Annotated in this window: 39 protein-coding genes (1 of these 39 running past the window's edge); 24 read left to right on the top strand and 15 right to left on the bottom strand. The window is 35.7% G+C overall.

From position 1 onward, the window contains the following. From CW752_RS06380 to proS, 3 genes are all read right to left on the bottom strand, one after another. Window positions 1–333: the start of an Nramp family divalent metal transporter gene (locus CW752_RS06380; protein WP_101238923.1), read on the bottom strand. The gene continues 1002 nt to the left of window position 1, outside the view; 333 of the gene's 1335 nt are visible here — the first part of the coding sequence; its start codon is at window positions 331–333; its stop codon lies off the left edge, out of view. 112 nt (window positions 334–445) lie between these two features. Further along, entirely contained in the window at window positions 446–1780 is a 1335-nt protein-coding gene (locus CW752_RS06375) for an OmpA family protein (RefSeq protein ID WP_101238922.1), read from the bottom strand. Window positions 1781–1896: 116 nt separating this feature from the next. Next, entirely contained in the window at window positions 1897–3372 is a 1476-nt protein-coding gene (proS, locus tag CW752_RS06370) for a proline--tRNA ligase (RefSeq protein WP_101238921.1), read from the bottom strand. Window positions 3373–3516: 144 nt separating this feature from the next. On the opposite strand from proS, the gene CW752_RS17060 reads away from it, so the two are divergent. After that, window positions 3517–4605, top strand: a complete 1089-nt coding sequence (locus CW752_RS17060) for a prolyl-tRNA synthetase (RefSeq protein WP_101238920.1) — start codon at window positions 3517–3519, stop codon at window positions 4603–4605. A 29-nt stretch (window positions 4606–4634) separates the two neighbouring features. After that, on the top strand, window positions 4635–6044 hold the full coding sequence (locus tag CW752_RS06360) for an OmpP1/FadL family transporter (RefSeq protein WP_101238919.1): 1410 nt from the start codon (window positions 4635–4637) through the stop codon (window positions 6042–6044). A gap of 63 nt (window positions 6045–6107) precedes the next feature. On the opposite strand, the gene CW752_RS06355 is transcribed toward CW752_RS06360, so the two are convergent. Then, on the bottom strand, window positions 6108–6818 hold the full coding sequence (locus tag CW752_RS06355; RefSeq protein WP_101238918.1) for a ZIP family metal transporter: 711 nt from the start codon (window positions 6816–6818) through the stop codon (window positions 6108–6110). After that, window positions 6818–7543 (bottom strand): class I SAM-dependent DNA methyltransferase, encoded by a 726-nt coding sequence (locus CW752_RS06350; protein WP_101238917.1) that lies wholly within the window; start codon window positions 7541–7543, stop codon window positions 6818–6820. Before CW752_RS06350 ends, CW752_RS06355 begins: the two co-directional genes overlap by 1 nt. A 137-nt stretch (window positions 7544–7680) precedes the next feature. Between CW752_RS06350 and CW752_RS06345 the strand changes: the two genes are divergently transcribed. Further along, window positions 7681–8847 carry a class I SAM-dependent RNA methyltransferase gene (locus CW752_RS06345; RefSeq protein ID WP_101238916.1) on the top strand — a complete coding sequence of 389 codons (1167 nt, stop codon included), beginning with the start codon at window positions 7681–7683 and terminating at the stop codon, window positions 8845–8847. Window positions 8848–8961: 114 nt separating this feature from the next. Then, entirely contained in the window at window positions 8962–9966 is a 1005-nt protein-coding gene (locus CW752_RS06340) for a glycosyltransferase (RefSeq protein ID WP_101238915.1), read from the top strand. A 278-nt stretch (window positions 9967–10244) separates the two neighbouring features. Here the strand turns inward: CW752_RS06340 and CW752_RS06335 are convergent, their stop codons facing one another. After that, window positions 10245–11471 carry an aminotransferase class I/II-fold pyridoxal phosphate-dependent enzyme gene (locus CW752_RS06335; protein WP_101238914.1) on the bottom strand — a complete coding sequence of 409 codons (1227 nt, stop codon included), beginning with the start codon at window positions 11469–11471 and terminating at the stop codon, window positions 10245–10247. Between the two features lie 157 nt (window positions 11472–11628). Here CW752_RS06335 and CW752_RS06330 point away from each other — a divergent pair, with 157 nt between their 5' ends. Further along, window positions 11629–12087 carry an Lrp/AsnC family transcriptional regulator gene (locus tag CW752_RS06330; RefSeq protein WP_101238913.1) on the top strand — a complete coding sequence of 153 codons (459 nt, stop codon included), beginning with the start codon at window positions 11629–11631 and terminating at the stop codon, window positions 12085–12087. A gap of 196 nt (window positions 12088–12283) precedes the next feature. Here CW752_RS06330 and CW752_RS06325 read toward each other — a convergent pair whose 3' ends face one another. The 4 genes from CW752_RS06325 to CW752_RS06310 form a co-directional block, all read right to left on the bottom strand. After that, a complete protein-coding gene (locus CW752_RS06325) occupies window positions 12284–13003 on the bottom strand; it encodes a hypothetical protein (RefSeq protein ID WP_101238912.1) in 720 nt (239 codons plus the stop codon). A 12-nt stretch (window positions 13004–13015) separates the two neighbouring features. Beyond that, window positions 13016–14044: a bestrophin family protein gene (locus CW752_RS06320; protein ID WP_101238911.1), complete on the bottom strand. Its 1029-nt coding sequence runs from the start codon at window positions 14042–14044 to the stop codon at window positions 13016–13018. Between the two features lie 211 nt (window positions 14045–14255). Beyond that, the gene (locus tag CW752_RS06315; RefSeq protein WP_101238910.1) at window positions 14256–16328 is read right to left on the bottom strand and encodes a thiamine pyrophosphate-dependent enzyme; all 2073 of its coding nucleotides are present in this window, start codon (window positions 16326–16328) and stop codon (window positions 14256–14258) included. Between the two features lie 76 nt (window positions 16329–16404). Then, window positions 16405–18561: a S8 family peptidase gene (locus tag CW752_RS06310; protein WP_101238909.1), complete on the bottom strand. Its 2157-nt coding sequence runs from the start codon at window positions 18559–18561 to the stop codon at window positions 16405–16407. Window positions 18562–19108: 547 nt separating this feature from the next. On the opposite strand from CW752_RS06310, the gene dnaE reads away from it, so the two are divergent. The 4 genes from dnaE to CW752_RS06290 all read left to right on the top strand — a co-directional run bounded on the left by dnaE (window position 19109) and on the right by CW752_RS06290 (window position 30684). Beyond that, window positions 19109–23770 (top strand): DNA polymerase III subunit alpha, encoded by a 4662-nt coding sequence (dnaE, locus tag CW752_RS06305; RefSeq protein ID WP_101238908.1) that lies wholly within the window; start codon window positions 19109–19111, stop codon window positions 23768–23770. A 330-nt stretch (window positions 23771–24100) separates the two neighbouring features. After that, window positions 24101–27076, top strand: coding sequence for a T9SS type A sorting domain-containing protein (locus CW752_RS06300; protein WP_101238907.1), 2976 nt, complete (start codon window positions 24101–24103; stop codon window positions 27074–27076). A gap of 203 nt (window positions 27077–27279) precedes the next feature. After that, window positions 27280–28863, top strand: a complete 1584-nt coding sequence (locus tag CW752_RS06295; RefSeq protein ID WP_185117581.1) for a GEVED domain-containing protein — start codon at window positions 27280–27282, stop codon at window positions 28861–28863. Window positions 28864–29130: 267 nt separating this feature from the next. Continuing rightward, entirely contained in the window at window positions 29131–30684 is a 1554-nt protein-coding gene (locus CW752_RS06290; RefSeq protein WP_101238905.1) for a T9SS type A sorting domain-containing protein, read from the top strand. Window positions 30685–30770: 86 nt separating this feature from the next. On the opposite strand, the gene CW752_RS16850 is transcribed toward CW752_RS06290, so the two are convergent. Next, on the bottom strand, window positions 30771–30929 hold the full coding sequence (locus CW752_RS16850) for a hypothetical protein (RefSeq protein WP_185117580.1): 159 nt from the start codon (window positions 30927–30929) through the stop codon (window positions 30771–30773). Between the two features lie 43 nt (window positions 30930–30972). Then, window positions 30973–31800 (bottom strand): ion transporter, encoded by an 828-nt coding sequence (locus tag CW752_RS06285; protein ID WP_101238904.1) that lies wholly within the window; start codon window positions 31798–31800, stop codon window positions 30973–30975. Between the two features lie 249 nt (window positions 31801–32049). Between CW752_RS06285 and CW752_RS06280 the strand changes: the two genes are divergently transcribed. From CW752_RS06280 to CW752_RS06270, 3 genes are all read left to right on the top strand, one after another. Continuing rightward, entirely contained in the window at window positions 32050–32898 is an 849-nt protein-coding gene (locus CW752_RS06280) for a hypothetical protein (protein WP_101238903.1), read from the top strand. A 121-nt stretch (window positions 32899–33019) separates the two neighbouring features. Continuing rightward, the gene (locus CW752_RS06275; RefSeq protein WP_101238902.1) at window positions 33020–34117 is read left to right on the top strand and encodes a Nif3-like dinuclear metal center hexameric protein; all 1098 of its coding nucleotides are present in this window, start codon (window positions 33020–33022) and stop codon (window positions 34115–34117) included. A gap of 2 nt (window positions 34118–34119) precedes the next feature. Next, on the top strand, window positions 34120–34896 hold the full coding sequence (locus CW752_RS06270; protein WP_101238901.1) for a zinc ribbon domain-containing protein: 777 nt from the start codon (window positions 34120–34122) through the stop codon (window positions 34894–34896). Between the two features lie 388 nt (window positions 34897–35284). Here the strand turns inward: CW752_RS06270 and CW752_RS06265 are convergent, their stop codons facing one another. After that, window positions 35285–37063 carry an AMP-dependent synthetase/ligase gene (locus CW752_RS06265; protein WP_101238900.1) on the bottom strand — a complete coding sequence of 593 codons (1779 nt, stop codon included), beginning with the start codon at window positions 37061–37063 and terminating at the stop codon, window positions 35285–35287. Between the two features lie 343 nt (window positions 37064–37406). On the opposite strand from CW752_RS06265, the gene CW752_RS06260 reads away from it, so the two are divergent. From CW752_RS06260 to CW752_RS06250, 3 genes are all read left to right on the top strand, one after another. Next, window positions 37407–38546, top strand: a complete 1140-nt coding sequence (locus CW752_RS06260) for an acyl-CoA dehydrogenase (RefSeq protein WP_101238899.1) — start codon at window positions 37407–37409, stop codon at window positions 38544–38546. Between the two features lie 22 nt (window positions 38547–38568). After that, complete coding sequence (locus CW752_RS06255) at window positions 38569–38934, top strand: hypothetical protein (protein ID WP_101238898.1); 366 nt, start codon at window positions 38569–38571, stop codon at window positions 38932–38934. Window positions 38935–39293: 359 nt separating this feature from the next. Continuing rightward, complete coding sequence (locus CW752_RS06250) at window positions 39294–40241, top strand: hypothetical protein (RefSeq protein ID WP_101238897.1); 948 nt, start codon at window positions 39294–39296, stop codon at window positions 40239–40241. 208 nt (window positions 40242–40449) lie between these two features. On the opposite strand, the gene CW752_RS06245 is transcribed toward CW752_RS06250, so the two are convergent. Next, complete coding sequence (locus CW752_RS06245) at window positions 40450–41394, bottom strand: DUF4349 domain-containing protein (RefSeq protein ID WP_101238896.1); 945 nt, start codon at window positions 41392–41394, stop codon at window positions 40450–40452. 329 nt (window positions 41395–41723) lie between these two features. Beyond that, a complete protein-coding gene (locus CW752_RS06240) occupies window positions 41724–43319 on the bottom strand; it encodes a peptide chain release factor 3 (RefSeq protein WP_101238895.1) in 1596 nt (531 codons plus the stop codon). Between the two features lie 221 nt (window positions 43320–43540). Here CW752_RS06240 and CW752_RS06235 point away from each other — a divergent pair, with 221 nt between their 5' ends. The 9 genes from CW752_RS06235 to CW752_RS06195 form a co-directional block, all read left to right on the top strand. Then, the gene (locus tag CW752_RS06235; RefSeq protein WP_101238894.1) at window positions 43541–44371 is read left to right on the top strand and encodes a CPBP family intramembrane glutamic endopeptidase; all 831 of its coding nucleotides are present in this window, start codon (window positions 43541–43543) and stop codon (window positions 44369–44371) included. Between the two features lie 41 nt (window positions 44372–44412). Then, window positions 44413–44988: an RdgB/HAM1 family non-canonical purine NTP pyrophosphatase gene (gene rdgB / locus CW752_RS06230; protein WP_410493633.1), complete on the top strand. Its 576-nt coding sequence runs from the start codon at window positions 44413–44415 to the stop codon at window positions 44986–44988. A 142-nt stretch (window positions 44989–45130) separates the two neighbouring features. Next, window positions 45131–46045, top strand: coding sequence for a ribonuclease Z (locus CW752_RS06225; RefSeq protein ID WP_101238893.1), 915 nt, complete (start codon window positions 45131–45133; stop codon window positions 46043–46045). A 6-nt stretch (window positions 46046–46051) separates the two neighbouring features. After that, window positions 46052–46822 (top strand): TIGR02757 family protein, encoded by a 771-nt coding sequence (locus CW752_RS06220; protein ID WP_410493632.1) that lies wholly within the window; start codon window positions 46052–46054, stop codon window positions 46820–46822. 11 nt (window positions 46823–46833) lie between these two features. Then, window positions 46834–47364 carry a DUF1003 domain-containing protein gene (locus CW752_RS06215; RefSeq protein WP_101238892.1) on the top strand — a complete coding sequence of 177 codons (531 nt, stop codon included), beginning with the start codon at window positions 46834–46836 and terminating at the stop codon, window positions 47362–47364. Between the two features lie 643 nt (window positions 47365–48007). Continuing rightward, a complete protein-coding gene (locus CW752_RS06210) occupies window positions 48008–50263 on the top strand; it encodes a choice-of-anchor L domain-containing protein (protein WP_228401644.1) in 2256 nt (751 codons plus the stop codon). Between the two features lie 172 nt (window positions 50264–50435). Next, window positions 50436–54017: a choice-of-anchor L domain-containing protein gene (locus CW752_RS06205; protein ID WP_101238890.1), complete on the top strand. Its 3582-nt coding sequence runs from the start codon at window positions 50436–50438 to the stop codon at window positions 54015–54017. Window positions 54018–54150: 133 nt separating this feature from the next. Continuing rightward, a complete protein-coding gene (locus CW752_RS06200; protein ID WP_101238889.1) occupies window positions 54151–56511 on the top strand; it encodes a choice-of-anchor L domain-containing protein in 2361 nt (786 codons plus the stop codon). A 226-nt stretch (window positions 56512–56737) separates the two neighbouring features. Then, window positions 56738–57671 (top strand): choice-of-anchor L domain-containing protein (locus CW752_RS06195; protein WP_185117579.1); only part of this gene is annotated, 934 nt, incomplete at its 3' end.

The following is a 57671-nucleotide window of genomic DNA, read 5'->3' as shown; positions in this document are numbered from 1 at the left end:
TGTAGGGTTAAAATGATCTCTACAGGCCTGAGCCAGATCTCTTTCTGTAACAACACCTAATTTTACAGACAAATGCTGCAAAACCATTGCGAAAATATTGGAAATAAGAATGACGGAAAGCAGAGTATAACCAAATTGGGCTCCGCCGGCAATATCGGTTGCCCAGTTTCCGGGATCCATATATCCTACTGCAATCATTAATCCGGGTCCTGTAAAAGCAAGATATTTTCTCCAGAAAGAAGCTTTCTTGGGAACTTTTATGGATGCGTAAACTTCCGACAATGAATGATCGGTTTTATCTCTTCGCCAAGCGTTTTTTATATTGAAATTCATGAATGTTAGAAATGACTAACAAATTTAATTAAATAAATGTAAACAGAAAAGTCATAGCAAGAAAAATCCCGGAAAATCATTTCCGGGATTCTATTTTTATTGATTCTAAAGATTATTTTGAAAATCTTACAGACATTTTTCTGTCAGCAGCTCTTTCTGCATCAGAAGCTTTTGCATCTACTTTAGCAAATTTGCTACCGTAACCTTCTGCTCCAAGAACCTGAGCTCCAACTCCTGCTTTTGCTAAAGCAGCTTTGATAAAATCAGCTCTTGATTGTGATAATTTTACGTTAGAAGCTTCGTTTCCTGTTTTATCAGTATAACCACCGATTTTAACTTTAGCATCAGGGAAAGCTTTAAGAATCGCAACCAAATTATCTAACTGTCCTTGTGAACCTGCTTCCAATTCAGTAGAACTTCCCATTTTAAAATTAACATGGTCGAAATCATACCACTTATCTTTCAATGCTGCATCGTCTGCTGCATTTTTGTAACCGTCAGACTTAAGGAAGGCAATCATTTGATCTTCCATACCTCCTTTATAACCTTTCAACATCACCCCGTTAAGTTCAATGTTCTCATCAGTCTTCGCTGTTGTAGCTGCTGGAGCAGGGGCGGATGTGTCTGTTGAAGTATGAACGGCTGCTGTATCTGTAGATGATCCTGTTGAATCAGCTGTAGTTGTAGTAGTGGTTGTCTGTTTTTTCTCACATTGCTTCCATAGGAAATATCCGGCAGCAATTAATAATAAAAGCGGAAGCAACCATTTCCAGATTGAACCTCCGCCTTGATTATTATTGTTATTATTAAATTGTTCTCTTATTTCTCTTGCTCCTTCAGAAACATTTTCTTTAGCCGTAGCAACACCTTCAGAGATGTTATCTTTAGCTGTTGAAGCTACTGAAGAAACTGTTTCTTTAGCCTGGCCAAACCAATTCTCTGCTCCTAAACCGAAAGAAGCTAAAGAAAGACCTGCCGGCAATAAAGATGAAATAATGCCTTTTTGATCACTCAATAAACTAGAAATACCAGATGCTCCTAAGTTGTTGTCTGCTGCATATTTCCCAACAGTACCTACTGTAGCCCCAGTAACTAGGTTTAACAAAGAACCTGCAGAATTGTTGCTGATTCCTGAAAAGCTGGCAATGGAATTGACAAGTCCTCCAACTTTATCTCCAAAAAGAGAAGATAGTAAGTTTGTAATGATAGGATTACTAGATGATCCACCTAATAAATTTCCTAAAATTCCACTGGAAGAAGCTTTTGTAATAGCATCCAAAACGCCAGGGTTGTCTGCGTTATTGGCTAATCCACCTACCACTGCAGGTAATAAACCACCAATTGCTTTAGAAATACCGGATTCGCTTTCTCCAAACTGTGATGCAGCTTGTGAAACCAATGCGGGACCTAATTGTCCTTTAATTAAATCAATGACATTTAAAGACATAATAAATTTTTTTAGATTAATGTTGAGATAAATTTACACAAAAATCTGTCCAAATGTCACTTTTTTTTGAATATTTCTTTAAAAATTAACGAAGTTTCTAAAAATCATTAAAATTATTAATAAGCTTTTGCGAATAACACACGTCTTTTAGAGGGTTTTCCTGAAATTAACGAAATACCTTCTTCTATGTCATCATCTAAAGGAATACATCGGATTGTTGCTTTGGTTTCGTCTTTAATTTGTTCCTCCTCCTCAGCCGTACCATCCCAATGTGCATAGATGAAACCTCCTTTTTCTTCTAACACTTTCTTGAATTCCTCATAAGTGTCCACTTTGGTAATATTATCTTTTCTGAAGTTGAAGGCTTTATTATAAATATCCTGTTGAATTGTTTTCAATAATTCTTCAATATAAGAATCCAAACCTTCAATAGAACGAACTTCTTTAGTAAGGTTATCTCTTCTTGCGATTTCTACAGATTTATTTTCCAAATCTCTTGGTCCCATTGCAATTCTTACCGGAACACCTTTCAATTCGTATTCTGCAAATTTCCATCCCGGTTTGTTTTGAGTATCATTATCAAATTTTACGGAAATTCCTTTCGCTCTAAGCTTAGCCTGGATATCTAAAGCCACTTCACTAATCTGATCAAGTTGTTCTTCTCCCTTAAAGATAGGAACGATAACCACCTGAATCGGTGCTAATGTTGGAGGCAATACCAATCCGAAATCATCAGAGTGAGTCATGATTAAAGCTCCCATCAAACGGGTTGAAGTTCCCCATGATGTAGCCCATGCATGTTCTATTTTTCCTTCTTTATTGGTGAATTTCACATCAAATGCCTTTGCAAAATTCTGACCAAGGAAGTGAGAAGTACCTGCCTGAAGAGCTTTTCCATCTTGCATTAAAGCTTCAATACAATATGTTTCATCTGCTCCGGCAAACCTTTCTGATGGTGTTTTTAAACCTTGAACAACAGGAATTGCCATAAAGTTTTCTGCAAAATCTGCATATACTTTATTCATTTTTTCAGCCTCTTCAACAGCTTCTTCCCTTGTAGCATGCGCAGTGTGGCCTTCCTGCCACAGGAATTCTGCCGTTCTTAAGAAAAGACGGGTTCTCATCTCCCAACGTACAACATTTGCCCATTGGTTGATTAATATAGGTAAATCTCTATAAGATTGAATCCAGTTTTTGTAGGTATTCCAAATAATTGCTTCTGAAGTAGGACGAACGATTAATTCTTCTTCCAGTTTAGCGTCCGGATCTACAATCAGTTTTGAAGGATTATCAGGATCAGTTTTTAATCTGTAGTGAGTAACCACAGCACATTCTTTTGCAAAGCCTTCTGCATTTTTCTCTTCAGCCTCAAACAAGCTCTTGGGCACAAAAAGCGGGAAGTATGCGTTAACGTGACCTGTTTCTTTGAATTTTTTATCCATTTCATCACGCATTTTTTCCCAGATTGCATAGCCGTAAGGTTTGATCACCATACATCCACGCACTCCTGAATTTTCAGCTAAGTCAGCTTTTACAACCAGCTCATTATACCATTTGCTATAATCTTCGCTTCTTGAGGTTAATTTTGCCATTATCTTTTAAAATTTTTTTAACTTTTGCACATTATTGTAATCTAAAAATAAAAATCTATTTTTGATAGATTTTTTGATCAGTATTTTGGTACATTTTTGGTACAGATTGCAAATATAATTTAAATTAAAAATTTTTACGTTATCATGAAAAGAAATATACATAAAAATTTGCTTGGTCTGCTAAGATCTAAAGGGATTTTGGCAATATCAGGCGGATTATTGCTTATGTCTTGTGGTGCTCAGATGGGAGGGTATAGCGAGACAGACGGGGTATATTATGACCCTAATAAGGATACGCTACCGGAAGGAGTGATCATCAATGGTGGCGGAAACAGAGTAGGCGAATACTATGACTACTATCAGGATTCTAACATAATCCAAAATGCACAGACGAATTCTAGAGACCAACAAAACAGATATAATGAATGGGGAGGTACCGATCCGGGTTGGAGCAACAATGCCACCGATTCTGATTGGGGACTTTATGCAGGATTCCAAACCAATTATTATGACAACTCTTGGGGATATCCTTGGGGCTGGTACGGAGGTTATAGCCCATATTGGGGTTGGAACCGTGGCTGGGGCTGGGGTATGAGTATGTCCTGGGGTTGGGGCGGATCATTCGGTTGGGGCTGGGGAGGCTCTTACGGATGGGGAAGTCCATACTGGGGTGGATATTATGATCCATTCTGGGGCGGATACTATGGATACCCATATTGGGGCTATGGTGGAGGCTACTGGGGGCATGGTTATAGAACAGTTTACAGAAGAAGTGGAGCCGATGGTAGAGGATTCGTTGGAAGTCCGGGTATAGGAAATGCTGTTTACAGAACCAATACCGCTAATTCCGGATTCAGAAACGGTACGGGAGGATTTAGAGACTCTAGTAATGGAGGTTTCAGACAAGGTAATTCCGGCGGATTCAGAGATGGAAATTCTGGAGGCTTTAGACAAGGCAATTCCGGAGGTTTCAGACAAGGTAACTCAGGTGGTTTCAGAGACGGCAATTCCGGAGGCTTTAGACAAGGAAACTCTGGAGGGTTCCGTAATTCTGTTCCTCAATCAAGACCAGACTATAATTATCAGCCAAGAAATAACGGAGGCTTTAGATCTATGGATTCCGGCGGCTTCAGATCCGGCGGAGGTTTCAATTCCGGTGGCGGAGGTGGCTTTAGAGGCGGCTCAGGCGGCGGAGGCGGAATGAGATCCGGAGGTAGCGGTGGCTTCAGATAATTTAAAACTTAATAAACTATTAAAAAATAATGTTAAAAAAATCTTTAGTATTCATGAGTATTTCTGCTGCATTCTTTGCGCAGGCTCAGAACATTTCTGTAATAAGGAATTCTGTAGATGTTTACTCAAGTGCTCCCATGGTGGGGTCGGCTAAGTTTAACGGGATGGCTGGTTCGAATGGTGCATTAGGAGGTGATGCTAATTCTTTGCTTACCAACCCTGCAGGTTTAGGAGTAGCTATTTCGGGAGAGGTTTCAGGAACTTTATCGGTTGCGGGCAATAAGAACAGCAGTTCTTGGGCAGGAGCTACCGTTGATTATAATAAAACAAAAACCGATCTTGGAAATGTAGGAGGAATCATTGCTTTTCCATTGATGACGGAATCGGCATGGAAGTTTATTAATATTGGTATTAATTATTCTAATCAATCTCTTGATAATTATGTAGAGTCAGCAGGAAATAATAATATTGTTTATGCTTTTGACCTTAAAGATCCTACTAAAGATGCTTCATTAGCAGGACATGCTTACAACAGATATGGACATTTATCAAAGATGAGTTTCGGGGTAGGAGCCAATTATAATCATAATCTATATATCGGAGCAGGGTTAAACTTTTTAAGTGCTTCAATTGATCAGTATGATACGTTAGCTTTCCAATCTCTTCAGAACAAATCTGTAGAGTATTTCAGTAAACAAGATACTCCCTATTTTGAAAGGTCTACCGGTTTTTCAGCGTCATTAGGGGTAATTGGGAAGTTAAGTCCTAATTTCAGAGTAGGAGCATCTCTTGAAACCCCTACATTCTGGAATATCGACAGGGATTATAATTTTTATAATGATCCGAACTTAGGTGACGGAAGTGCATACGAAGGAAGAAAATTTACTTCACCACTTAAAGCAAGTGTGAGTGCGGCATTCGTAGCCAGCAAAAATTTCTCATTGAACGTAGATTATACATTGGGACTTACAAAACCTGATTATAAAGTATACGGAGCTGCAGAGAGACAATTAAATGATTTCTTCAAAGATAAATACAAAAATTTATCTGAAGTAAGAGTGGGAGCTGAGTATAGAGTACAACAACTTAGGCTAAGAGGTGGTTATTCTTATGTTTCCAGTCCTTTTGATGCTATTACAATTAATAGATATAATGATGCCGGAACTTTGGGAGATCAGTCTTATAATAATCTAATATTAAGTGATAGAAATTTGGTGTCATTTGGTATAGGATATGACTTTAAGTCATTCTATATTGATGCTTCTTACCAGAATATTACTTCTAAATATACTAACCCTTTCATGAGAGGGGTGCTTACCAATCAAACGGATTCAGCGTATTATTCTCAGGATAATATCATGAAAAGTGATGCTTATGCTGTTTCTGATGTGAAGAATAGCAGAAATAATTTCTTCCTTACCCTAGGATGGAAATTCTAATTTCAAAAATAAATAAGTATCTATAAAATAAAAGCTCAGGAATTAACCGGAGCTTTTATTTTTTTAATGATGATGGAAGAGATGCATTATTAATGCCAAAGATACTCCCAACACGACCAATCCGATTTTAATCCAATCGATATTGTGATTTTTATTACTTTCAAAAATAATGACTGATGAAATGTGAAGGAAAATTCCTCCTACGATTGCCAGAAAGTAGGGCTGAAGATTAGGATTGAAATAATTTCCCAATAGCATTCCCATCGGTGATGCTAAAGAAAAAAGAGCTACAATCAGAAAAGATGGATAAGAGACAGATGTTTTTGAATCTCCTTTTCCATTAAACAAAAATGCTCCCAGGATAAATGAAATAGGAATGTTGTGAAATACAATTCCTAAAAGATAGGGTGAAAGTACATGCTCTTCGTTAGCAAGGGGAATTCCTTCAATAAATGCATGGATAAACAATCCTACCATTAAAGCAACAGGAAGGATGTTGTGTTCGTTATGGTGATGAAAGTGCCCGTGTTCAAATCCTTTGGTTAGTGCCTCCAGAATCATTTGTAGAAGTACTCCGGCAATAACGAATATTCCAAGGTTTGTGCTTTCCGTTGAAGTATAAACCTGTGGAAAAACTTCATTTAGGCAGATTGTAATCAAAAAACCGGCACTTAAAATCAGTAGATTTTTGGCTAGTTTTTCTTTTTTACCAAAATATTTGCCCAGAAATACTCCTGCTAGTACACTTAAAATCAGTAAAAGTACTGTTGTCATTATTTTTTCTTAAACAAATTGATGCAACGTGGAGAGCTTTCTTTATTAAATTCATTTAACTGATAATCTCCCCATATTTTTATTCTTTCAAAACCGCATTCGGAAGCATATACGTTGATAGCTTCTAAGGTATGAAGTTTTACTTTTTCAAAGAAATGAAAAGATTTACCATCCGCTTCAAAGCGAATGTCTTTGATAATATGTCTTCCTTCAATTTTTTTCAAAATCTTAAAATCAATATCACCACGGGTAATTGTTGTTTCGGAAACTAAATTTTTTCGGACATATTCTTCATTCAAATAGTCAAGCACGAAATATCCTCCCGGTTTTAAAGCGTTGTAAACGGATTGGAAAACTTTTTTATCATCGTTTTCGTTATCGAAATATCCGAAACTTGTAAATAAATTGAAAACAGCATCCATCGGATCTGCATCAATTGGATTTCTCATATCATGAACTTCAAAAATCAATGTTTGATTTTCAAATTGTTTATCGGACTCAATACTTTGTCTTGAGAGGTCCAGCCCCAAAACATCGTAGCCTAATTTATTTAAAAAAACAGAGTGTCTTCCTTTACCACAGGCAAGATCTATGATTTTTGATTGAGGCGGAAGCTGAAGGTCCTCCGTTAATTTTGTGATGAAGTTTTCGGCTTCTGTATAGTCTCTGTTACTATAAAGAAGATGATAATAAGGGGTATCAAACCAAGATTCAAACCATTCCATAATGCAAAAATAACTAAATTTGTGCGGTTAAAAGCAAAGTATTTTACAAGATTAAAAGATTGAAAAATTCAATCGATCGATCGGTTGGATAGCTAATCTTTTAATTTTTAAAACTTTAAAACTTTTAATTTTAATTTATGGATACAGAAAACTTACAAATACAGATAAAAACATTCTTCGGATTGGAGCAGATTCTTGCAGAAGAGATTAAAAAATTAGGTGGAAGAAAAGTTGAAATTAAAAACAGGGCGGTAAATTGTGAAGGCGACCTTGGTTTTCTTTATAAAATCAATTATTCTGCCAGAACTGCCTTAAAGGTACTTGTGCCGATTCATCAGTTTAAAGCTTTTAATCAGCATCAGTTTTATGACAGATTGTTCAAATTTGAGTGGGATGAGTTTATGGATGTGGACCAGTCTTTTTCTATTGATGCTACTGTAAACTCGGAAACTTTTAAACATTCACAGTTTGTTACCTTGAAAATGAAAGATGCCATCGTGGATTATTTTCAAGAAAAATATAAGAGACGTCCTAATGTGGAGACCAGAAATCCGGAAATAAAGTTCCACCTTCATATTGACAGGGAGTTGGTAATGATTTCTTTGGATTCTTCAGGAGATCCCTTGTTTAAAAGAGGTTATAGAAGAGAACAGGGACAGGCTCCGATTAATGAAGTACTTGCGAGTGGAATGCTCCAGCTTGCAGGCTGGGATGGAAAAGGAAATTTTCTGGATCCTATGTGTGGATCGGGAACATTATTGATTGAAGCTGCTATGATTGCGATGGATCTTCCGGCTCAGATTTTCAGGAGAGGATTTGCTTTCCAAAATTGGAAAAATTACGATGCTGATTTATTTGCAAAAATCAAAGAATTTAGAATCAATAGGGTAAGACAGTTTGATGGGAAAATTGTAGGGTATGACATCGATGCAAGAATGTTGAATGCTGCCAAAATCAATGTGGACGCAGCAGAAATGGAGGATGTAATCGAAATTAAAAAACAAAATTTCTTTGATTCTAAAAAAGAACTTTTCCCATTGTTGATGGTATTTAACCCACCATATGATGAGAGAATTTCAATTAATGATGATGATTTCTATAAAAAAATAGGAGATACTTTTAAAACGAATTATCCGAATACGCTTGCATGGTTAATTTCATCTGACCTTGAAGCTGTGAAGAAAATCGGATTACGCCCTTCAAGAAAAATCAAGCTTTTTAATGGGAAACTGGAAACAAGGTTCTTACAGTATGAGATGTATGAAGGAACGAAAAAGATCCATAAATTAGAAGATAAATCTTAAACAGAATATGTCCTGAAATATTTATTTAATCATTTAAAAGTTAATTTCTCAGAAGAAGCTGTTAAACTGTTTGCGGTTTCTTCTTTGAATAAGTAATTTTGAAAAATTTTCAATTTGAAGCCTAGTATTTCCATTGTTGTTGCTATTTATAACCGAAAGGATGAACTTTTCGAGTTACTTAATTCTTTAACCCAACAAACTGATAAAGTATTTGAAATCATTATTGTAGATGATGGCTCTATAATCGATTTGAAACCTACCATAAAGAATTTTGAAGAGATTCTGGATATTAAATATTTCAGAAAGGATAATTCCGGACCGGGCCTTACAAGAAATTTTGGTGCTGCAAGAGCAGCAAACGAATGGCTGGTATTTGTAGATAGTGATGTTATTGTAGAGAAAGACTATATTGAAAATATTAAAAACGATATTCTGACAATTCCATGCGATGCATTTGGAGGAGCAGACAAAGCGCATAAAGGTTTTAATCTGATGCAGAAAGCTATTTCGTACTCCATGACTTCAGTTTTTACGACTGGAGGTATCAGAGGAAGTAAGAAAGCGGTTTCTAAGTTTCAACCCAGAAGTTTTAATATGGGAGTGAAAAAATCAGTATTTGAGAAAGTCGGTGGGTTTTCTGAAATGCGGATAGGAGAGGATCCGGATTTATCAATGACACTTTGGGAAAATGGTTTTACAACAGCCTTTTTTGATAATATCGCAGTGTACCATAAGCGGAGGGTCGATTTTGGGAAATTTTCCAAACAGGTATATCAATTTGGGTGTGCCAGACCTATCCTTAATCAGCGACATCCTAATTATGTAAAGATTTCCTTTGCATTTCCTACTTTGTTTATGCTGGGATATATTATGGGATTCTTTGAATACTTTTTTTTAGGAAGAGGATTTATTCTTGCATTTTATGGATTGTATACCTTTCTGGTTCTTTTTCATGCCTTATTTCTTACCAAGAATATAAGTATTGCCGGAATGGCTGTTATATCTACTTATATTCAAATGTTCTCTTATGGTTATGGTTTTCTAAAATCATGGATTTTATTGAATGTTTTGAAGATGAAACCTGAAGAGGCATTTCCACACCATTATTATAAAAAATAAATAACCGAATTCGGGATAAGAATTTTCTATTTTAATCAAGCTGGAAGCTTGAAGAAGGAAGTTAAATTTATGGTAACCATCTATAGATAATGGGACTGAAAATAACTTCCAGTCTCCCTCTTCCAGCTTCCAATAATCTTAATTTCCTTACCCCGAACCCAAGTTAAATAAGTACTTATTGCAATCAATTTAGCAGCTATTACATTCCTGCATGCAAGGCTGCAGGGGATTGAATAAAAAGGTCGCCTCAAAGAAGCGACCTTAATGTACAATAAAATTTAAGATATAGAAACGTTTTCATGGTTAAGAATGCCTACTTTCTGCATACATTCCTTCATTTTGTCATAAGTTCTTTTTATGTCATGATCTAAGCCGATAGAAAATCTGATTAATCCGTCAGAGATTCCTATGGAAATACGCTCTTCTTCAGGGATTTCGGAGGAAGTAGACTTTCCTGAACATGAGAATAAAGTTTTGTAAAATCCTAAGCTCACTGCAAGATAACCCAGGTTCTCTTCCTGCATTAGCTCCATCAGTTCATTGGCCTTTTCTGTAGTTCCTGCGTCTAAGGTCAATAATCCTCCATATCCGTATTCTTCATGAATCATACTTTTCATTAATTCATGATTTTTATGAGATGGCAGGCCGGGATAGGATACCTTTAGTCCGTCTTGTTCAAATCTTTTGGCAAGATACATGGCATTGTGGCTATGTTGTTTTATTCTGATATGAAGGGTTCTCAGGTTTTTTAAAATACTTGAAGATCTCAAACTGTCCATAGTAGGACCAAGAAGCATACAAGCCCCGGAGTTTACATTTTTGGTATCATCAATAAATGTTTGTGTACTGCAATATACGCCACCTACTGTGTCACTGCTTCCATTGATGAATTTGGTTAAACTATGAATGACAACATCAGCTCCAAATAAGGTTGGTGAAATAGAAAGAGGAGAAAAGGTATTGTCAACAATTAGTTTTAAATTATGTTTTTTACAAATCTCAGAAAGTTTTCTAAGGTCTGCGACTTCAAGAAGCGGATTACTTACACTTTCGCAATAAATAACTTTTGTATCAGGAGTTATAGCGTTTTCTATAACATCAAAATTATTGATATCAATAAAAGTAGTGGCTACATTAAACTGTGGCATAAAATTTTTAAGAAAAGCATACGTTCCTCCATAAATAGTTCTGCTTGAAATAATATGGTCTCCACTTTTGCAAACCTGCATTAAAACAGAAGTAATAGCTCCCATTCCTGATGCTGTAACATTAGCTGATTCTGTATTTTCCATCTTAGCCAATGCCTGTGCCAGATAAAGATTCATCGGAGATGAATGTCTGGAATATAAATAACATCCTTCAGCGTTACCTTCAAAAGTATCAAACATAGTTTTTGCCGAAAGGAAAGTATAGGTAGAGCTGTCAGAAATAGACGGATTCACACCTCCAAACTCGCCAAAATATTGGAGATCCTGGATTTCGTTAGCTGCATTAAATTTTTCCATAAACGTTGTTTTTATTTTACAAGCCTAATTTGCATTATTTTCTTAATTATAACAACATAAATTTGAATATATGGAATATAAAACTATGAAATGTTGATTATTTAGAAAATATATTTAGTATCTTCGGAAATATTAAACATTCACCAAAAAATTATCTATGGAGCTTGATGAAATTGATAAAAAACTGCTTTTGTTTTTGCAAAAAGATTGTAAACAAACCACCAAAGAATTGTCCGGCAAACTAGGACTGTCTGTTACTGCTGTGTATGAGCGTATAAAAAAGTTGGAAAATACCGGGATTATTTCAAATTATGTTGCTTTGTTGAATCGAAATAAAATACGCAGAAATTTTATTGTTTTATGTCATATTAAATTGACTCAACACAAAAAAGAAATTGTATTGCAATTTGAAAAGGAGATTATGAATCTTGAAGAAGTTACGGAATGTTTCCACATAAGCGGAGATTATGATTATATCCTCAAAATTGGTGTGAAAGATATTGAAGATTACCGTAGTTTTATGCTGACGAAACTTACGACGCTTCAACATATCGCAAGCACACACAGCTCATTTATGATCTCTGAAGTGAAAAATACAACAGCAATCATTTTGTGAAATAAAGAGGGAAAAATAGCTTGTTTGATCCATACCTTTTTCACATTATTTCTTTCAGATCTGTAAAAATGATATATTATCCCTTGAAAGCAATAAAAAACCTGCCGGATCTAATCTTAAATTCATTCTCACGTAGTGTTTTTCTTACAAATATTGGTTCTGATAATTTTGTGGTGGAGTGGTAGTCAGAAGGATTTTAGTTATAATACTCCAGAAACTGCCAGGATTTATTTTCGTACTGATAAATCATCGATTTTGAATACTTGGCATCAGGTTTTGTATCATTAAACTGTAACTGTACCAGATAGCAGTTCTCTTTGTCTTTCATTTCCCATGGAAGTATGGCAATCCCTAATATATTAAAATCAGAATGCTTATCCACTGTGAGTTCTTTTTTTAGTTTTAGTTTCGTGTTGTAATAGAAGTTTCTTGTACTCCCATTTTCAAGGATTTCTTTGCCGGTTTCTGTGTTCCACTTTATACTTTTTTTAAAGGCTGAAGTATCATATATAAAGTTTGAATTGGCTGCCGGAATAATAATTTTGTCTTTGTTCATTTCGACAAAATCCAGATAATTCTCTTTATTCCAAAGCTGTTCAAAAATTTCAGGGTAGTCTGTTTTTTCAAACCTTTTACACTCATGATTGGGCACATTACCGCATACAGCTTTCTGGCTTGTCTTTATAAGAATATTCAGGATGATATTTTTATCTTTTGCGGTAAAGTTTTTAAAATCCTCATGATGGTAAAGATCCTTTAATAAGCCTGAAAAATTAGTTTTTTTGATTAAGGCCTGCTTTCTTTCGTAATACTGTTTACCTTCCTGATAAAGCTGATCACAAGTTGTAATCTGAGCCTTTATATTGAAAAAATAAAGACCTATTAAACAGGTGAAAATCATTTTAAATTTTTGCATAATCAAAAAATATTATACCAACACCCCGTTTTTAGAAGCTATCGGATCCGGAAGATCGGTCTCTCCACCCATTTGAAGTAAATCAATCTCAATGGTTCTGCATATGGAAAGCATCGGTACATCAAACATTAATCCTGCAAAAGGGTTTTCAGAATAATCTCCTACCAGTTCCATAATAATATAGATCCAACCAATAATAATACAGAAAGGAATAGAAGTCCAGATTCCCCAGTCACCTAATTTAGCAAACTCATTTACTAGTCCCAGAGGGAGAAGGGTAATGAATAATATATTAAAAACAAATGCTGTACTGGCGAACTGTCTTGGTGAAGGGAATTTTTTGATTCTTTCTGCTTGTCCCTGGAAACCATAAAATTCATTCAGGCAGTTCTGTAGCTGTGTCTGATTAAAGTCTGTGATAGCCCCCATATTTTTTAGCTCGTTAATATCTTTGGCCTGTTGTGAAATCAGATAAGTAGCAAAGTTTTTGTAATGGTTTTTAAGATCATATTCATCCTCTGAAAGATACTTATGTAGGAAAATAGGAGCTCTTCCGTAATCAGGAAATCCGGCTTTAATCAATCTGTTTCGTCTTAAATTAATATTACCGAACTTATTTTCTGCGCTAATGTGCTCCCATTCTGTAGGTATCAGAAGTTGTTCACGGAAAGTATATAACCATGCAATATGACGATTGACGATTCTTTTTTTTCGATCTTCCAGATCAAAAACCCCGATTTCTTCATTTTGAGTGTCGAAGGCATATACCATAGATGCAAAGGAACGGCTGGAGTTTACAATTCCACCCCATATTTTTCTTGCTTCCCAAAGTCTGTCATAAGCCTGGTTGTTCTTAAAACCAACAAGGAAGGCTTCAGCGGTACCAATCAACGCAACAGGAACCCAGGGAATCGTCATCCATTGCCAATTGAAAAAATAAAATAGAACGGCTATAAGTGTACACCATATTGAAATGAGAATAAGATGGGCGCCGGATAAATTGAGAACCTGCCTGTAATTGACGTATTTGGTTGTGATCATAAAAATGAATGTGTTTTTGGTTTGTCGACAAAATAGATACCAAACTATTACGAAAGATACCAGGTAATAGAGTTGGAGGGTTCAACGTTTAAGGTTTCTTTATTTGCAATGGTCTAAGGTTGAGTTTTATACTGTGAAATAAAAGTAATAAAAATTACATGAAAAAACCTCTAAAAATTTTAGAGGTTTTGTTTTTATAGCAACGATCAATTTAATATTGTAGCATTTCTTCGATCTTTTTAGAGAGCTTTTCTGCATTTGGAAGCATTTCTTTTTCAAGAACGAGATTGATAGGAACTGCAGGGACATCTAAAGAACCTATAGTTTCCACTGGTGCATCAAGGTATTTGAAACAATTTTTCGAAATACGGTGAGCGAATGCCTCTGCAAAAGAGTTATTAAGTTGTTCTTCAGTTAAAACAATACATTTTCCGTGTGCTTTTACTCTTTCAAATACAAGTTCCTCGTCTAATGGTAGAAGGGTTCTTAAATCAATAACCTCAATTCTTCCATTGAAATTCTTAGAAGCTTCTTTTGCCCAATAGACTCCCATTCCATAAGTGACAACCAGTAAGGTTCTTCCTTTGTCGGTCTCATTTTTGTCTGCTTCAATCACTACTTTGCCTTTTCCGAATGGTAGGATATAATCTTCAGCCGGTTCTATGGTTTTGGCATCTTCAGTCCCCGGAACCTTACTCCAATATAAACCTTTGTGCTCTAACATGATTACCGGGTTAGGGTCATAATAAGCGGCTTTTAATAATCCCTTGAAATCGGCTGCATTACTAGGGTATGCTATTTTGATTCCTTTAATATTAGCTAATATACTTTCTACACTTCCGCTGTGGTATGGCCCACCACCTCCATAAGCTCCGATAGGAACTCGGATAATATTGCTTACAGGGAATTTTCCTTGACTTAAATAATTCGATTTTGATATCTCGGTAATAAGTTGATTGATTCCTGGATAAATATAGTCTGCAAACTGAACCTCAACAATAGGTTTTAATCCTACAGCACTCATACCTGCAGTTGATCCAATAATATAAGCTTCCTGAATAGCCGTGTTAAAAACTCTTTTGGTTCCGAATTTTTTTCCTAAAGTTACCGTTTCACGGAAAACTCCACCGATTCTTTCGCCTACATCTTGTCCGTAAAGTAGAGCTTCAGGATGTTTCCACATCAGCTCTTGTATAGCATGGATGGCGGCATCTACCATGACGATTTTTTCTCCGTTTACCGGTTCTCGGGTTCCTGCTTCTTCTGTAATTGGAGTAGGTGCGAAAACGTGTTGCATTACGGTTTCGGGTTTCGGGTCTTCTGCATTTTTGGCTTTTTCAAAGGCTTCTTCTGCTTCAAGACGGGCTTTTTTAGTGATTTGCTTTAATAAATCTTCATCTACACCTGATTCCAGGAGTTGCTTTCTAAGGATTTCTCCCGGGTCTTTTGCTCTATGTTTAGTTAAATCTTCTTCATCTCTATAGAATTCTCTTCTAACTCCTGAGGTATGGTGTCCAATCAGTACTGTTTTAGCACAGACTACTAAAGGCTTTCTTTCTGTTCTTACAAAATCTACTGCCTTTTTCATGGCTTCGAAACTTTCCACGAAATCAGTTCCATCCACTCGCATTCTGCTTAAACCGGTAAATCCTGCTACAAAATCGTAGGCATCACAGGTTCTTGCTTCCTCTTTTGTTACAGAAATTCCCCACTCATTATCCTGAACTAAAAATATAATAGGAAGTTGATGCAGGGCCGCAAATTGTAATGCTTCACTTACTTCCCCTTCTGTTACCGAATTGTCTCCAAGACTACAAACGACTACCGGATTGTTTTCAAAATTTTGCAGGTTAAACTCCTGAATATATTGTATCCCTTGAGCAACCCCGGTGGTAGGAATGGTTTGCATCCCTGTAGCAGAACTTTGATGAATAATTTTAGGTTTATTCTCATCTCTGCTTGATGGGTGAGAATAATAGGATCTACCTCCTGAAAAAGGATCTTCAGCTTTGGCTAATAACTGGAGCATCAATTGGTAGGGTTCGAAGCCAATACCTAAAAGAATACTTTCATCTCTATAATAAGGAGAAACCCAGTCTTCTTTTTTTAATTGGTATGCGGTTGCCAACTGAATAGCTTCATGGCCTCTTGATGTACTGTGAACGTATTTGCAGATATTTCTGTTTTCTTCATAAATGTCAGCCATTGCTTTGGCGAGCATCATATGATTGTACGCTTTAAGCAAGATATCCTGAGAAACTTTTTCGTGAAGTGTATTTTCCATAGAAAGCAAATATACATTAAAAAAACAAAATACTAACAAGTGTTAGTATTTTGTAAAAATTCGATGTATTTAATACTTATTCTTTAATTACTTTTTTAGAAATAACATCTTTATCTGTTTTTACTTCAATGATGTAAATTCCTTTTGTATAAGAGGATAAATCAATAGCTTTCTGTTCGTTATTAATGATCCCACTCTGTAGCTTTTTACCGGTAAGGTCATATACATTGTATGCTGATTTATTAGGCGCTTTTAAAATATTGGTGATATCCTTTGTAACGGTAGGAGCTATTGCAAGATTGTTTAATGCTGAAGTTTCACTGGTTCCCAGTACTGTTGTTGTGTATCCGGTCACAAGGATAGAGTAATTTTGAGGAGTTGGTGCTCCTGTATCATTTACCAAAATACCTTTATTGGTAATTTCAATCCTATAATTTTTGCCCGCTGTTGGAGTATCAATCACAACTTGTTCAACATTATCTACGGTGTTGTCGTTTTTAGTAGCTGGTGTCATTGGGCTATTGGCGTCTAATTTCCATGGCTTGTACACTGTATTGTTTTCGGTGTCTATGATTCTCAGATCTAAATCGTTGATTAATCTGGGGGTTCTAATGTTGTATAGAGATGACCATGAAGCAGTGCTAGCATCATCGAAGTTGGTGTATGCTGGATCAATCCATGAAATTGTTACTTTCAAAGGTTCACTTCCCGAAGCTCTTACGACTTTTGTATTAGGAGTACCACTGATTAATGTTTCATCATTGAAAATAACAGAATTGTTAGATTTTCCCACAAGAAGTTCTGCTCCTTTTTTGGCATTAATAAGCCCCCATCCGAAATGTGGATCTGGTCCTATATTACCGGCTTCAAGGGCAGAATGTATCATTAACGTTTTCGCTGATGCAGCATTGAGCTCAGCTCCATTGAACAGTTGTTTGTTGATTTGCATCCAAAGTCCTATTATGCCAGTGACAATTGGAGCAGAATATGAGGTTCCACTTCCATAATCGTAATCTTCTTGATTTGTACCGCTTACACTTGCTGAAACGACATTAGTTCCAGTGGCAGTAATATCTGGTTTTATACCTCCATCATCTCTTGGGCCGGCACTACTGTAATCAGAGTGGATAACATCTGATGAAGCGGTATATCTTTGATTATTAGTGGTGATAACATCATTTGCCCCTACTATAATTAGATTTTTGGCCAAAGATCCGTCTCCTATACAATCATACCCTTGAGCACAATTTCTTGGAGGGACAGTGTCGGTAGCGGTGAACTTCGTATAAGATGCGTATTTTGTATAATATTTAAAAGGATAATTTCCAGGTTCGGCGCCATAAGAATTACCTGCAGATTTAACTATGATGAATGAAGGATTGCTATAAACAATTTTATCATAATTTCTATCTTCACTATAATAGGTTCCTTCTAGTGTTCTACCAGTACTTGGACTATCTCCTCTCCAAACATATATTGGTAATAATAAATTAGGTAGAGAAGGGATTACAGGGTAGGCGGGATTAATAAACCAACCATGAGGAATACCATATGAATGATTTGAAATTTTAGGTTGTGCAATTAATATTTTTTGATATACAGAACTTTGCGAAGTGCTTCCGGGAAGCGTTGAATCTAAAAATGAATAAGAGTCCATTGTCGAGTTTTTCGCCACTCCAGCAAGGTTGAGGTCTGTAAAACTTACAGCTGTTCCGTTTCCATCGGTAAAAGTTTTTGTTAAGTTATAAGGTTTAGCACCAATAAAACTGGCAACTGCGGTAGAATGAGGATGGTATTTAATACTGTCCGAATTTTCTTTATTAATGATTCTATTAGGTAAATTATTAAAAAGTTGATGTGTTTCCAAGACCCTTCCTCCATCAAAAATGGTATATTTAATTCCTTCACCGTTAAAAGATTGTGATAGACCATTAATTTGCCCATTTTGAATATTATCGGCATTAGAGTTTTTTGATTGCCTAAAGTCATCAGTAGTATAAAAAGTTGGTGCTCCTCCAGGCATAAAGCCGGCAAAACTGCTTTTTTGCTTTTTAAGCATTTTTATAACTTCAGGGTTTTCATTATTGCGTTTGAGCTTTTCTAAATATGCATCAAATTTTTGAATTTTTTCAATTCTTTGTTGTTCAAACTCTCTCATGAGAATTTCATTGCTTTTCTGAGCACTTATCAATGAAATCATTAAAGTACTGATCGAAATAAAGATTTTATTCATAATGTTTAGTTATTTTTTATCGGATGTGAGTCTTTGTTTCAAATATATCAATAATATTAATTTGTTTTGGTTTTTGTGAATATATTTATCATTTTTATTAATTTGCTTAATTATTATATAATTTTTAATTTAAAAAATTACGTATTTTATAATTTTAATTAATTTTATTTAGCTCAAGTTGGTATTAGTAGGTAAGGAAAGAAGCAAATATTTTCCAATTTTGATGAGTTTCAATTTGGGAAAAAGAACTAATGATTTGAAAGATAGGGAGATATTTAAAAAATAATACTCATATCTATCAATATCTTTTTTTAAATTTATTATATAGATTAATGATAAATTTATTCTTTATTTGTGTTTTTTTTGAAGTGTTTTCTATATTGATTATTGTATCGGTAATTTTTATCTTAAACCATGAGCTAACTGTGAAATAATGATCATATTTTTTTACGTATTATAGATGGTTTAAATGAGAGTTATCAATCCATAATTGGAAAAAATGAAGTAACTTTACATTCTCTTTTTTATAAAAAAGTTAGAAAATTATATGTATTTAATTTTTGACACAGAAACAACTGGTTTACCAAAAAATTTCAACGCCCCGCTTTCAGATTCGGATAACTGGCCAAGAATGGTTCAGATTGCATGGCAGGTACATGATGATGACGGGAAATTGATTGAAAATCAGGATTATATAATAAAACCTGAAGGGTACGATATTCCCTTTAATGCAGCTAGGATTCACGGGATTACAACTAAAATTGCCAATGAAGAAGGACGGGATCTCCAGGAGATTCTTGAAGAATTTTCGAAGGTTCTCGAGAAGATAAGGGTAGTTTCGGGACATAATGTAGAATTCGATTATAATATTGTAGGAGCAGAATTCTACAGGAAGAATATAAAAGATAATTTACAGGAAAAACCCAGAGCTGATACGATGATTCTGGGAACTGACTACTGCCAGTTGGGAGGAGGCAGAGGAGGTAGATTTAAACCTCCAAAACTGGAAGAGCTTTATGAAAAGCTGTATGGAAATAAATTTGATGAAGCACACAACGCAGCAGCCGACGTAAATGCTACAGCTCAGGTTTTCTTTGAGATGATGAGAATCGGAGTGGTTCCTGCTGAGGTTTTGAAAATATCAGAAGATCAATTAAATTATTTCAAAAGTCTTTATCCTGATCCGATCAAGCCTTTTGGCATTATCATCCGAAGACAGGTTGCAGATTTCCATAATAAAAAGAAACAGCAGGACTTTGGAAGTATTGATGAGATTGATCTAGGTAAATATTTCAACTTTGACAATCATAGTGTTTTTTCTACATTAACAGCTACTACCAGTATTAACGACCTGATAAAAAAAGCTTCTGAAGAAAACTTCCCTGCTGTCGGGATGGTGGATCTTGGAAATATGATGGGAGCTTTTAAGTTTGTTTCTGCAGTAGAGGGAGCTAATGGGGATCGTGCAAAAAAATATAAAGAATATTTAGCTAAAAAACAGGAAGCAGAAGAAAACGGAACGGATTTTAATGAAGAAGAGCCGGTTTCGGAATCATTGATTCCTGTGGTAGGTTGTGAATTTTATATTTCGGATCGTTATGAGCAAAAGCAGTTTACCAAAGATGATCCGGATAGGAGAACACAAGTGGTACTTTTGGCAAAAGATTTTAATGGATATAAAAATTTGGCCAAGCTTTCAAGTATTGGTTTCTTAAAAGGATTTTATTTCGGGGTTCCGAGGGTAAGTCGAGAATTAATCGCTCAATATAAAGAAGGCGTCATTGCATTGACTTCAGGGATTCATGGTGATATTCCTGATGCGATCTTAAATACAGGGGAGCAAAAAGGTGAGGAGCTTTTCAAATGGTGGAAAGATACTTTTGAAGATGATTTTTATGTACAGCTTCAAAACCATAAGCTGCCTGAAGAAGAGCATTTAAATGAAGTTTTATTGTATCTGGCAGATAAATACAATGTTAAAATATTAGCGCAAAACGAAACTTTTTATACCAATAAAGATGATTCCAATATTCAGGATATTGTAAGCTGTATCAAAGATGGTGAAAAGCTTTCAACACCTGTTGGTAAAGGGTTTGGTAAAAGGAGGGGGCTTGCAACAGGAGAATACTACATCAAAAATTCAGACGAGATAAAAGAGGCTTTTCTTGCTTATCCGGATGCTTTTGAAGCGTATGAAGAATTCTTTGCAAAATTTAAGCCTTATACTCTAAAAAGAGATGTTCTCCTTCCGAAGTTTGATATTCCGGAAGAATTTATTCACGCCGAAGATGAGGTAGACGGCGGAAAAAGAGGAGAAATGGCTTATCTTACCCATTTGACCTATGAAGGAGCCAGAAGACGATATGGGGAGAATGGTATTACTGCTGATATCAAAGAACGTCTTGATTTTGAGTTGGAAGTAATTGCCAATACCGGTTATCCGGGGTACTTCCTTATTGTACAGGACTTCTGTAATGAAGCCCGTAATATGGGAGTTTGGGTAGGTCCGGGAAGGGGATCTGCTGCAGGTTCGGCAGTAGCTTATTGTATCGGAATTACCAATGTAGACCCTATTAAGTATGATCTCCTTTTTGAGAGATTCCTGAATCCGGAAAGGGTGTCCATGCCCGATATTGATATTGACTTTGATGATGAAGGAAGAGACAGGGTAATCAAATGGGTTATTGAAAAATATGGACAAAGTCAGGTGGCACAGATTATTACGTATTCGGTTCTTGGTGGGAAATCTGCCATTAAAGACGCCGGAAGGGTATTGGATGTACCAATTCCTGATACCAATAACATTGCTAAACTTATTCCCTCCACTCCGGGAATGAATATTGCGAAAGCTTTAGCGAAATATGATAAATTGAAACCGGAAGAGCAAATGCTCGTTGATGAGATGAGATATGTTCTTGATAGTCCTGATGATGCCCGTCATGGAGTGCTTGCGAGTGCGAAGAAAATGGAAGGATGTATCAGGAATACCGGGATTCACGCCTGTGGTGTAATTATTACGCCGGAAGATGTAAGTAATCTTGTTCCGGTGACGATTGCGGCAAAGGATGCCGATATTTTAGTGTCTCAGTTTGATAACTCGGTAGCGGAAAGTGCAGGTCTTCTGAAGATGGACTTCCTGGGTCTGAGAACCTTAACGATTATTAAAGATGCTTTAAAATTGGTGAAAGCAAGATATGGAGTAGATATTGATCCGGATTTGATTCCATTGGATGATACTAAAACATATCAATTATTTAAAGAAGGAAGAACGGTTGGGATTTTCCAATATGAAAGTCCCGGGATGCAAAAATACATGAGGGAGCTTAAACCAACTGTTTTTGCCGACCTTATTGCCATGAATGCCTTGTATCGTCCGGGTCCGATTAAATACATTCCGAACTTTATTAACAGAAAGCATGGAATTGAAGAAATTGTTTACGATTTACCGGAAACTGAAGAATACCTTAAAGAAACCTATGGTATTACAGTATATCAGGAGCAGGTAATGCTTTTATCTCAAAAGTTAGCCAACTTTACAAAAGGTGAGGCCGATACCTTGAGAAAAGCAATGGGTAAAAAACAGATTGACGTTCTTAATAAAATGTATCCTAAATTTATTGAAGGAGGACGAAAAAACAATCTGAATGAAGAGCGATTGGAAAAAATCTGGAACGACTGGAAAGCCTTTGCAGAATATGCCTTCAATAAATCCCACTCAACATGTTATGCTTTTATTGCTTATCAAACAGCTTTTTTGAAAGCCAATTATCCTGCAGAATACATGGCGAGTGTAATGAGTAATAATATCAACAATACAGACTCTATTACCATGTTCATGGAAGATTGTAAGAGTATGGGAGTTGATGTTTTGGGACCTGATGTGAATGAATCTCAATATAAATTCTCGGTAAACGAAAAAGGGCAGATTCGATTTGGTTTGGGAGCTATTAAAGGAATCGGAGAGGGACCGAGCGAAGCTATTACAAGAGAAAGGGAAAACGGACGATTCAAAAATATTTATGATTTCTTTGAGAGGATTTTACCTTCTCAAATGAATAAAAGAGTTGCGGAAAGTTTGGTGCTGGCAGGTGCTTTTGACGAATTGGATGCCTTCCATAGAGGTCAGTATTTTGACATTGATATGGCCGGGAGAACGAATCTGGAGAGATTGATTCGTTATGGGCAGAGCTTCCAGGAAAGTAAAAATGAAATGGAACATTCATTATTTGCAGATTTCGCTGAAGAAGTTCAGATTGAACAACCTAAATTGGCTCCTTGTCCGGAATGGCCCAATATGCATAAGCTTAATAAAGAAAAAGAAATCATTGGTTTCTATCTTTCTGCTCACCCGCTGGATGAGTTTAAATATCAATTTCAGTTTATGCAGGGACAGCTTTCCAAAAAAGCGGTTCTTGAAAAAGATATTGAAGAGAAAACGGATGAAACGCCTGTTCTGGAACAGGATGCACAGGATGAATCTGTAGATCTTACTGAAATTGTATCCGATGAGATGTCTATCGGGGATGAAGAAGTTGTAGAAGAGGTTACTAAGAAAGCTGAGCCGAAAGGAAATTTCTTATTTTTAAATCTTGATGAAGTGGATGCATATAAGGAGCAGGCTTTCGCTAATAAACAGGAGGAATTATTTGAAGAGAAAAAGAAAGACTGGAAAACGCTTCAGAAAGAAAGAGAAAATGGTGGCGGAGGAAAAGAATATACTGTTGCAGGTTTGATTACGGAATATAGAGTTCAGGATGGTTTTAGAAGTGGTGAAAAAGTAGCTTTTGTAACTCTGGAAGATTATTCAGGTTCTTATTCTTTCAGGTTGGGAGATAGAGATTATATGAGGTTGAAAGAAAAGCTTGAAGTCCAGAGATTTGTTATTTTTAAAATAAAATTTGCTCAGGTAAAAGATGGAAGAGTTTTCGTGAATGTGAATGATGTAATTGAACTTCAGGAAGCATTTGAAAGATTTGCCAAAAGTATTTCATTGGTGATGGATGTGATGGATGTGAGACCTGAAGATCTGGATTTTTTCAGAACAGTTTTGGAGAGAAATAAGGGAAATCAGAAATTAAAATTCTTTATCAAAAATATTGATGATGATTCTCATATTGAAGTTCAATCGATGAAACACTCTGTGGATTTGAACGGAGATTTGATTAAAGAAATTCAACTATTGAATAAGTATGAGTTTTATCTGAACTAAAAGAAATACATCTAAATATCTGAAAAAGTGGCTTTTTGCCACTTTTTTTATTGTGGTTTCAGTAATATTAATGATTTTTTTTAATAATTATTTTATGTTAAATAAGAAGTAGTTAGTTAGGATATATTTTATAAATTTATTGTAATTTATTGAAAGTCAGTTATTTGTAATTATTCATTAATTAATGATAAATTGTTAAAATTAAATATTTGTTTAATTTTAATTAAAAATAATTAATAATATTTATGTTTTTATTATTTATTTATATTGTTTATTGAGTTTAATTTAAATATTTATTTATTTTTACTGCCTAACTTTTACTTAAACTATATGAAAAAACTAAATTTACTCTTTTTGCTTTTGATGAGTTTGTGTACTTATCAAATGTATTTGGGACAGAGCTTTACGTTGGCAACCTGTTCGTCGGGGTTAACAACCAACACTTATGGCCCTATGAATAGTGTAACAGCAACAGATAGTAAAAACAGAATTGCATTTATTATTCCTGCTTCTCAATTGGCAACTATCGCTAATGGTACAATTACTTCTACTTATTTTAAGAGATTGAGCTCTTCAGGAAGTTTAAACAGTACTACCAATTTTAAAATTTACCTGAAAAACGTTACTGTAACAGATTTTGGAGCTGCCGACTTAGATTGGGCTTCAGAAATAGGAACAGCAACCCCGGTTTATGATTCTAATCCTGATACGGCAGTAGGAAGTACATCGGGATATAAGAAATTCTTACATTCTACAAACTTTGTGTACACGTTAGGAAGTAATCTTGCTGTCTATTTAGAATATTCACAAACGGCAGGGCAGGCGGCTGCTATAGCCTGGGATTATGAGTATGGTGCAAGTTGTGTGAATAGCTCAAATAATAATACGACAAAATATGTATTGACAACGGCAGCTTTTGGACCTACACTTACCAATTCCAATTATAGAAGACCTGTGATTGCTTTTGATGCGACGGTACCCCCACCAACAACAGTACCACCTTGTACAACAGTTTCATCTCCGGCTAATGCCGCTACGGGAGTATCTGTCACCCCAACTTTTACCTGGGTGGCATCTCCTATCACTTCAAGCTATTCTATCAGCCTTGGAACAACGCCGGGAGGAACAAATGTAATAAATAATGTAGATGTAGGAAATGTTACTACTTATTCAGTTCCTTCAGCTTCACCTTTGGCATATTCTACTCAATATTATTTAACAGTTATTCCTAAAAATGGGATAGGCTCGGCAACAGGTTGTAATGCAAGTACTTTTACGACTACTACAATTCCTTGTCCAACTGTTTCGGCGCCGGCTTCAGCAGCGGCAAATGTTTCAATCACTCCAACGATTACCTGGTCAGCTGTAAACCAAGCGACAGGGTATAAATTGAGAATAGGTACTTCTGCGGGAGCTTCAGATGTAATGAATGATTTTGATATGGGGAATGTAACAAGTTATACGTTGACCACTCCTCTTAACAATGGTACAGTTTACTATTATACTGTAAAAGCTTATACAGCAACCAGTCTTTCTGCATCTTGTACAGAAAGAAGCTTTTCAACGGTTTGTGTGTCTACTACAGTTCCGTATGCTCAGAATTTTGATACTACGGCAACCGGTTCGTCTTCGAATATTAATGCTCCTATATGCTGGTCTTTTGTAAAAACTGCGGGTAGTGCGGGATATGGCTATGTGTCTTCTACGGGACCTTCTTCTTCTCCAAATAGTTATTATTTATACAATAGTTCTGATAACAGCGGAAATATTATGTTGGTCTCTCCACAGACAACCAATTTGGCTGATGGAACAAGAAGGGTGAGATTTATGGCGAAAGGAGGAAGTGCCGGATATACTTTGCAGATAGGAACACTTAATAGTACTTCTAACCCTGCATCTTTTACAGCAATTGGAAGTAGTATCGCATTAACAAATTCCTGGGTATCATATATCGTTAATATTCCTGCAGGAGCAGATCAGTATTTAGCTTTCAAACATGGTCTTGGAGGTACTTCCAGAGGTGTTTATATAGACGATGTTTTTGTAGAAAGTATTCCTACTTGTATAGAACCTACAGGGTTGACAGTTGGAACAATTACACCAAATTCAGCTAATCTTTCCTGGACGGCTTCTACCACTCCTCCGGCAAGTGGGTATGATGTTTACTATACTACATCTAATACAGCGCCTGCAATGACCGCTGTTCCTAATATAACAGGCGTTTCGGGCCTATCGACGCCACTTTCTCCATTGACGCCGGCTACTACTTATTATGTTTGGGTAAGATCTCATTGTAGTGGTACCGATATAAGTGTTTGGTCTATAGGTGCAACATTTAGAACATTGTGTCAGCCTCCTGCTATTTTAAGTGCTAATGGGGCTGCTGTTTGCGGCGCATCCGGATCGGCTACAATAACAGCTACAGCAGATGCCGGAGCGACGATTACCTGGTATGATGCAGCAACAGGAGGGACCGTTTTGGGAGCAGGACCTTCTTATACTACCCCTGTTATTACGACAAATACTACTTATTATGTAAGTGCAAAATCAAATGGAGCTGTTACAACGGTAGGGCCGGCAAGCCCTTCTGTATTGGGAAGTATAAGCTCAAGCAATTATGATATTGGTACTTATTATCAGATATTTGATGTTACTTCACCTGTTGTATTAACAAGTATCGATGTTTTCCCTACATCTACAGTTGCAATAGGAACTAATTCCGCAATAGAGATTAGAGATAATTCAGGAGCTACTTTAATTTCTGTTCCTTATACTGTTTCAGTAAATGATGGAACAACTCCACAAACTGTTAATCTTAACTATGCATTACCTGTAGGGACTGGGTATAGAATAGGACAAGGGCTTGGAGCTGCAGTAAACTTAAATAGAAATACAGCTGGTGCAACTTACCCGTTCACGTCAAGTTCTATTAATGTAACAGGAAATAATTTCTCTTCCGGACCTAATTACTGGTACTATATTTACAATTGGAAATTCTCTGGTGTTTGTGAGAGCGCAAGACAACCGGTTACTGTAACTGTGAATGCCTCTTGTTTGGGAACTTCTGAAGTTTCAACAAAAGAAACCGTGAAGCTATATCCTAATCCGTTTACAAGTACTTTGAATATTTCCGATGTTGCCAAAGTACAATCAATCTCTATTGTTGACCTTGCAGGAAGAATAGTGAAAACAATAGAAACTCCATCATCGGTTCTTCATTTGGAAGACCTGAAAGAAGGAATGTATTTGGTAACACTGCATATGAAAGATGGATCCCAACAGACTATAAAAGCAATGAAAAAATAAGTGTTTAATTTCTGATTATAGCGAAAGCTAAAAAGATGACCGGAAGAAATTCCGGTCGTTTTTTTGTTTAGATCAGAAGCGGTAAATAATTAATTTTTAAATAATTGAAAATATTCTTAATTGCGTGATTTATTTAATAAATATTAAAATAATAATATATTTTTTATTAATTTGGTCATACCAATCATAAATAAATGTATTATATGAAAAATTTTTTACTTGTTGGTTTTCTAACCATCGGGGCTTGTGTTTTTGGTCAAACCTATTGTGTTCCTAGTTTCCCATACGGATGTTCTTTGGGAGATCAAATAGACAGTTTTGAAATCCCGGCTGCGGGGTTTAGTGATTTGGATACCGGATGCTCCTCAGCAGCTTATGAAGATTTTACTTCTAAGACAATTAATTTGAATGCCGGAGTTGCTTATTCTTTTGCGATTACCCATGATGCCTATTCTCAGCATGTACGTATTTGGATAGATTTTAATAATGATGGAACTTTTGACGAGACTACTGAATTGGTGGGATCAGGTATAAGTGTGGAAGATGTAAATGGTAGCAATGTTACTAGCAGTTCGATTGTTATTCCCGCAACAGTAACACCGGGGACGTATCGAATGAGAGTAGGGGATAAATATGATGAATACCCCATACCGTGTGAAATTGATGGATATGGAGAAGCCCATGATTATACTGTCATCATAGGGGCGGTTCCAAGTTGTCTTGCCCCAAGTTCTTTGCTCGTTAATTCAGTGGTATCAAATCAGGCAGAAATTTCATGGACTGCTTCAACAAGTACTGTGGGACTAGGGTATGAATATTATTTGTCTACTACAAGTACAGCACCATTGCCAGCCGCTATAGCTACCGGAAGTGTAGGAGGGTCTGCTGTTTCTGCACAACTCCCTAACCTGACACCTGCAACGGATTATTATGTATGGGTTCGATCTGTATGTAGTGCTACAGATAAAAGCTTTTGGTCTTTAGGGACATCATTCTCTACACCATGTACATCTATTGTTCCAACATATTCTAATGATTTTTCTACTTTCCCTATTGATTGCTGGGCACAGATGTCGGGTGGGGATTCTTCCACCGGGCCTACAGGAACAGATGAATACTGGTATGAAGAAGACTTTTTGAATTCGGGAGCATCCAATAATGCGGCTACAATGAATTTATATTCTGATGGTCGTATTGGCTGGTTGAAGACAGCTCCTTTTGATTTATCGGCAGGTGGATATAAAATATCATTTAATTATGGAATTACTGAATATGGAAGTGACGCTTCGTCCGGTATGGGCTCTGATGACATCGTACAGTTTTTAATATCTGCTGACGGGGGAACCACCTGGACTGTTCTTCAGACCTGGGATGCAGCAAATAGCCCATCGAACACCTCTGCAAATTTTTCTTATAATCTTACATCTTACACAGGAAGTCATGTTGTTTTTGCATTTTATGGATCTACAGGCTCAATTGATGATCCTGAAGATTATGAATTCTTTGTAGATAATCTTGCTATAGAGTCTTCATTAGCTGTCTCGGAAGTCAATAAAAACAATTCCGGTATTAAGATATATCCTAATCCATTCACAGAAACGCTTAATATTTCAAAAATAGAGCAGGTAAAATCAATTTCTATTACAGATGTTTCCGGAAGATTGATGAAAAATTTTGATCAACCGAGTTCAATGCTTGATGTGGGAGATTTGCAGGCTGGAATGTATATGGTTATTTTGAACATGAAAGACGGTTCTAAGCAGACACTAAAAGTAATTAAGAAATAATAGATAATTATAGTAAAATATTAAGATGAGTCAACTGGCTCATCTTTTTTTGTGTGAAAAAAATATTAGGAAAATAATACTAATCTGCCTTTTTTGTTTCTGTTTTTTAAAATATTGATTTTTAATTATTTGTTTTTGTTTGTTTTATGTGGAAAATATGATTTTGATATTTAATTTTCGGCTGTTGGTTAATCGGTTTTTATTGAAATTTTTTTTTGAAAAAAAATATGGTGTTTTTACCTTACTAAAGCAATTAAAAAAACAATTATGAAAAAACAATTACTATTATGCCTGCTATTTACTGTAAATATGGTGCTCAATGCTCAGATAACATTGGGGGGAGGAAGTACAAATCCTGGTGATTTTCCAGTTAATACTATTTTTGATTATAGTTATACTCAACAAATATTTACTAAAAGTGAAATCAATGCTAGTGCCGCGGGAAATATTACCGGATTAAAGTTTTATATAGATCCTTCTGCAAATATTTCTAGTTTTAAGGATTTGAAAGTTTATCTTGGTCATACTTCTAAGACTTCTTTTAATGACACTTTCCCACAGGATTATATTCCTCTTTCCGAGTTGACGGAAGTATTTGATGGAATCATTAGTAATAATGGAGGAGAGGTTTTAGTTACTTTTACATCTCCTTTTGCTTATAATAATACGGATAACTTAGTTGTTGCAGTAGACGAAAATACACCGGGAAGTATTATTACTACTTCTGCATTTACGGCAAGATTTTATACATATGATTCGGTTGATAATTCTAGCATGTATTTTTTTGGAAGTACTGATATTGACCCGGCCGCACCTCCGTTTGGCTTAAGGTCAGGAGAAAAATCGGTAATTACTATTTTAGGATTAACGGTAAATAGTATTCCTGCGTGTCCTATAATTTCATATCCTGCTCAAAATGCAAATGGGGTTTCTGTGCTACCAACCATTAAATGGGGAGCTGTTCAAGGGGTTATATCCTATAAAGTATCAATTGGAACAACTTCGGGAGGAATAGATGTAGTTAACCAAATATCAACATCTACCAATAGTTTTACCCCTTCTGTATCACTCAATTATGGAACTACTTATTATTTAAAAGTGGTATCTGTGGGGGCTGGTGGACAATCTTCAGGATGTTCGGAAATAACATTTAAAACCCCACCTGTTAATGATATATGTTCGGGAGCTTTAATTGCATCTTCTTTTCCGTATACTTATTCTCAAAATGATGGTGAAGGTCTGACAAATGAAAATGGTGGAATTTCTACATGTAGTGTAATGAGTGATGGTGGTTGGTTTACATTTACAGGAGACGGCAGTATGTATACCATTAATGCAAAACCTAATTCATTTTCTTTTAATACTAAAATAGGTGTGTATAGTGGAAATTGCAATAATCTTGTTTGTGTAGGAGAGGCTGATAACAATAGTTCATATTCTAATGCTGAAGAACTTACTATACCCACAATTTCCGGTACAAAATATTTTGTGAATGTTGGAACTACGTATAATTACTCTGGTGTGACATTGGGAGCTTTTACGATCAAGATTTCAAAAGGTAACAACCTGAGTACTTCAGAGATCTCAGGAAATAAAAATAATATTAAAGTATATCCTAATCCATTCGTCGATGTTTTGAATATTTCAAAAACTGATCAGGTAAAATCAGTTTCTGTGACAGATATTTCAGGAAAATTGATAAAAACGGTAGAGAAACCTTCTTCTGTACTCCAGTTAGGAGATTTAAAACAAGGAGTTTATATGTTGATACTAGAGATGAAAGATGGTTCTAAGCAAGTCATAAAGAGTATAAAAAAATAAAAACATCACCAATATATGAGTAATCCTGAAATAGGTTGACATAAAATTAGAAGGGCGAATCATCTCGCCCTTTTTTATATTATCCATTACTTATTGGGTACCGGCTGTATATCTCCCTTATTCATAAGATCGAAAATGGTTGGGAAGAACATGACAAGAATAAAATAGATGATAACCATCAGTACGATCAGTACAAAAAGAATAATCACTAAACTATTCGGTTTGTTTTTCTTTTTTGGTTCCATGATTTTGTGGTGTTTGGTGAATAAATTAAATTGATATTGAATATCAAGCTAATTTCTTGCCACATTGTTTGCAGTACCTGGCATCATCATCAATATCTTCATTGCCACACCGGTCACAAACTTTTTCTAAATTTTGTCTTTTATTTCGCATTTCTGCCGTTACGATTCCGGTAGGGACTGCTATAATGGAATATCCAGCCAGCATTAAAACTACTGCAAAAAACTTTCCCAACGGTGTTATCGGTGATACATCACCATAGCCAACAGTAGTTACGGTAACGACTGCCCAATAGATAGACTGTGGTATTGTTTCAAATCCCTGTCTTCCACCTTCCACCATAAACATTAAAGAACCAACAATTACTGAAAAAATAATCAGGAACAAAAGGAAAATATAGATTTTTCTGGAACTGTTTTTTAATGCCCGTACAATAAGATAACCATCATTCATGAAGTCCAATAAATTGAAAATCCTGAATATTCTTAACATTCTCAGCATTCTGAAAATCAGAAAATACTTGGTAATAGGAAAAAAGAAACTTAAGTAAAATGGCACAAGGGCAAGAAAATCTATAATTCCAAAAAAACTAAAAATATAATGTTTCTTATTTTTTATTACAGCAATCCGCATAGAATACTCTATTGTGAAAAAAATAGAAATAATCCATTCAAGAATCAGGAAGGTATAGTGGAATTTTTTGTCAAGCTGAGGTACACTTTCCATCATAATAATGGCAGTACTTACAAGAATTAATGATAATAATATAATATCAAACAGTTTTCCGAGTTTGGTGTCTGAACGATAAATGATACGAAAAAGGTATCTTTTCCAAAGTGCATCTTCCGGAACAAGATGATGTTCTCTTTCCATTGGGGTAAGGTTATTTCACAACGAAGTTAATAATTTCTCTAAAGTATAAGGTAAATATATGATTGTTAAAAGAAATTTGCAAATGTTAATAGTTTTTCTATCATTGAAAAGTGAGTTATTTGTATTTAAACACATGATTTACAATGTGTTATATTTAACAAAATACGAATAAAATATGACATATAAAAATTTATTTTTTAACGTTTTTTTTGTGGTAGTTTGTAATTTTATTCAACAAAATCTAAGATCATGAGAAAAATTTTAACCTTATTTGTTCCGATTTTCATATATAGTTTTATATATGCTCAGGTTGGGATTAATACAACTAATCCAAATGGAGCAACGGTATTAGAGATTGTTTCCAATCAGAAAGGAATTCTGATTCCTCGTCTTTCCGACATGGACAGAGATACTAATCTGGCTGATAATGACCCTTTAACAGTACCCCCTGCAGGTGTTGTTAATAATAGTCTGACTGCAGGAACCCTTATTTTTAATACGACAACGAATAATTTCCAGTATTGGGACGGTACCCTCTGGAGACAGCTTTTTGTTCCCACATCTTCTCAGGCTGGTAATGACGGTGTCGTTAAAGTGAATTCTGGAAACGCAAATGTAAAACCTTCTCTTAGCTTAATTTCATCAGGAAACACATATGGACCGCGACTGCAGGTAAATTATGCTGTACCATTGGTTTTTGCAGCCAGTCCTACAACAAGCTGGCCGGAAACTACAGTGCCGTTTCCTGGTGTTACTGCCAATATTTATGATGCAGCTTCAGGAAAATGGAGGGAAAATGAAATTTCAGGTCAGGTTCATGTATGGAGATTAATTGCCAATGTGACTCCGGGATCTAATTCTTCCGGATCTGTAAAGGCAACTTTCACAAACCCGGACTCAGGTTTTGAAGTCAATTCAATTCAACTTCTTCCCAGTGGGTCCAGTGGTTTAGGGAAACTACTTACATTTTATTTCTACACTATTGCAGATCCTGCAAGTCTGGCTCCAGGTAGGGGATATCAACTTTTTCTGGAATCTGATATAAATTGTAATGTGAGCATCGATTCTTTTACAAGGGTTTCACTTTTTAAAGATTAATTATAGTATTTTTCGAATCCAAGCCGGTCCTGATCTAAGCCGGCTTTTTTTATGGAGTACAGAAATTCTTTTAGTTTTTTAGTAAAATTAATATCTTCGCCTAACTGTAAAATATAGATTCATGAAACTAAGTACTGTAATTTCAAAAATTGAAGAAGAAATAAGCATAAGACAGGCAGAAGATTTTGATAATGTAGGATTGTTATGCGGAGTCCCTGATCGTGATGTGTCCGGAATTTTAGTTTGTCATGATGCCCTGGAAAATGTTGTGAATGAAGCGATGGATAAAAACTGTAATTTAATTGTGTGTTTCCATCCTATTATATTTTCCGGATTAAAATCTTTAACAGGAAAGAATTATGTAGAAAGAGCAGTTTTAAAAGCTATTGAAAATAAAATTGCCATTTATGCTATCCATACGGCATTTGATAATGACTTCTTTGGAGTCAATAGAGGTATTTGTAATGCCTTAGGATTAAAAGATCTGAAAATTCTTCAACCTAAAAAAAATAATTTAAAACAACTTACGGTTTTTGTTCCCAGAGACCATTCCGAGTCTGTAAAAGAAGCTCTCTTCTCTGCAGGGGCCGGAAATATTGGCTTTTATGATGAATGTAGTTTTACACTTAATGGAAAGGGAACTTTCAGACCAATAGAAGGTTCAAATCCGTTTTCGGGACAGCAGAATATTCGTGAACATGCAGATGAAGATATGATTTCTGTAATTTTTGAATCCCCAAAACAAGGACAAATCATTGCTGCCATGAGATTGGTACACCCATATGAAGAAGTGGCATATCAGGTATATCATCTGGATAATGAAAACCATCATTCAGGTTTGGGGATGTATGGCGAGTTGGAAGAAACAATGGATGAGAAGGATTTTCTAAGAATGGTAAAAGAAAAATTTAATCTTGAAGTGATAAAACATTCCCCTTTTAATAACAAAAAGATTAAAAGGGTAGGTGTTCTGGGAGGTTCGGGAGCCGGCGGAATAAAATCTGCACTTTCTAAAAAATGTGATGCCTATCTTACTGGAGATCTTAAATATCACGACTATTTTTTAGCTGAGTCTAAAATGCTGATTGGCGATATAGGGCATTATGAATCAGAACAATTTGTGACTCAACAATTATTTGAAATTTTATCACAAAAATTTAGTACATTTGCAATTTCAAAATCTATTGAAAAAACCAACCCAGTAAATTATTTCATTTAAATATGGCAAAAACCAACGATATTTCAGTTGAAGAAAAATTAAGAGCTTTATACGATTTACAGATCATTGATTCAAGATTGGATGAAATCCGAAATACTAGAGGAGAATTGCCAATTGAAGTTGAAGATCTTGAAATTGAGATTGAAGGGCTTGAAAAAAGAGCTGAAAAATTTCATGCAGACATCAAAGATCAGGATGATCAGATCAAAACAAAGCATGAAGTTATTAACCATGCAAAAACTTTAATTGAGAAATACAAATCTCAGCAGGATAATGTAAGAAACAATAAAGAGTTTGAAGCATTAGGAAAAGAAATTGAATTCCAGGACCTGGAAATTCAACTTGCTGAAAAGAGAATTAAAGAATTCGGAGCTAAAATTGCTCACAAAAACGAAACTTTAAATGAGCTTAATGGAAAAATCAATGATTTAAAAAACCACTTAAAGTTCAAAAAAGAAGAACTAGAAGGTCTTATCTCTGAAACTCAAAAAGAAGAAGAATATTTATTAGAGCAATCTAAAGAATTCGCAGGTAAAATTGACGAAAGATTATTAGCTTCTTACAACAGAATCAGAACAAACTCTATCAATGGTCTTGCAGTAGTAGGATTAGAGAGAGGAGCTCCAAAAGGATCATTCTTTACTATTCCACCTCAAAAACAAATGGAAATTGCTCAGAGAAAGAAAATCATTATTGATGAGCACTCTGGAAAAATCCTTGTTGATGACGAATTGGTAATGGAAGAAAATGAAAAAATGAAATCTGTAATTAAATTCTAATTATTGATTTTAAATCATACAAAAGCTGTTTCAGATATGAGACAGCTTTTTTGTTTTGTTGAAAAACACGGATTACACAAATGTTTTCACAAATAACACAGATGTTTTTTTAATGAATACTGTTAATTGTCTTATAGCAGTCTCTTTGTCATTCTGACGAAGGAAGAATCTCAACATCACAGAATAAAAATGTAAGGCTAGATTTCTACCGGAATGACAAAGATTGTGTTAAAAAAATCTACGTTATCTTAAATCAGCGAGAGGAAAAAGTCAATAGAATTGGATTTGAGTTGATTTAATAAAAAGAAATTCCATTGGCTTTAGCAAAACTTATCAGAAACTAGACCCACAAAAAAACCGCTTCAGATGAAGCGGTTGGTATTATTTGTTAATCCTGATGATCATACATTTTGTTGTAGAGTGCAATAAATTTCTCTTTTACAGCCTTTCTCTTCAGTTTCAACGTAGGAGTTAAAAGTCCGGTTTCAATGCTCCATACTTCAGGGGTTAGTTCAATCTTTTTGATTTTTTCCCAGTTTCCAAGGTGTTCATTGATGCCTTCGATCTCTTTTTCAATTCTTTGTTTTAATTCAGGGCTTTTGGCAATTTCTTCAGGAGTAGAGCCTATATTTAAATTATTTCTCATGGCCCAACTTTTTGCAAAATCAAAATCAGGTTGTACTAAGGCACATGGCATTTTTTCACCATCACCAACTACCATGATCTGTTCTATGAATTTCGAAGCTTTTGCTAAATTTTCAATGGTTTGAGGAGCAATATATTTTCCACCTGAAGTTTTAAACATTTCTTTCTTGCGGTCGGTAATCTGTAAAAAACCATCGCTGTCGATATGTCCAATATCTCCGGTTTTAAAATATCCGTCTTCAGTAAATGCCTCTTTGGTCATTTCTTCATTTTGAAAATACCCTTTGAAAACTGATGGCCCTTTTACGGTGATTTCTCCGTCTTCCTGTATTTTTACCTTTAAGTTATCCAATGGAACTCCTACGGTGCCCACTTTCATTTTCTCAAAACTGTTTACCGAAATTACAGGAGAAGTTTCCGTAAGTCCATATCCTTCCAAAATGGGAATTCCGGCATTCTGGAACATTAGGTTTAATCTTGTAGACAGAGCTGCAGAACCTGAAACTAAAGTGATGATTTCACCTCCTAAGCCTTCTCTCCATTTAGAAAACACCAATTTGTCGGCAATAATTTCCTGAAGCCCGGATGGTTTTGAAACCTCTTTCTTTTTGGTAATTAAATTGAGAGCCCAAAAGAAAATTTTTGATTTTAATCCTCCGGCAGAAGAACCGGTATTGTAGATTTTATCATATACTTTTTCCACCAATCTCGGTACTACCGTCATATAATGAGGTTTTACTTCTTTTACGTTTTCACCCATTTTATCAATACTTTCTGCAAAATAAATAGAGAAACCATTATATTGATAAAGGTAGAAAAGCATTCTTTCAAAAATATGGCAAATAGGAAGAAAGCTCAGTGCTCTGCTATCTTTGTAATCTAAACTTTTTTTCTTGGGAATCCTTGGTATAGAACCCAATACATTAGATACGATATTATTATGTGTCAACATTACTCCTTTGGGCCTTCCGGTAGTTCCTGAAGTATAGATAATGGTGGCTAAATCTTCTGTATTGATGGCATTGGAAAGGTCATCGACTTCAATTTGGGTAGATTCATCTTTACCCAGATCCAGGATTTCTTTCCAGTTGGCAGCGCCACTGATATTGTCGAAAGTGAATATTCCTTGTAGAGTAGGGATATTGTGTTTTACTTTCATTACCTTATTAAAAAGATCCTTATCAGAGACGAAACAGTACTGAATTTCTGCATTGTTGAAGATAAATTCATAATCCTCAGGAGAAATACTCGGGTAGACCGGGACAGAAACGACACCGATCTGAGATAATCCAAAATCCATAATAGCCCATTCCGTACGGGAATTGGTTGTGATCAGAGCGATCTTATCCCCCGGCTTTATTCCTAATTTCAATAATCCCCTTGATATCTTATTTCCTTCATTAATAAACTCCTGTGTAGAAGTTTTCTTCCATTCGCCATGGTATTTTGTTACAAACATATCCGTTTTAGGATATTTTTCTAAAGCGTAATGTGGAATATCGAATAATCTCTTGATCGTCATGATTTTTTATGTAATTTATAAAGAAATTTAAATATAAGCATTTTTTTTAATTGTAGACCTCTGATTTTAATAAATACAAATAAGTTGAATGTGTACCATAACATATTGGCTCAGAAAGGCTACTGGGAGCAGGAAAAGATAAATAATGAAAGTTCAGTCAAAAATTAGACTTATCTTAATCAAAACATATTTTTTACCCCTTACTAATGTACATTCATTTTGCATGCCACAATTTAAATCTGAGCTCTTTCGACTCTCCTTTTCCAGTCTTTTGAGTCTATTCAATTTATTTTTTCAGATTTGCTTAAAAAGTGTAAATTTACGGCTATCTAATTATTTTTTTATGAACTTTAATTTATCGGAAGAACAGCTGATGATTCAGCAGGCAGCAAGAGACTTTGCACAGAATGAATTATTACCTGGAGTTATTGAAAGAGACCGTGACCAGAAATTTCCTGCAGAACAGGTTAAAAAAATGGGAGAGATGGGTCTTTTAGGAATGATGGTTGATCCAAAATACGGCGGTGCAGGTATGGACAGTGTTTCTTACGTTTTGGCAATGGAAGAAATTGCTAAAGTAGATGCTTCTGCAGCAGTTGTAATGTCTGTAAACAATTCATTGGTATGTGCCGGTCTTGAAAAGTTTGCTTCTGAAGAACAAAAAGTAAAATACCTTACTCCATTAGCAAGCGGACAGGTGATCGGAGCATTTGCTTTATCTGAGCCTGAAGCAGGTTCTGATGCAACTTCTCAGAAAACAACTGCAGAAGATAAAGGAGATTACTACCTTTTAAATGGTATTAAAAACTGGATTACAAATGGTGGAACAGCTTCTTATTATATCGTTATTGCACAAACGGATCCTGAAAAAAAGCACAAAGGAATCAATGCTTTTATCGTAGAGAGAGGTTGGGAAGGTTTTGAAATCGGACCAAAAGAAGATAAATTAGGAATCAGAGGAAGTGATACACATTCTTTGATCTTCAACAATGTAAAAGTTCCAAAAGAAAACAGAATCGGAGCAGACGGATTTGGATTCAACTTTGCTATGGCAGTATTGAATGGTGGAAGAATCGGTATCGCATCTCAGGCTTTAGGTATTGCGTCAGGAGCTTATGAATTGGCGTTAAAATATGCTAAAACAAGAAAAGCATTCAAAACTGAAATCATCAACCACCAGGCTATCGCATTCAAATTAGCAGATATGGCGACTCAGATTACAGCGGCTAGAATGTTATGTTTCAAAGCAGCATGTGAAAAGGATGCAGGAAAAGATATCTCTGAAAGTGGTGCTATGGCAAAATTATACGCTTCACAAGTAGCAATGGATACTACTATTGAAGCTGTACAAATTCACGGTGGATATGGATATGTAAAAGAATACCACGTAGAAAGACTAATGAGGGATGCAAAAATCACTCAGATCTACGAAGGAACTTCCGAAATTCAAAAAATCGTGATCTCGAGAAGTATCGCAAAATAAAAATTAACAAAACACATTCCCTATGAAAAAATCTTTGTGGATCACTCTTGGCGTCGTACTGCTATTGTTAGGAGTATTTGTATGGTATAAGTACTTTTTCGTTTTTGGAGAAGGCGTAAAATCCGGTTACCTGAATTATGCCATGAAAAAAGGCTATATCTTCAAAACATATGAAGGTAAACTTATTCAGGAAGGCTTTGGAAAAGGTAAAACAGGAGGAATTACAAGCTATGAGTTTGAATTTTCCGTAGATGATCCTGAAGTTTTCAAGCAATTGGAAACAAACAGTGGTAAAACCTTTGATCTCCATTACAAAGAATACAATGGCGCTCTTCCCTGGAGAGGAAACACAAAATTTGTTGTAGATAAAGTTGTGAACATGAAATAACGAAAAAGCTTCCAATCCGGAAGCTTTTTTTATTTTGATAGACTGCTGCCTGCTTAAAGCACCATTCTTTTGTTGTTTTCTGACAAGAAATTGAAGTGTATTTAGAAATTAAAGGTTATTATGATTAAGTACTATATAGTGTTTGATAGAATATATTTTTAAATTATTAGGTTAATAACTATTGGTGAAAATCTTATTTCTTTTTGTAATAATTTTAGCTATGTCCCACTGATAAACTATTCTATGTTTTACATAAGTTGAATGTCTTAATATTATTATGTGATAAATAATTAAAATTGATGATTTGCTTTGAACATTCAATGAATTGACTACTTTTATCTCAATAAATAAATCACAAAATGATGAAAATTTTATCACTGTTGCTTCTCCTTGGAGCAGCAATACACATAAATTCCCAAGTCGGAATCAACACACAGCAACCTACTGAAACATTAGATGTTAATGGTTCTGCTCGTATACGAAACATTAGACAAACAGGTCCTAATGCCTCTGTAAAAGATTCTATTGTAGTATTTGATAACGGTGGTGTTCTCAAAAGAACAACAGCATCACAGATTGTTACTGAGGGTAAAGCATTAACATCTGTTGTGACAGCTGCTCCTATCGCAGGAAACGGAACGGTTTCCAATCCTATTATTTTAGGGCAGAGCGGAGCAACCAATGGACAATTACTTCAATGGAACGGAACAGCCTGGGTACCTGTTTCTCCATCCAGTTTGGGAACTATTTCATTAAATCTCGGAACTTCAGGTAATAATATTAACATTTCAAATTCACCTGTCTCTTTGGGAGGGAGTATGACTCTCAATGTACCGGATGCAAGTGCTACTGCACGAGGAGTAGTTACTACGACTGATCAATCATTTTCAGGAACAAAAATGTTTTCGGCGGTGGGAATAAATACTTCTTCACCTAATGCATCTTCACGATTAGATGTTAATGGTGCTTTTAAACTGGGAACAACCGGAACAGTTAATAAAAATGTGATTAATTTCTCAGCATCTGTCAACAATTCAATCAGTAATGGAGATACAACATTTTTAACAGGGGCTTTTAATTCATCAGGAATTTTAGATGTCAATGTTACTATTCCTGCAGCCAACAGACCCACTTCTACACAAGCGATAGTGAGTGTGTCCCCAAATTTTGATTTGCCGGGAGCTGTATCAATAGCTTCAGCAAGGCTTACCTCTCCTTCTAATGTAAGAATACGTTTTATCAATACTGATAGAAATAATTCACAGACAATAAGCGGGACACTGTTTATTACTATAAGTGAATTTTAATTTATTTTAATAAAACAATTGATAAAGCTTTTTTATTATCTTCCTTTCAAAGCTTACCATGAAGTGCTAGTTTGCTGAAAGGAAGATTAACTTGAGTCCCTGGTTCTTATGTTTGAAGTGATAGTGTTTTTGAAAGTAAAAGGTTTTATTGTGTTAAAAAATAAGAAGCTTTCTAAAAATATGTTTTCATTTTGAAAAAAATACAGTCCTAATGTGAATCCTTTCCGGACATGTTTTTATTTTTCTTTTTATAAAAATAATACCCAATACCTGCAATAAGGAACAATGGCCATAATGGAAGAATAAACAGGAATATAGAAGTAATAACATCCCAACCCGAGGTGATGGCTGCTAATGATTTTCCACCAAAAGTTTTAGGCTCCCTTTCAATGTCTGTTTTGTCAGTTAGATTTACAGAGATGCTACAAATTGCATTTTCCGTGTAATGACTCCCTGAAACCTGAACATTTTTACTTTCAATATCTCCAATATCGTTGTTAAGAGTATTCATTAAATCATCAAAATTCTGAATAGGAACTTTAATTTCCATCGTATAGACTTTCTGATCTTCTCTTCGACGATCTGCAGATTCAATATAAGTGAGATCTTCACTTTTGATATACCCTTTATTTTTAATGGCTTCCTCTTTTATGATTTCTTTTACAGTCTCTGCATTATCGGCTTTTAAGGCAATTTGTCCTGTTTTTATCATTTTGTCTTTCTGCATATTGAGCTCATAATCGTCATTTTTAGGTTTTTCCTTATAAACAACTTTGGTCTCTTTAATTACCTTTGGTGCCGGTACATTTACTATAATCTTTTCTGTTTTCTTGGTAGCAGAATCTTTTTTCTCCACTTTTGATTCCAGTTTTGTAGATGCAATTTTATCAGATAAAGAATCTACAATCTTTGAAGTACTCTCTATTTTCTGTTGAATGTCATTTTTGGTGGTTTCAAAATCTTTTATTTTGATATTGGCAGAATCAAGAACTTTAGTAACTGTTTTTGTGGCATTATCAACAGCATCTGTTGTAGCGCTTGCAGTACTGTCTAAATTGTTAAAAGCTCCTTCTATTTCAGATTTTGAAATATTTCCTTTTTTGCACATAATAAATGTGCTTGATATAGCGACTAGTATTACGATCTTTTTCATAACGTTAATTTTTTTGATAAAGTAAAATTAATAGGAGAACGATTGAAGCCCTTGTAAATAGGATGTATTCTAATCGTAAAATTATAACTGTAATATTTTCAGTGATTTGTATCTGTTTTACAAAAGATTTACAAACTGTTTTTTATATTGAACGTTAGATTTTGAACATTCCAACAGTAGCAAATACCACAATTGAAGACGTGATAATTCCCTTCCTTCAGAAGGGTGGCAAAAATTTCTTGAATTTTTGACGGGGTGGCTAAGGAGCACCAAAAAAAATCCGCAGAAATTTTCTACGGATTGTATCTTCTAGCCATCTGGCTTTTTAATTAATTCTCTCTGAATTCACTGATGAAATGCAGTTTCACATTTGGGAATTTCTCCTGCGTCATGTGAATGGTAAATGATGAATCAGCCAAAAATACCAATTGATTGTATTTATCTCTGGCAAGGAATCTTTGTTTTAATCTTGCAAACTCCTTGAATTCCTCAGATTTTTCATCTGCTTCCACCCAACATGCTTTGTGCATTGAAAGTGGTTCATAAGTACATTTTGCGCCATATTCATGCTCCAGACGGTATTGGATAACTTCATACTGAAGGGCTCCCACGGTTCCGATAATTTTCCTACCATTCATTTCCAATGTAAATAACTGGGCAACACCTTCATCCATCAACTGATCGATCCCTTTTGCCAATTGTTTCGCTTTAAGCGGATCATTGTTGTTGATATAACGGAAATGTTCCGGAGAGAAGCTTGGAATTCCTTTGAAGCTAAGTTTTTCACCACCGGTCAAAGTATCACCAATTCTGAAGCTTCCCGTATCATGAAGACCTACAATATCTCCAGGGAAACTTTCTTCTACAACTTCTTTTTTATCGGCAAAGAATGCGTTAGGAGAGGAGAATTTCATCTTTTTACCTTCTCTTACCAATAAATAGTTTTCATTTCGTTTGAATGTTCCTGAAACAATCTTTACGAAGGCTAATCTGTCTCTGTGCTTAGGATCCATATTCGCGTGGATCTTGAAAACAAACCCTGTAAAAGTACTTTCTTCAGGTTTTACGATACGGGTATCACTTTCTTTTGGTTGCGGCATTGGAGCGATATCAATGAAAGCATCCAATAATTCTCGAACTCCAAAATTGTTCAATGCAGAACCGAAGAAAACCGGTTGTAGGTTACCTTTCATATAATCTTCACGATTAAATTCCGGGTAAACAGATTGGATTAAGTCGAGTTCTTCTCTCAAAGTACCGGCAGCCTTCTCACCAATTACTTCATCTATTGAAGAATCATTAATATCATCAAACTTAATAGAGTCTCCAACTTTTTGTTTTTTCTCTTCAAGGAATAACTGAATGTTGTTTTCCCAGATATTATAAATTCCCTGGAAGTCGCTTCCCATACCAATTGGTAAAGAAAGTGGGCAAACCGTTAATCCTAATTTTTGCTCTACTTCATCCAAAAGATCGAAGGCATCTTTACCTTCACGGTCAAGTTTGTTGATGAATACTAACATTGGAATGTTTCTCATTCTACAAACCTGAACCAGTTTTTCAGTTTGTTCCTCAACCCCTTTGGCAACGTCAATGACAACAATTACAGAATCTACAGCGGTTAAAGTTCTATAGGTATCTTCAGCAAAGTCCTTGTGACCGGGAGTATCGAGAATGTTGATTTTATGATCTCTGTATTCAAATGCCAATACGGAAGTCGCTACCGAGATCCCTCTCTGTCTTTCGATTTCCATAAAGTCGGAGGTAGCTCCTTTTTTTATCTTGTTGGATTTTACCGCACCCGCTTCCTGGATTGCACCCCCGAAAAGAAGTAGCTTTTCCGTAAGAGTTGTTTTTCCTGCATCCGGGTGGGAAATAATCCCAAAAGTCTTTCTTTTTTGTATTTCTTTGATTAAGTCTGACATATCGTATTTTGAAGTTGCAAAAATCGTGATTTTTTATGAGGTTTTCAAATAAAATATTAATTAGCTTGAGAGGTTACCGAGAGGCGAGTTTGAATTCGAGGGGAGTGGCAAGTTAACCATATCAAGGTTTTAAACCTTGGTATGGTTAATTTTCTTTTTTAGTTGCTTGTGGCATTCAAAAAAATTATCTTTGTTTCAATAAACAATTACAGAGATAAAGAATGGAAAATAGCAAATATCCGAAGTTTACATTTACATGGCTCGGAGGGCTTACTTTGGTGGTTGGACTGTTTGCAGGAACAATGGCTGTTTCATTATTTAGTACCTTTTGGAAAATCGCATTTAGAGAAAACCTTGAGCTTAAAGATTGGTTCCTGATGGTGGCCAATTCTGTAGGGTTTCTTACGGCAATCGCTTTTTTCGATTTCTTTATTGTGAGAAGAACGACTCAAAAGAAATTAAATTTTAATCTTTCATCAGTTAACTTCTATACTTACCTTCTGATCTTTCCTATGATGATAGGAATGATGTTTATTTCTGAGTTTATTACCTCTTTAATTCCAACCACAGGATCTTTTTTTGGAGAATTTTACGAATATTTTACCCGTCTTATGAGTCAGTTGACTGATGAGCCGGTTGTAATGATTATCATGACGGTGATTCTTGCTCCAATTTTCGAGGAAATCATATTCAGAGGAATCATTCAGAAAGGATTAATTAATAAAGGAGTTGAACCATGGAAGGGTATTTTATATGCTTCTATTATTTTTGGTGTGGTTCATGGAAATCCCTGGCAGTTTATCAGTGCCGTAATGTTGGGTTGTGTTTTGGGATTGGTATATCATAAAACAAAATCCTTATTAATGCCCATACTATTACATGCATTTAATAACCTGACGTTATCATTATTGGTATTGTATGGTAAGGATGAAAGTTTTGCAAAAGTATTTAATGTTTCAGAATGGCTGATTTTAGCCGTAGGAATTGTACTTTTCTCTTTGTTCTACTATCTTTTTATGAAGAAATATAAAGTGCATTACGCTGAAATGTAATCAATAACAGTTAAAAAGTAAAATTGAAAATGAATATAGACATGGAATTATTAGTAGCTACGCATAACGAGCATAAAAAAGAGGAAATTCAGCAAATTTTAGGAAGCGATTGTATCGTTAAAAGTCTTACGGATTATAATATTCACGAAGAAATCGTAGAAGATGGAGATTCTTTTCATGCCAATGCCCTGATTAAAGCAAAATACTGCTTTGAAAAGACAGGAGTTCCAAGTTTAGGAGATGACAGTGGTTTAGTTGTAGAATCTTTAGACGGAAGACCGGGGATATTCTCAGCCCGTTATGCAGGAGACCATGATTTTGCAAAAAATATAGAGAAAGTTTTAGAGGAAATGCAGGGGATAGACAATAGAAAAGCTTATTTTATTACTGTTTTATGTTATTATGATGAGAATGGAGCTCAATATTTTGAAGGCAGAGTGCACGGAAATTTATTGACAGAAAATAAAGGTTTTAAAGGTTTCGGATATGATCCTATTTTTGTTCCTGAAGGATATGACAGAACCTTTGCAGAAATGAATCCAGAAGATAAAAACAAGATCAGTCACCGTAAACAAGCCTTGGATCTGTTTATGGATTTTTTAAAAGTGACAGAATAAAATATAGATCAATACCAGAGTAATCAATATAGGTAATCATAAGGTTAACAGGGTGTTTTCTATGCTTTTCTTATTGAAAAATAATTGGTAGAACACCCTTTTTAGATTTTCTGTTGTACATTTGTTATTATAAACTATCGATTTGAGTACTTATTTAACGATATTAGGCTTTAATTCAGCTATTCCGACTATTAATTCTTCACCTACTGCCCAGCTGTTGGAAATGGAGGAAAGACACTTCCTGATCGACTGTGGAGAGGGTACACAGGTGCAATTAAGAAAAGCAAAAGCCAGATTTTCAAAAATCAACCATATTTTTATTTCTCACCTTCATGGTGATCATTGTTTCGGACTTCCGGGACTCATAGCATCTTTCCGTCTATTGGGAAGAGAAAATCCACTGCATGTGTATGGTCCGAAAGGAATAAAAAAAATGTTGGAAACTATTTTTCAAATTACAGAAACACATCGTGGGTTTGAAGTAGTTTATCATGAGTTGGATAAAGATTATTCGGAAAAAATCTATGAAGATAGCAGAGTAGAAGTTTACACCATTCCTTTAGATCACAGAATTTATTGTAATGGCTATCTTTTTAAAGAAAAACCGAAAGACAGGCATCTTAATATGAAAGAAATTGCCAAATACAGTGAAATTGAAACCTGTGACTATCATAACATAAAAGCCGGAAAAGATTTTGTACTGAGTGATGGCTATGTTCTTTCTAATGACATTTTAACCCTTGAGCCGGCACCTTCCGTTTCTTATGCTTTTTGTAGTGATACCCGCTATCTTGAAAGCGTTATTCCGATCATTAAAAATGTAACCGCTTTATATCATGAGTCAACATTTTTGCACGATTTAAAAGAGATGGCAGATTATACAGGACATTCAACGGCTTTAGAAGCAGCAACTATTGCTCAAAAAGCTCAGGTTGGTAAACTGATATTGGGGCATTTTTCCAATAGATATGGAGATCTGACAGTATTTACAGATGAAGCAAGAAATATCTTTCCCAATTCCTTTTTGCCAAAAGCGTTGGAAAGTGTAAAGATTTAAATGGATATGTTGAATTTTGAAGAGTTAAAAAGCTTTTTAGATGAAAAAGCGGATCAATACAATGCCCCAGATTTTATCGAAAATGATCCCATACAAATTCCGCATCGTTTTTCTTTAAAACAGGATATTGAAATTGCCGGTTTTTTGGCTGCCACAATTTCCTGGGGGAATAGAAAATCAATCATAAGATCAGCAGAAAAAATGCTTGATATTATGGGGAATTCTCCTTACGATTTTGTACAGAATTATTCTGAAAAAGATCTGGGAAGTCTTCAGGATAAAAGTATACACCGGACCTTTAATGGGCAGGACTTTGCTTACTTTATTAAACAATTCAATAGAATTTATAAAGAAAATGAAAGTCTGGAGAGCTGGTTTATCATAAAAGAACCGGAAATTAACTTTTTACATGCTATTGAAAGATTCAGAAGTAATTTCCTGGAATCGGAAAAGCACAGAAGTCATAAACATGTCAGTTCTCCGTATAAGAACTCTTCGGCAAAAAGAATCATTATGTTTCTGAGATGGATGATACGTAAAGATAAACGAGGAGTAGATTTTGGAATCTGGGAAAATATAGATCAGAAGTATTTATCAATCCCTTTAGATGTACATACCGGAAATATTTCGCGAAAATTGGGCTTGGTATCAAGAACGCAAAATGATTGGAAAACAGTGGAAGAACTGGATGTGGCTATTAGAAAGATGGATGAAAATGATCCGGCGAAATATGATTTTGCTTTGTTTGGATTAGGTGTTACCAAAGAGCTCTTGTAAAATATAAAATGATGAAAAAATATAACGAAAAAACGGAAGTTCTTGAAAAAATTGCGGATAGTATTACAGCGTGGATAGGATCTATTCAGTCGTTGATTGTTCATACGTTGTTGTTTATTACTTCCTTTCTGCTCCCGATGCTGAATATCATCGAATTTGATAAAATGCTTCTGATCCTTACAACAGTACTTTCACTTGAAGCTATTTATCTTGCCATCTTTATTCAGATGTCGGTGAACAAAAGCAATGAAAAAATTGAAGATATTCAGGAAGATATCGAGGAAATCAGCGAAGATATTGAAGATATTCAGGAGGATATTGAAGAGATCAGTGAAGATATTGAGGAGATCAATGAGGACATCGAAGACATTCAGGAAGATATTGAAGAGATCAGTGAAGAAGATGAGGAAGACGACCATAATGAAAGGGCCAGAAACGTAATGTTGAAGAGTAATGTGAGCTCCAATAAAAACGAAATAAAAGCCTTAAAAGATATTATTGCGCAATTGCAGAATGAAATTGATCAGATGAAAAAAGAGTAATTATAGTCTGTTGTGCATTTTGAGCTAAAATTACTTGAGTTCGGGGCAATGAAGTCTGGTAAAAGAGTTGGAAGCTAGAAGTTACTTTCAGTTATAATGACTGACAGCCTATGACATCATTAATTTTTGTCTTAAGATTAATAAAAAAGATGAATCGTTATTCTTTATGACCTGAATAACTTCCTTCTTCAAGCTCCCAGCTTCCATCCTGATTAAATTAGAAAGTGCTTAGCCCGAATTCAGGTCATAAAGAACAGTTTTTTCCGTATTTTCATCTTTTTTAAACAGTGATGCTGCTAATTGATGATAACCATCTATAGATGGGACTTCCAACCTCTCTCTTCCAGCTTCCAATAACCTAAATCATAATTTTCTTACCCCGAACCCAGATTAATTTAGTGTTTTATTCTTTTTATCTGATAAAAACATAAAAATATAAAGGTTTTATTGTTGATAAATGATTTAAATTAACGTAAAACTATTAAAATGGTTAATTTAGTACGGATTTTTTTGCTACATTTGGGCAAATGAAATTAAAATGTTGTGTTATAGATTAAAAAACTACCTCTTTCTCTTAGTGCTATCGTTGGTTTCAACTTCTTTATTTTCTCAAAGAAAACCACCTAAAAATGTGGTAACTGCCGTGAATAAGAAGGCCGGAGTATTTATAGATGTAAATGCGACGGGCTACACACCCTCCACTTACACGCCGGAGCAGCTTGTAAAAGACATTTTGATCAATGGGGGATCTACTTGTTCTACCCCTAACGTATCAAATGTATCGATAACTCCCAATCAACCGGTTACGAGTACCGATCGTTTTTGGGGATATTTTCATAAGGGAACTACTAACTTTCCTTTTAAAGACGGTATTGTTTTAACGACAGGCCGTGCGAGAGAAGCCGGAAATGTGGCATCTAGTGCAAGTTATAGTATACCGGGATCAGGAATAGATGATCCGGATCTATTGGCTGCGGTTCCTAATCCCAATCCTAATGATCATTATAACGATAATGTAATGCTGGAATTTGATTTTGTACCGAATTCTAACCAGGTGAAATTTAATTATATTTTTGCTTCTGAAGAATATACAGGAAGTTTTCCATGTCAGTATTCGGATGCATTTGCTTTATTGATAAAACCTGTTGCAGGCGGACCTTATGTAAATGTTGCTGTTTTGCCAAATAACGCAGGGCCTGTTGCAATGACAAATATTCACCCGCTAATTACTGGAGGACTTGGCTGCCCCGCCATCAATGAACAATATTTTGCAGGATATAATTCTTCGCCTAATATTGTGACAAATTATGATGGAAGAACGGTTCCTTTAACGGCAGTAGCGGATGTAACACCAGGAGTTGCATACCATTTTAAAATGGTTTTATCGGATTACCGAGATCATAGTTATGACTCTGCTGTATTTATCGAAGGGGGGTCTTTCGACATTGGAATTAAAATTGTTGACGGAAATGGTGTTCCTCTGCCAAGTGAAGTGAAAATGTGTGATAACACGCCTCAAACTTTAGTTGCTCAGGTAGCTGCTATTCCGGGAATGACATATCAATGGTATCTCAACGGAGTCCCTATCAATGGTGCAACATCGGGAACTTACGTGGCAACTGCTCCGGGAGTTTATCAAGTGAAAGTTTCTGTTCCGGGAAATAACTGTCCGGGTGAAGCAACAATAACCGTTATCGGTGGTACAACGCCTACCGTCAAAGATGCTACTTTGAAACTTTGTTCAACACCTACTCAGAGTACTTTTAATCTGAATGATGCGAAGCCTTTAATCAGTACAACACCTGGTGCCGTATTTCGTTTTTATACGACCCAAGCTGATGCGCAGGCTCAAAATAATAATAACATTACCAATGTAACCAATTATAACGGAACTGACGGACAGATTCTATACGTACTTGTTTCCAACGGTGCATTTTGTAGTAAAATTGCCACTTTAACTTTAAGAAAAGAAGAAACACCGGTTGCTGTATTGAATGCCACAAAGCTAAAGATCTGTGTGGGGGAATCGGTAGTCTTAACTGCTTCAGGAGGGGTGACGTATGAATGGCTTAATAATTCAACTACAAATCCTGTAAGAACAGTAAGTCCTACTCAAACAACAACCTATACAGTATATGCTATCGGAGCGCAAGGGTGTAAATCTCTGAAGCCGGCGACTGTTACTGTCGAAGTTGTACCTGCTATTGTTTCCAATTTGAAGGGAGGTCATATTTGTGAAGGAGATAAAATTCTTTTAGATGCAGGCGCAGGGCCGGGATATACGTATGAATGGAGTACAGGTGAAACAACACAGGCTATTACGGTGGGAACTCCGGGAGTATATACCGTGAAAATTAGTAACGGGGTATGCTCTGATATATTTAAAACACAGGTGATTAAAGCTGTTATTCCTGAAATTACAAAAGTTGACTATAATGATAACGGAACTATGATTATTACAGCGAGCAATCCTAGTAATGGTATTCTTGAATATTCAATAGATAATGGTGTTACTTGGCAATCTTCCAATGTGTTTGGAAATGTTCCCAAAAATAAACTCATTTCCATTCGTGTACGGGTTAAATATACAAGTTGTGTAGGATTCCTTGAGTTCTTTACTTTTGTAATGAAAAACGTGATTACTCCGAATGGAGATAATATTAATGATATTATTGATTTTAGAGGAATAAGTGATTATAAAGACTTTAGTGGAATTATATATGACCGTTACGGAAAAGAAGTATTTAAAGCAGAAAAAATCAGACCGTATTGGGATGGATATTTCCAAGGTAAGAAATTGCCTACATCTTCTTACTGGTACCAAGTGACCTTTGAAGATCCGGCAAGCAAGCAACTCACAGTGAAAACAGGTTGGATATTGCTTAAAAATATGGAGTAAATTTTAGAATGATAATTGAAAGACTGACTATTTTGTCAGTCTTTTTTTATCATATTAAAATAAATAAAGTTGATATTCTATGATAAATAAAATTGAATTAGTGATAATGTAAATTATGTTAAACTGAAATTCAATCAAAAAAAATAGTATTTTTGTTTAAAATGATATAAAAATGTTAAATAGGAGGAAAGGAAATTTATTTTTAATCTTATTTTTTGCTTTCATCGGAAACTTTGCTCTCTCTCAGAACAGAGACAGAGTTGAAGTGGCTAAAACCCCCAGTGCTGTTTCCAAAAGAGCGGGAGCCTTTATCGATGTCAATGCACCAAGTTATCCTGAGTCCGGCTATGCGATTTCTCAATTGGTAAAAGATGTTCTTATATCAGGAGGAACGTGCGCTAACACCAATGTAAGTAATGTAACCGTTTTTCCTAATCTACCAGCCAGTAATCAGAATAGAAGCTGGGGATACTTTAATAAAGCAACAACCAATTTTCCATTCAATAAAGGAATTGTTCTTTCAACCGGATTTGCTTATAAAGCAGGAAATTCCTTTAATGCCAGTTTAAGTGATGATATAGGTTCGGGAGGTGATACAGATTTGGCAACTGCATTGGGAATCCCTAATGATAAATTACGAAATGCGACATATATAGAGTTTGATTTTGTAGCTGCATCTACAGAAATAACATTCAGATACTTATTTGCATCTAAAGAATATCAGCAAACTTTCCCATGTTCTATTACGGATGGTTTTGCTTTATTATTAAAAAAAGTAGGGGATCCTACTTATAGTAACTTAGCTGTACTTCCGGGGGCAGCAGGACCTGTAAGTGTAACTAATATCCACCCTGCAATTCCGGGTTCTACCGGTTGCGGTCCTAAAAATGAAACTTATTTTGCAGGATTTAATAACCCTCAAATTGAAACTAATTTTGACGGACGTACTGTTCCCTTAACGGCAAAAGCCACTGTTGTTCCGGGGCAAACTTACCATTTCAAAATGGTATTGGCGGATTATCAGGATCCAAACTATGATTCAGCAGTATTTTTGGAAGCAGGGTCATTTGATATCGGAGTGAAAATTCTTGATCCCGCAGGAGTACAACTGCCTGCTTCTGTAAATATGTGCGACAATACTCCGCAAACGTTTACGGCTTCAGTTCAGGGAACTAATATAACCTATCAATGGTATCTCAATAATAACATAATTCCGGGAGCAACGAATGCAAGTTATACAGCAACGCAACCTGGGGTATATTCTGTTAAAGTCTATGTGGCCGGAAATACATGTCCGGGGGAGGCAACAATTACTGTTGTTGGAGGAACATCTCCTACAGTGCAAAATGCAACCCTGACGGCTTGTTACGTAGCTGGAAATGCAATATTTAATTTAACGTCAGCGGAAGCGTCGATCAGTACAACACCGGGAGCTACGTTTTCATACTATGCCTCACTGGCAGATGCTAATGCTGGAAATGGAAATACAATTCCAACCCCTATAGCGTATCCAAGTGCCGGAGGGCAAACCGTATATGTTCTGGTTAAAAATGGCTTTTGTTCCAAAGTAGCTGAACTTCAATTGGTGAAGGCTCCACAGATGACCGTTTCTATTGTGCCACCTGTGCCATTAACCTGTACTAATTCACAAATTACTTTAGATGCTTCAGCTTCTGTTTATCCAACGGGAGCGACATTTAACTGGACTACGACAGGAGGAAATATTGTTTCAGGAGGAACTACCTTAAATCCTGTTATCAATGCTCCGGGAACTTATACATTAACAATAACAAAGGCTTATCAGCCTGGAAACCTTAATTGTACTACTGTAGGTACAGTGACGGTAACAGGGGATAGTGCTCCGCCAACAACAACACTTACAGCCAGTAAGATTAAAATCTGTAGTGGGGAATCTGTGACGTTAACAGCTTCGGGAGGCGCTTCTTATAATTGGACGGGGCTTCCGGGAACCGGAAATACACAAACAGTATCTCCAACCACCAATACAACTTATACCGTGACGGCCGTAGGAGCGAATGGATGTGTGTCCCAAAATCCTGCTTCAATAACAATAGAAGTATCTCAACCGTTTACAGCACAAAACGCGGTACTACATAGATGTTATCAACCCGGGTTAACGTACAACCTTACTGATGCTCAAAGCCAAATTACTACGGCTACAGGAGTCACTTTTACATATTATGTCAATCAGGCAGATGCTAATGCTGCAAATGGTAATTTTATTGCTAATCCTACAGCATATTCGCCACCGGGAAATCAAACAATTTATGTTCTTGTAAGTAATGGAGGTTGTAGCTATGTGGTTTCCTTACAATTGTTAAGAACGGCTGAAACTACACTAACAATTGCTCCTCCTCAAACCATTACCTGTACAACTCCTCAAATTACCCTGAATGCTACAGCCTCCGTAGTACCTGCCGGATCTACTATAGCCTGGACTGGCGGAACGATAGTATCAGGAGCTAATACATTAACTCCTGTAGTAAGTGCTGGAGGATTATATACATTAACCGTTACCAATGTATCTCAACCCGGTAATTTAAGCTGTACTTTTACAACTACTGTTACTGTTACTGAAGATAAAGTTGCGCCGGTTGCTGCTGTTGTATCATCGCAGCCTCGTATATGCGTAGGTGAATCTGTAACATTGACAGCATCGGGAGGTGTTACTTATAATTGGGGGAATGGTCTTACCGGAAATGGAAATACTCAAGTGGTTTCTCCTACCAATACAACAGTGTATACCGTATTTGCAGTGGGTGCCAATGGATGTGTTTCTACAACACCGGCAAGCGTTACTGTACAGGTAGGTCCTCCAATAGCCGGCTTAGTGGCTTCTAAATTGAAAATTTGTGCCGGAGAATCTGTGACATTGACAGCATCAGGAGGTGTTACTTATAATTGGATAGGTCTTACCGGAAATGGAAATACTCAGGTAGTTACCCCTACAATAACAACAGAATATTCTGTATATGCATTAGGAGGAAATGGATGTAGTTCTGAAAATCCGGCTAAAGTTACCATTGAAGTAGTTCCTGCCATTGTTTCTACATTAACGGATGTATATGCCTGTGCCGGGGATAGCGCTATTTTGGATGCTGGTGCCGGAACTAATTACTCATATTTATGGAGTACAGGAGCAACAACCCAGACCATAACAGTAAATACTGCGGGAACTTATACAGTAACCATTAGTAACGGGACATGTTCTAAAACTTTTTCAGCACAATTGATCAATCCGGATTTACCTCAATTTATTAATGTTGTATTTGATAATCATATTCTTACCCTTACTGCGAGTAACCCGACAGGAGGAACCCTGGAATATTCTATAGATGGTGGAGTAACCTGGCAATCGTCCAACATATTCTATGGTGTTTTGAATAATACTACTTATCATTTGATGGTGAGGGTTAAAGATGCAAAATGTGGAACTTCGTTAGATTACTTTACATTGGTGATCAGCAATGTAATTACTCCTAATATGGATGGGGTAAATGATACCATAGACTTTACCGGAATTAGTAATTATAAAGATTTTGCAGCTTCTATTTTTGATCGATATGGAGCTGAGGTTTTCAAAGCAACGAAAAATGATGTTATCTGGAGAGGTTCTTTAAAAGGTATTAACCTTCCTACCGCTACTTATTGGTACAGAGTACAATGGGAAAATCCTGCTAGTAAGAAGCTTGAGCAGCGTTCAGGTTGGATACTGTTAAAAAATAGAAATTAAATACATTTAAAAAAAGAAAATAATTAACAAAATCTTTCATTTCTGAAAGATTTTGTGGTTTTTAGTACAAAACGAGAGTTATTTCTATGATTTTAGTGGTGGATATAATAAGTTTGTTAAAACCCCACTTATTATGAAAAAGAAACTACTATTTTATTTATTTTTTTCTGTCATATCCTCATTTTTATTTTCACAAAATCCTCAATCCAGGAAATCTGTTAACGAAAATCCGGCCGGGATATCCAGAAGAGCAGGAGCTTTTATAGACGTAAATGCCCCGGGATATACACCATCGGGTTTTACGATAGACAAATTGGTAAAAGATGTTTTGATATCATCGGGAACCAATACTTGTGTAGCTCCGAGTATAACGAATGTAAAGATTACACCTAATCAGGGTGTAAGCAATACGGATAGGGCCTGGGGGTATTTTCATAAAGGGACTACTAATTTTCCTTTTAAGGATGGTGTTGTGTTGTCTACAGGAATCGCAAGAAAAGCAGGAAACAACCTTGAAAGCTCAACCCTTAGCGATACTAATGGAGGAGGTTCGGACCCTGATCTGGCACAAGCAGTGGGAGTAGCTGCTAATAAGCTGAATGATGCTGTGTTGTTAGAATTTGATTTTATACCTACTACCTCACAAATTAAATTTAATTACATTTTGGCGTCCGAAGAATATAACAAAAGTTTTGAGTGCAGTTATGCTGATGCTTTTGCTATTTTGCTTAAGCCTACGTCAGGTGGAGCTTATACCAATATGGCTATTCTTCCGAATGGGGCAGGACCGGTAAGTATTACCAATATTCATCCGGCAGCTCTTGGGTGTGGGGCCGTTAATGAACAGTATTTTGGAGGATATAATCCTCAACCCAATATTGTAACCAATTTTAATGGAAGGACTGTTCCTCTTACAGCGACTGCTACAGTGACTCCTGGACAGGAATACCACTTTAAAATGGTTGTTGCAGACTATAATGACAGACTCTATGATTCTGCTGTATTTTTGGAAGGCGGTTCTTTTAATATTGGAGTTGAACTTCTGAATCCTAGTGGTACCGCATTACCTGCTGAAATTAATGTATGCGATAATGTGCCTCAGGTGATTACAGCTTCTGTGAGCGGTGCTAATTTATTATATCAATGGTTCTATAATGGAACTCCTATTCCTGGGGCAACTACCAATACCATTACGGCTGTACAGCCGGGAACATATAGCATTGAAGTAAGTGTTCCCGGAAATCCTTGCCCCGGTAAGGCTTCAATAAAGATTAACGGAGGTACGACTCCACAAGCGCAAAACGCAACTTTACTTCTCTGTGCTACTCCCGATATTACTACTTTTGATTTAAGTACAATTATACCTTCAATTAGTACAACACCGGGGGCAATATTTAAATTTTATGAAAATCAGGCAGATGCTACAGCTCAAAATAATAATAACATCCAAAATATATTAAACTACAACGGTAACAATGGGCAAATTTTGTATGTGGTCGTATCAAATGGTGGTTTCTGTAGTAAGTTGGTTGAATTAAAATTATTAAAAGAAGAAACTCCTAAAGCCGGATTAAAGTCTTCCAGAGTTAAAGTCTGTCCCGGAGAAACGGTTACTCTGACTGCGGAAGGAGGAACAACCTATTTGTGGAGTAATTTTCCGGGTACAGGGAATACGCAGACCGTTACTTTGTTTCAAACAACAACATTTACAGTATATGCTATTGGAGCGAAAGGATGTAAGTCTCTGAATCCTGCCAGTGTGACTGTGGAAGTCATTCCTGAGATTACTTCTCCTTTAACGGATATTGAAATGTGTCTTGGTGATCGTGTAACATTGGATGCCGGAGCGGGACCTAATTATAAATACATCTGGAACACCGGAGCTACTACACAGAAAATAAATGTAGATCAATGGGGAATTTATACTGTTGAAATTGATAATGGTTTATGTAAAAAAACCTTTAAAGTTAAAGTAATGGGAGCTGCCACTCCTTTCTTTACGGCTATGAATTATGATGGTGTTAAAAAATCACTAACTGTAACTGCAGAAAACCCTCCAATGAATAATATGCCAAGCAGTTTGGAATATTCTATTGATAATGGAGTTTCATGGCAACAATCTAATGTGTTTTCAGGACTTTTAGATAATACCAATTATACTATTTTAGTAAGGAGAGTAGGGACTCATTGTGTGGGAACTATAGACTTTTTCACATTCCTCATCAATAATATCATAACACCTAATGAAGATGGTATTAATGATACACTAGATCTTAAATCATTTGGTCGTTTTCAAAATTTTACCGGTTCCATCTACGACAGATATGGTGTTGAGGTATTTAGATTTTCTAAAGATACTCCTGTATGGAATGGAACAGTAGAAGGAAAGAAATTACCTACGGCAACCTATTGGTATAAGTTTAATTTCGAATATCCTAAATCAAAAGCACAAATAAACTGGTCCGGATGGATTATGTTGAAAAATAGAAATTAAACATATCTTTATGTACTTATAAAAGCCTTTCAAAGTCATTTGAAAGGCTTTTTATGTGTAGGGCTACTTTCTCTTTACTTTACTATCTGATTCTTTATTGGGAAAAAATAAAATTCAAAAGTGTTTTTGCAAAATGGATTCATAATTTTATCTTTTTATTGTAAAAAAGTGAAATATGTATGCGATATATTTAAAAAAAAATTAAATTTGTTGAAACAAAAGTATTATGAGAAGATGCCTACCGCTTTATTTATTTTTTTTAGTAATCTCGACTTTTTTACAATCCCAAACCCTTCAGCCCAGAAAATCTACTATAAGAAAAAGTACTGATGCTTCAAGAAGAGCAGGAGCTTTTGTGGATGTAAATACTCCAACATATCCGGAATCGAGTTTCTCTATAGATCAATTAGTGAAAGATGTTTTGATCTCATCAGGAACCAATACTTGTGTGGCCCCTAGTGTGACCAATGTAAAAATTACACCCAATCATGCTGTAAATGATCCTGACAGATCATGGGGATATTTTCATAAAGCAACCACCAATTTCCCTTTTAAAGACGGTATTCTTCTTTCCACAGGATATGCTTATAAAGCAGGAAATAGTTTTGAGAGTGACCTTAGTGACGTTAATGGAGGAGGGTCTGATAATGACTTGGCGCAAGCCACCGGAGTTTCTCCAAGTAATTTGAATGATGCGGTACTGTTAGAATTTGATTTTATACCCACAACTTCTCAGATCAAATTTAATTATATCCTGGCGTCCATGGAATATACTTCAACATATCCATGTAATTATGCAGATGCTTTTGCAATACTACTCAAACCTACTTCGGGAGGGCCTTATGTCAATATGGCTGTACTTCCTGCAGGAGCGGGCCCTGTAAGTATTACGAATATACACCCGTTAATTCCCGGAGCATTTGGCTGTCCTGCTGTGAACGAACAGTATTTTGCAGGATATAATACCAACAATATTGAAACGAACTTCAATGGAAGAACCGTTCCTCTTACAGCAACTGCTACGGTAATTCCCGGTCAGGAATACCATTTTAAAATGGTCATTGCCGATTATAATGACCATAGTTATGATTCTGCCGTATTTTTGGAAGGAGGATCTTTCAATATCGGGGTAGAACTTCACGATCCTAGTGGAGCAACAA

Origin of the sequence: Chryseobacterium sp. PMSZPI, from assembly GCF_002835665.1 — a bacterium.
GTDB lineage: Bacteria > Bacteroidota > Bacteroidia > Flavobacteriales > Weeksellaceae > Chryseobacterium.
The sequence above is the reverse complement of the archived record's forward strand: the minus strand, read 5'-3'. Positions and strand labels throughout refer to the sequence as shown.

Excerpts from the sequence above, each read along its gene's own strand:
- CW752_RS06375 (WP_101238922.1), bottom strand. The coding sequence starts at position 1,780 with ATGTCTTTAAATGTCATTGATTTAATTAAAGGACAATTAGGTCCCGCA.
- proS (WP_101238921.1), bottom strand. The coding sequence starts at position 3,372 with ATGGCAAAATTAACCTCAAGAAGCGAAGATTATAGCAAATGGTATAAT.
- CW752_RS17060 (WP_101238920.1), top strand. The coding sequence starts at position 3,517 with ATGAAAAGAAATATACATAAAAATTTGCTTGGTCTGCTAAGATCTAAA.
- CW752_RS06360 (WP_101238919.1), top strand. The coding sequence starts at position 4,635 with ATGTTAAAAAAATCTTTAGTATTCATGAGTATTTCTGCTGCATTCTTT.
- CW752_RS06355 (WP_101238918.1), bottom strand. The coding sequence starts at position 6,818 with ATGACAACAGTACTTTTACTGATTTTAAGTGTACTAGCAGGAGTATTT.
- CW752_RS06350 (WP_101238917.1), bottom strand. The coding sequence starts at position 7,543 with ATGGAATGGTTTGAATCTTGGTTTGATACCCCTTATTATCATCTTCTT.
- CW752_RS06345 (WP_101238916.1), top strand. The coding sequence starts at position 7,681 with ATGGATACAGAAAACTTACAAATACAGATAAAAACATTCTTCGGATTG.
- CW752_RS06335 (WP_101238914.1), bottom strand. The coding sequence starts at position 11,471 with ATGGAAAAATTTAATGCAGCTAACGAAATCCAGGATCTCCAATATTTT.
- CW752_RS06330 (WP_101238913.1), top strand. The coding sequence starts at position 11,629 with ATGGAGCTTGATGAAATTGATAAAAAACTGCTTTTGTTTTTGCAAAAA.
- CW752_RS06325 (WP_101238912.1), bottom strand. The coding sequence starts at position 13,003 with ATGCAAAAATTTAAAATGATTTTCACCTGTTTAATAGGTCTTTATTTT.
- CW752_RS06320 (WP_101238911.1), bottom strand. The coding sequence starts at position 14,044 with ATGATCACAACCAAATACGTCAATTACAGGCAGGTTCTCAATTTATCC.
- CW752_RS06315 (WP_101238910.1), bottom strand. The coding sequence starts at position 16,328 with ATGGAAAATACACTTCACGAAAAAGTTTCTCAGGATATCTTGCTTAAA.
- CW752_RS06310 (WP_101238909.1), bottom strand. The coding sequence starts at position 18,561 with ATGAATAAAATCTTTATTTCGATCAGTACTTTAATGATTTCATTGATA.
- dnaE (WP_101238908.1), top strand. The coding sequence starts at position 19,109 with ATGTATTTAATTTTTGACACAGAAACAACTGGTTTACCAAAAAATTTC.
- CW752_RS06300 (WP_101238907.1), top strand. The coding sequence starts at position 24,101 with ATGAAAAAACTAAATTTACTCTTTTTGCTTTTGATGAGTTTGTGTACT.
- CW752_RS06295 (WP_185117581.1), top strand. The coding sequence starts at position 27,280 with ATGAAAAATTTTTTACTTGTTGGTTTTCTAACCATCGGGGCTTGTGTT.
- CW752_RS06290 (WP_101238905.1), top strand. The coding sequence starts at position 29,131 with ATGAAAAAACAATTACTATTATGCCTGCTATTTACTGTAAATATGGTG.
- CW752_RS16850 (WP_185117580.1), bottom strand. The coding sequence starts at position 30,929 with ATGGAACCAAAAAAGAAAAACAAACCGAATAGTTTAGTGATTATTCTT.
- CW752_RS06285 (WP_101238904.1), bottom strand. The coding sequence starts at position 31,800 with ATGGAAAGAGAACATCATCTTGTTCCGGAAGATGCACTTTGGAAAAGA.
- CW752_RS06280 (WP_101238903.1), top strand. The coding sequence starts at position 32,050 with ATGAGAAAAATTTTAACCTTATTTGTTCCGATTTTCATATATAGTTTT.
- CW752_RS06275 (WP_101238902.1), top strand. The coding sequence starts at position 33,020 with ATGAAACTAAGTACTGTAATTTCAAAAATTGAAGAAGAAATAAGCATA.
- CW752_RS06270 (WP_101238901.1), top strand. The coding sequence starts at position 34,120 with ATGGCAAAAACCAACGATATTTCAGTTGAAGAAAAATTAAGAGCTTTA.
- CW752_RS06265 (WP_101238900.1), bottom strand. The coding sequence starts at position 37,063 with ATGACGATCAAGAGATTATTCGATATTCCACATTACGCTTTAGAAAAA.
- CW752_RS06260 (WP_101238899.1), top strand. The coding sequence starts at position 37,407 with ATGAACTTTAATTTATCGGAAGAACAGCTGATGATTCAGCAGGCAGCA.
- CW752_RS06255 (WP_101238898.1), top strand. The coding sequence starts at position 38,569 with ATGAAAAAATCTTTGTGGATCACTCTTGGCGTCGTACTGCTATTGTTA.
- CW752_RS06250 (WP_101238897.1), top strand. The coding sequence starts at position 39,294 with ATGATGAAAATTTTATCACTGTTGCTTCTCCTTGGAGCAGCAATACAC.
- CW752_RS06245 (WP_101238896.1), bottom strand. The coding sequence starts at position 41,394 with ATGAAAAAGATCGTAATACTAGTCGCTATATCAAGCACATTTATTATG.
- CW752_RS06240 (WP_101238895.1), bottom strand. The coding sequence starts at position 43,319 with ATGTCAGACTTAATCAAAGAAATACAAAAAAGAAAGACTTTTGGGATT.
- CW752_RS06235 (WP_101238894.1), top strand. The coding sequence starts at position 43,541 with ATGGAAAATAGCAAATATCCGAAGTTTACATTTACATGGCTCGGAGGG.
- rdgB (WP_410493633.1), top strand. The coding sequence starts at position 44,413 with ATGGAATTATTAGTAGCTACGCATAACGAGCATAAAAAAGAGGAAATT.
- CW752_RS06220 (WP_410493632.1), top strand. The coding sequence starts at position 46,052 with ATGTTGAATTTTGAAGAGTTAAAAAGCTTTTTAGATGAAAAAGCGGAT.
- CW752_RS06215 (WP_101238892.1), top strand. The coding sequence starts at position 46,834 with ATGAAAAAATATAACGAAAAAACGGAAGTTCTTGAAAAAATTGCGGAT.
- CW752_RS06205 (WP_101238890.1), top strand. The coding sequence starts at position 50,436 with ATGTTAAATAGGAGGAAAGGAAATTTATTTTTAATCTTATTTTTTGCT.
- CW752_RS06200 (WP_101238889.1), top strand. The coding sequence starts at position 54,151 with ATGAAAAAGAAACTACTATTTTATTTATTTTTTTCTGTCATATCCTCA.